We start from the raw sequence: 57,015 nt of genomic DNA on the forward strand, positions 1-57,015 counted from the left end.
TCTGCTGGCGCAGCTCGCGCTTCATCTGGCCGCCGAGGGCGCGGTCGTACGTCGACGGCTTCAGCATCCGGATCCCGCGCTCCCCCGACCAGGAGGACAGATACGCGGTGCTCCGGTCCTTGAGGTTGCCCGGCGGCCGTACGCCGTAGACCTCGTGCAGCTCGGCGATCAGCTTCAGCTCGATCGCCGCGACCCCGGTGATCTCCGCGGCCAGTTCGGTCGGCATGGCAGGCGGCACCGGCAGCATCGCTGCGGCACCGATCCCGGCCCCGACGGTCGAGGTCCCGTAGGCCGCGCCCGCCACGAGCTTGTCCGCGAGTTCCTCGGGCCCGAGGCCGGGGAACTGCCTGCGCAGCGTGGCGAGGTCACGTACGGGGATCCGCGGGGCGATCTCGATGATCCGGTCCGCGAGGTACCCGAGGCCCGCCTTGGCGCGGCTGCCGCCCTTACGGGCGCCTTCCCGGGCCATGTCCCAGGCCTTGTCCCGGATGACCGCGACCCGCCGCCTGGCGACGGGCGCGGGCATCTGGGCCGACGCCGGGAGGTCACCCCGGTCGGCCACCGGTTCGAGCGAGGCTCCCACGCCGGATGAGCCCCGCTCGTCGTCACGCGCACCGATCGGGCCGTCGGACGGCCCCTGGTCCGCTCCCGTCAGACGGAAGCGGCGCTTCCTGGGAGGGGTCGAGCCAGTCACGGCCGACCCCTCCTCAGTCGCAGTCGCGGCAGATCGGCTGACCGTTCTTCTCCCGGGCCAGCTGGCTGCGGTGATGCACCAGGAAGCAGCTCATGCAGGTGAACTCGTCCTGCTGCTTCGGCAGCACCCGGACGGCCAGCTCTTCGTTCGAAAGGTCGGCGCCGGGCAGCTCAAGGCCTTCGGCGGCCTCGAACTCGTCGACGTCCACCGCGGAGGTCGACTTGTCGTTCCTCCTGGCCTTCAGCTCTTCGAGACTGTCCGAGTCGACGTCGTCGTCGGTCTTGCGTGGAGTGTCGTAATCGGTTGCCATGTCGCTCTCCCCCTCTGGGTGTCTGCGGTGTCTCCAGCGCACGTAACGCGTGAGAGGCCGGACTTGTGCCCGACCCGAGGCGGAGATTTTGCCTCACATCAAGGTCTGTTACTCAATCGACACCCAACCGGACTCCTCAAGAGTGATCGGCTTGGATGGCGATGGGGACCGTACACGGTCCTGATGCCGCACCTCAAAGGCGTCTCAACGTGTACTTCCCGTGATCAAGACACCTGAAAACCCGGATTTTCCCGGCTTTCTACCCACAGCCATGATCACAGAGAGTAGATGGCCGGAAAACCGCGCATGTGATCGATCACACACGCAGAAGCCCGTCCGGTCTCCCGAAAATTCCGCGCAAAGCGAACATCCCCGCGTGTGTCGAAACGCGACCAGTTGTGGATCACACCGGCAGGGTGACACGCATCACGAGCCCGCCCCCCTCGCGCGGCTGCGCCGCGATGTGGCCGCCGTGGGCGCGCGCCACGGAGCGCGCGATCGACAGGCCGAGGCCCACACCCTTGTCGCTGCCCGTGCGCTCCGTACGCAGCCGTCTGAAGGGCTCGAAGAGGTTGTCGATCTCGTACGCCGGCACGACCGGGCCGGTGTTCGAGACCGTCAGCACCGCCTGCCCGTGCTGGATCTCGGTGGTGACCTCCACCCAGCCGTCCTCGGGGACGTTGTAGCGCACCGCGTTCTGCACCAGGTTCAGGGCGATCCGCTCCAGCAGGACGCCATTGCCCTGGACGACCGCCGGCTTGCGCTCGCCCTCGATCCGCACGCCCTTGGCCTCCGCCTCGCCGTGCACCTGGTCGATGGCCTGCGAGGCGACCTCGGCGAGGTCTACGGGCTTGCGCTCGACGATCTGGTTGTCGCTGCGGGCGAGCAGCAGCAGACCCTCCACGAGCTGCTCGCTGCGCTCGTTGGTCGCCAGCAGCGTCTTGCCGAGCTGCTGCAGCTCCACGGGCGCGTTCGGGTCGGACAGATGCACTTCCAGGAGCGTGCGGTTGATCGCGAGCGGGGTCCGCAGCTCGTGCGAGGCGTTCCCGACGAAGCGCTGCTGGGCGGTGAAGGCCCGCTGCAGCCGCTCCAGCATGTCGTCGAAGGTGTCCGCCAGCTCCTTCAGCTCGTCGTCCGGGCCGTCCAGCTCGATCCTGCGGGACAGGTCCGAGCCGGCCACCGCGCGGGCGGTGCGGGTGATCCGCCCGAGCGGGGAGAGCACCCGGCCTGCCATCGCATAGCCGAACGCGAAGGCGATGATGGCGAGGCCCAGCAGGGCCAGCAGCGAGCGGCTGAGCAGATCGTCCAGGGCGACCTGGCGCTGTTTGTCGACGCACCGGCTGATCGCGTCGTTGAAGTCCGACAGCAGCAGGCTGGTCGTGTTGATCTCGGGGCAGTTGTCGCTGGAGACCTTGAGCTGAGAGCCCTGCGAAAAACTGACGATCTTGAACAGCGGCTGGTTGCCGGTGCTGATCGCCTGTGCGGCCAGCAGATAGATGATCGACAGCAGCAGGATGCCGGCGATCAGGAACATGCCGCCGTACAGCAGCGTGAGCCGTATGCGGATGGTCGGGCGCAGCCAGGGGAACGGGGGCTGCGGCCGCCGGGGGTCCCAAGTGGGCTTCGGGGGCGCCTGCGGGGGCGCGGGTGCGGCTGCCATGGCGATCAGATCCGGTAGCCGGAGCCGGGAACGGTGACGATGACGGGCGGCTCGCCCAGCTTGCGGCGCAGGGTCATGACCGTCACGCGCACCACGTTGGTGAACGGGTCGGTGTTCTCGTCCCAGGCCTTCTCCAGCAGCTGCTCGGCCGAGACGACCGCGCCCTCGCTGCGCATCAGCACCTCCAGGACGGCGAACTCCTTCGGCGCGAGCTGGACCTCCTTGCCCTCGCGGAAGACCTCGCGGCGGTTGGGGTCGAGCTTGATGCCGGCGCGCTCGAGGACGGGCGGCAGCGGGACGCTGGTACGCCGGCCTAGGGCACGCACGCGCGCGATGAGCTCGCTGAACGCGAAGGGCTTGGGCAGATAGTCGTCGGCGCCGATCTCCAGGCCCTCGACGCGGTCGCTGACGTCGCCGGACGCGGTCAGCATGAGCACGCGCGTGGGCATGCCCAGCTCGACGATCTTGCGGCAGACGTCGTCGCCGTGCACGAGCGGGAGGTCGCGGTCGAGGACGACCACGTCGTAGTCGTTGACGCCGATGCGCTCCAGGGCGGCCGCACCGTCGTACACGACGTCGACGGCCATGGCCTCCCGGCGCAGTCCGGTGGCCACCGCATCGGCGAGCAGTTGCTCGTCCTCGACGACGAGTACGCGCACGTCGCTTGTCCTTCCTGTGTCCACCCGCGTAGCGCTCCGTGAGCGCACGTGGGCAGGGGGCTTCGTGGGGTGTGACCTCCATCCTGCCCTTTTCGGCCATAAGTCGGCTGTAAGACGGGGGCGCCGGCCGGACAGATCGGGCCGGGCGGACGGGAATGCGAGATTTTCTCCTCCGGTTGAGGTTTCCACGGAAGGGAGTGGGGGGAGGACGGCTTTACACCCCACGATCACGCTCTGCATGTGCCGCAACACCATGCGGTACATCGCGATCCGCTTTTCCGCGGAGCGGGCGTGGGTGTCCGGCACCGTCGCCGCCCAGCAGGGCAGCGCTGGGCACCCGCAGGAGACGTGATCGTCCCTTCCGAACGGCACACCCCCGTGCCACCGACCCACGACCCAGGACGAGGGGGCGCAGCATGGACGCATTCACCGCAGGACTTCTGCAGCGCATAAAGGCGACCGAGTCCGACCTCACGCGGGCTCGTGACGAGGGCGACGACTTCCTCGTCGAGGTGGAGCAGGCAGAGCTCGACGACCTGCACCGCCTCGCCGCCGAACACGGTGTGGAGGTCAGCGCCTAGCGTCTGATCGCGCGTACGCACGACAACGGAGCCCCCGGCGAATCCAGCGCCGGGGGCTCCTTTTTTGGCTCGTTCGCCTTCGGGGCGCCCAAGCCCCTACGGCTCTCTCGCGGCCGACGCGTCGGGACAGGCAGCGTTGGTGGGCCCGCGCCGTGGGCCCCCACCAGGGTCGGCACTGCGGGCTCCCGCCGGGGGCGAGCGTGGGTGCCCCGTACGCGAACGAGCCGGCCGGCTCAGTCGTGCCAGGCGCCGAAGTCCTCCAGGAGGCGCTGGAGGGGTTCGAAGACTCCGGGCGTGCCCGCGACCGTCAGATCGCGTGCGGGGCGCTCTCCGGGGCGTCCGCCCGTCAGCGCGCCCGCCTCCCGGGCGATCAGGTCGCCTGCGGCGAAGTCCCAGGCGTTCAGCCCGCGCTCGTAGTAGCCGTCGAGACGGCCCGCGGCCACGTCGCACAGGTCGACCGCGGCCGAGCCGCTGCGGCGGATGTCGCGCAGCAGCGGGATCAGCCGCGCGGCGACCTCGGCCTGGTGGGCGCGGACCTCGGAGACGTAGTTGAAGCCGGTCGACACCAGGGCCTGCTCCAGGGGCGGCGCGGGGCGGCAGGCCAGTGTGCGCTCGCCGTCCCAGGTGCCGGTGGCCCAGGCGCCGCCGCCGCGCACCGCGTGGTACGTCTCGCCGCGCATCGGGGCCGCGACGACGCCGACGACGGTCTCCCCGTCCTGCTCGGCCGCGATCGACACCGCCCAGGTGGGCAGTCCGTACAGGTAGTTGACCGTGCCGTCGAGCGGGTCGATCACCCAGCGGATGCCGCTCGTGCCCTCGACGGAGGCGCCCTCCTCGCCGAGGAAGCCGTCGTCGGGGCGGTGGTCGGCGATCAGGTCGGTGATCAGCTTCTCCGCCGCGATGTCCATCTCGGTGACGACGTCGATCGGGCTGGACTTGGTGGCGGCGACCGCGAGGTCGGCCGGGCGGCCGTCCCGCAGCAGGGTGCCGGCGCGGTGCGCGGCCTCCTGCGCCAGCCGCAGCAGGTCGGAATGCGGGGCGTCGGTCACGGGGCTCCTCACGCGTAGGGGCTGTCGGCGCCCGCGGCGGCGGGGCGGGGGGCGCGGGCGGGGCAGCAGCCGACCGGGCAGAGGTTGTGGCTCGCGCCGAGCGTGCCCAGGGCGCACCGCGTGACGTCCTGCCCCTTCTCCGCGGCGGCGCGCTCCAGGACGAGCTCGCGGATCCCGGCGGCGAACCGCGGGTCGGCGCCGACGGTGGCCGAGCGGCGCACCGGCAGGCCCAGCTCCTCGGCCTTGGCCTTCGCCTCGGTGTCGAGGTCGTACAGGACCTCCATGTGGTCGGAGACGAAGCCGATGGGGGCCATGACGACGGCCGGGACCCCGGCCTCGTGCTGCGCCTCCAAGTGGTCGCAGATGTCGGGCTCCAGCCAGGGGATGTGCGGGGCTCCGGAGCGGGACTGGTAGACGAGCCGCCAGGGGTGGTCGACGCCCGTGCGCTCGCGGACGGCCTCGGCGATCAGCTCTGCCACGTCCAGGTGCTGTTCGAGGTACGCGCCGCCCTCGCCGTGGTCCTCGACCGGGCCGGAGGTGTCCGCGGCGGAGAGGGGGATCGAGTGGGTCGTGAACGCGATGTGGGCGCCGTCCCGGACGTCGGCGGGCAGGTCGGCCAGGGATTCGAGCACCCCGTCGATCATGGGCTGCACGAAGCCGGGGTGGTTGAAGTAGTGCCGCAGCTTGTCGACCTTGGGCAGCTCCAGGCCCTCGGACTCCAGGGCGGCCAGCGAGTCGGCGAGGTTCTCGCGGTACTGGCGGCAGCCCGAGTAGGAGGCGTAGGCGCTGGTGGCCAGGACCAGGATGCGGCGGCGGCCGTCGGCGACCATCTCGCGCAGGGTGTCCGTCAGATAGGGGGCCCAGTTGCGGTTGCCCCAGTAGACGGGCAGGTGCAGGCCGTGCTCGGCGAAGTCCTTGCGGAGGGCGTCCAGCAGGGCGCGGTTCTGGTGGTTGATGGGGCTGACCCCGCCGAACAGGAAGTAGTGCTGTCCGACTTCCTTCAGGCGTTCCTTGGGGATGCCGCGCCCGCGCGTCACGTTCTCCAGGAACGGAACCACGTCGTCCGGGCCTTCCGGGCCGCCGAAGGAGAGCAGGAGCAGGGCGTCGTAGGGGGTGGCATCGAGCGCGTCTGGCATGGGTCCGATCCTGCCACCTGGCACTGACAGCCGGGAAACAGCGGGGTGACGAGTGCGGTTCGGGGCGGTGCGTTAGGCTCGCCTAACCCGTAAGCTGTAACGACTCTCTTCACACCTTACGGAGCCCCGCGTGCCCAGCCCTTACCGCGCCCTGTTCGACGCACCAGGCACCAAGTCCTTCTCCGCCGCGGGCTTCGTCGGCAGGATGCCGCTGTCGATGATGGGCATCGGCGTGGTCACGATGATCTCCCAGCTCACCGGGCGGTACGGGCTCGCGGGCGCGCTGTCGGCGACCATCGCCCTGGCCGCGGCGGCGATCGGGCCGCAGGTCTCACGGCTGGTGGACCAGTACGGGCAGCGCCGGGTGCTGCGCCCGGCGACGCTGGTCGCGCTCGCGGCGGCGGCCGGGCTGCTGTTCGCCGCGCACTACGGGTGGCCGGACTGGGTGTTGTTCGTCTGCGCCGCCGGGATCGGCTCCGTACCGAGCCTGGGCGCGATGATCCGGGCCCGCTGGGCGGCCCTGTACCGGGGCACCCCGAAGCTGCACACCGCCTACTCGTTCGAGTCCGTGATGGACGAGGTCTGCTTCATCTTCGGGCCGATCGTCTCCATCGGACTGTCCACCGCCTGGTTCCCGGAGGCGGGGCCGCTGCTGGCCGGCTGCTTCCTGGCCGCCGGTGTCTTCTGGCTGACGGCCCAGCGCGCCACCGAGCCGGAGCCGCACCCGCGCGAGCACCACGGCGGCGGTTCGGCGCTGCGCTCCGCGGGACTCCAGGTGCTGGTGGCCACCTTCGCGGCCACGGGGGCGATCTTCGGGGCGGTCGACGTGGTCACCGTGGCCTTCGCCGACGAGCGCGGTCACAAGGCCGCCGCAAGCGTCGTCCTGGCGCTGTACGCGGCCGGTTCCTGCCTGGCCGGGGCCGTGTTCGGGCTGCTGCGCTTCGCGGGGGCGCCCGAACGCCGGTGGCTGCTGGGCATATGCGCGATGGCCGTGAGTATGATCCCCCTCCTACTGGTCGGAAACCTGCCGCTTCTGGCCGTGGCGCTGTTCGTTGCGGGCCTGTCCATCGCGCCGACGATGATCACGACGATGTCCCTCATCGAAGAGCACGTACCTCGCGCGAAGCTCACCGAGGGGATGACCTGGGTGAGCACCGGCCTCGCGGTCGGGGTCGCCGTCGGCTCCTCCGTGGCCGGCTGGGTGATCGACGCGGCCGGCGCACGCGCCGGGTACGGGGTTCCGGCCGTGTCCGGAGCCGTCGCGATCGCGGTCGGTTTCCTCGGGTACCGCCGGCTCAGCAGGCCGGCCGCGGGTCGGGGAGGCATCGTTGAGCACCACAGCGAGCGGGAAGAACGGCACGTGGCGTAACTGGGGAGGCAATGTCGCCGCCCGTCCCGCCCGGGAGGTGACGCCCGCCTCCGTGGAGGAGCTGACCGCTGCCGTGCGCCGGGCCGCCGAGGACGGCCTGAAGGTGAAGGCCGTCGGCACCGGGCACTCCTTCACCTCCATCGCCGCCACCGACGGCGTGTTGATCCGCCCTCAACTGTTGACCGGTATCCGCACCATCGACCGTGAGGCCATGACCGTCACGGTCGAGGCCGGCACCCCGCTCAAGAGACTCAACATGGCTCTGGCGCGCGAGGGTCTGTCGCTCACCAACATGGGCGACATCATGGAGCAGACCGTCTCCGGGGCGACCAGCACCGGCACCCACGGCACCGGCCGCGACTCCGCCTCCATCGCCGCCCAGATCAAGGGCCTGGAGCTGGTCACGGCCGACGGCTCGGTACTCAGCTGCTCGGAGAAGGACAATCCGGACGTCTTCGCGGCCGCCCGAATAGGCCTGGGCGCCCTGGGCATCGTCACCGCGATCACGTTCGCCGTGGAGCCGCTCTTCCTGCTGACGGCCCGCGAGGAACCGATGTCCTTCGACCGGGTACTCGCCGAGTTCGACGAACTCTGGGCCGAGAACGAGCACTTCGAGTTCTACTGGTTCCCGCACACCGGCAACACCAACACGAAGCGCAACAACCGCAGCGCGGGCCCGGAGAAGCCGGTGGGGCAGCTGGCCGGGTGGTTCGAGGACGAGTTCCTCTCCAACGGCGTGTTCCAGGTGGCCCAGTGGGTCGGCCGGGCGGCGCCCGCCACGATCCCGACGATCGCCAAGGTCTCCAGCAAGGCCCTGTCCGCGCGCACTTACACGGACATCCCCTACAAGGTCTACACATCGCCGCGCCGGGTGCGGTTCGTGGAGATGGAGTTCGCCGTCCCGCGCGTGGCGTTGGTGGATGCCCTGCGGGAACTCAGGGCGATGGTCGACCGTTCACCCCTCAGGATCAGCTTTCCGGTGGAGGTCCGTACCGCGCCCGCCGACGACATCACCCTGTCCACCGCCTCCGGCCGGGACAGCGCGTACATCGCCGTCCATATGTTCAAGGGCACGCCCTATCAGGCGTACTTCACCGCCGCCGAACGCATCTTCACCGCGCACGAGGGCCGGCCGCACTGGGGCAAGGTGCACACCCGGGACGCGGAGTACTTCGCCCAGGTCTACCCGCGCTTCGGCGAGTTCACCGCCCTCAGGGACCGCCTCGACCCGGACCGGCTGTTCCAGAACGACTACCTGCGACGGGTTTTGGGGGCGTAAGGAGGCTTACGGGCGGAATGCGCCTGGAACAATTGGTTCCGTTTGCGGTAATTGCGTGAAACGACCCCGTTCATGATCGGGAAAATCCGCTTGCGCACGGCCAAGTCGCATCCCTTGCCAGAAGTTGGGCGGCGCGGCAATCCACGCACGTGGCCCGAATGGAGTACTGTTGCGAGCCTTGGGCCCGGCCTCCCGTCAGGGTGTCCGCGGTCCTGCAGGACCGCCGGGAGGGGGGCTAGTTGCACAGGGTGACGGAGTTGGTCACTTAGCGTTGCGAATAGGTAACCGTGCCATAACGGCGGTCCAGGGCCCGTGCCCGACACGCCGGGCAACTCGGCAAGGTTGTGGCAGGCTGCACCCGGGCAGGCCACACTCGACTAGCGGAAGCAGCGACGCACGTGACGTCGGCAGGCACCACCCGGGAGGTCCCCATGCCCGAACTGCGTGTCGTGGCCGTCTCGAATGACGGCACACGGCTGGTGCTCAAGGCTGCCGACTCCACGGAGTACACGCTTCCGATCGACGAGCGGCTGCGCGCCGCCGTGCGCGGCGACCGGCCCCGCCTCGGCCAGATCGAGATCGAGGTCGAGAGCCATCTGCGGCCCCGTGACATCCAGGCACGTATACGTGCGGGCGCGACCGCGGAAGAGGTCGCGCAGCTCGCCGGCATCCCCGTGGACCGCGTACGGCGGTTCGAGGGCCCGGTGCTCGCCGAGCGCGCCTTCATGGCGGAGCGGGCCCGCAAGACCCCGGTCCGCAGACCGGGCGAGAACTCCGGTCCCCTGCTGGGCGAGGCCGTCCAGGAGCGACTGCTGCTGCGCGGCGCCGAGAAGGACACCGTGCAGTGGGACTCGTGGCGCCGCGACGACGGCACCTGGGAGGTCCTGCTGGTCTACCGGGTCGCGGGCGAACCCCACTCGGCGAGTTGGACGTACGACCCGCCCCGGCGGCTCGTGCAGGCCGTCGACGACGAGGCACGCTCGCTGATCGGCGAGTCCGACGACCTCGCCGTACCGGAGCCGAGCTTTCCGTTCGTACCGCGCATCGCCCGGCTGCCCCGCGATCGTGCGCTGGACCGTGCCCTGGACCGCGAGCGGCCCAGTCTGCCGGCGCAGGCGTCCGAGCCCGCCGAGGAGAGCACGAGCGAACGGGACTCGCTGACCAGCCTGTTGGAGGCGGTGCCGAGCTTCCGGGGCGACATGGTGGTCCCGGAGCGCCCGGCGGAGGTGCCGGAGGAGCCCGTCACCGAACCCGAGGCGGAGGAGCCTCCCGCCCCCGCGGCCTCGGCCGGATCCGCCTACGCGGACGTCCTCATGCCGCGCTCCGTCGGCAGCCACCGCGACCGCCTCATCGGCGCCACCGACCGCCAGGCCGAGGCCGACGGCGTCCGCCCCGGCCGCCGGGCGGCCGTCCCCAGCTGGGACGAGATCGTCTTCGGGACGCGCCGCAAGAAGCAGGAGTAGCCGGCCGAGAAGCAGGAGCGGCCGGTCTCGTACGACCGCGCGCAGAAGGGGCCCCGCTCAAGAGCGGGGCCCCTTCTGCTGCCGCTACTGGGGGGTCGGGTTCTCCAGCCGCTACTGGGGGTCGGGCCCCACGGCCACCGGCCGGGACGGGTCCGCGGACCACTCCGACCAGGAACCCGCGTACAGCGCGGCCGGAATGCCCGCGACGGCCAGCGCCAGGACCTCGTGCGCCCCCGAGACGCCCGAGCCGCAGTACACGCCGACCTCGGCGTCCTCGGACGCCCCGAGGGACTTGAAGCGGGTCCGCAGCTCCTCCGCGGGCAGGAACCGCCCGTCCGCCGCCACGTTCTCGGTCGTCGGCGCGGACACGGCCCCCGGGATGTGCCCGCCGACCCGGTCGATCGGCTCCACGTCGCCCCGGTACCGCTCCCCCGCCCGCGCGTCGAGCAGCACACCGGAGCGGGCCAGCGCGGCGGCGCCGTCCGCGTCCAGCAGCCCCACGGCACCCGGCGCGGGCACGAAGTCGCCCTCGGCGGGCGTGGGCACGTCCGTCGACAGCGGCCCCTCCCAGGCGGGCAGTCCACCGTCCAGGACCCGCACATCCGGATGACCCGTCCAACGCAGCAGCCACCAGGCACGGGCCGCGGCCCAGCCCTGACCGCCGTCGTACACGACCACCGGCCGGCCGGTGGTCACACCCGCCCGGCGCATGACGGCGCCGAAACCGGCCGTGTCCGGCAGCGGATGCCGGCCATTTTTGCCCGGCGGCGAGGCGAGTTCCCGGTCCAGGTCGACGAAGACCGCGCCGGGAATGTGCCCCGCCCAGTACTCGGCCCGGCCGTCGAACGCCGCTGCTCCCGCCGCCTTGGCCAGGCTGAGCTGCCAGCGGACGTCGAGCAGCACCGGCGGGTTGTCCCCGGTCAAGTCGTGCGCGAGTCGCGTTGCGGTGATGATGGCTTTCATGGCCTCCATCCTTACGTCAGGGGTGGCCGCATCGTCCAGGTCCGACTACTCTGCTCGGCCGGACAGGCTCGATCACCAGGCGTACGGGATCGGGCACATGCTGTGCAGCTGATGGACACCCGGCGGCAATCACCCGGAAACGGGAGAGAAAAGGCAGAGCAGGCATCCTCGCGGCGGCGCCGCACGGCAGCGGCGCGGCCGCGGCGCGCGATGTCACGGAGGGTGCGAGCATCGGCACGGGGCGTGCGCGCGACTGCGGCACACCGATCCGGAGAGCGGAAGCGACACGGCCACCGCGAGGGGCCGGGGAGAGAGTGACGATGACCGAGGCACGGGGGTCGGCGGGCCCGAACGGCACGCGAACTCGGCGCGAGCCCGGCACGCCCTGCTGGGTGACCCTGATGGCACACGGCCTGGCCGCGACCGAGGAGTTCTACGGTGCGCTGTTCGGCTGGGAGTTCGAGCCCGGTCCCCAGCAGCTCGGCCCCTATGTGCGGGCCCTGCTCGACGGACAGGAGGTGGCGGGCATCGGTCAGCTGCCGCCGGACCGTCATCTGCCGATCGCCTGGACGCCGTACCTCTCCTCGGACGACGTGGACCACATGGCCGAGACCGTACGGCTGTGCGGCGGCACCGTGGGCGTGGGCCCGCTGGACATGTCCGAGGCCGGTCGGCTGCTGATCGCCTCCGACCCCTCGGGGGCGGTGTTCGGCATCTGGCAGGCGGCGGAGCACCACGGCATGGCGGTCTCCGGCGTGCCCGGCACGCCTTCCTGGAACGAGCTGCTCACCTTCGAGACGGCGAGCGTCGCCAAGTTCTACAAGACGGTGTTCGGCTTCCAGGAGGAGGCGGTGGTGTCCGCCGGCTTCGACTATGTGACGCTGCACGTCGGCGGGCGCCCGGTGGCCGGCATCCACGGCGTGGGCAACGCGCTGCCCCGCGACCGGGGCCCGCACTGGCTGACGTACTTCGAGGTCGCCGACACCGACGAGACGCTGCGCCGGGTCGCCGAGCTGGGCGGCCAGGTGCTGAAGCCGGCCCATGACACCGAGCACGGCCGGGTGGCGACGGTGGCGGATCCGGAGGGCGCCGTCTTCTCCGTGGTCCAGAGCCCGCGCTGAGCCCCGGTGGGGCGCCTCAGTCCGTCGGGACCGGCAGGACGTCCGGGGACAGTGCCGCCGCACGCGCCGTCGCGGCCGTCATACGGCGCCGGTGGTGCCGGCGGCACAGCACCTCGTAGCCGACCTCGTCCATGGACTGGTTGACGTCGCCGACGACCACCTGGGCACCCTCGACGACCATTTCGCCGCCGACCGTGCGCGCGTTGTGCGTGGCGCGGGCTCCGCACCAGCACAGGGCCTCGACCTGGAGGACCTCGACCCGGTCGGCGAGTTCCACCAGCCGCTGGGAGCCGGGGAACAGCTTGGTGCGGAAGTCGGTCGTGATGCCGAAGGCGAAGACGTCGACGGCCAGGTCGTCGACGACGCGCGCCAGTTGGTCTATCTGGTCCGGGGCCAGGAACTGCGCCTCGTCGACGATCACGTAGTCCGCGCGGCGGCCCTGGGAGAGATGGTCGACGAGGTACGCGTACAGGTCCTGGCCGTCCTCGACCTCCACCGCGTCGGTGACCAGGCCGAGACGGGAGGACAGCTTGCCCTCACCGGCCCGGTCGTCGCGAGTGAAGATCATGCCGACGAGACCGCGCGCGGAGCGGTTGTGCTCGATCTGCAGAGCCAGCGTCGACTTCCCGCAGTCCATCGTTCCGGAGAAGAACACCAGCTCGGGCATGGGGAGTTGAGCACCTTTCGGCGAGGCGAGGACGGGCGGGGCGAAGACGGGCGGGACGGCGTGCGGGACGGCGGGCGGTGCTTCGGGAGCGAACTTCGAGCGTCAGGAGCGTACTTCGAGCAGAGGCACCAACTGCTCGGCAGGGGTCATCGAACCGTGGTTGCCGATCAGCGCCGACTCCTTCGGCTCCCGCTCGGAGGCGATGATCAGGACGTCGTCGTGAGCCGCCGCGACCACATCGCCGATCCGTGCGTACACGCGGTCGTCGACCCGGGGGCCGAACCAGCCCGCCGCGATCGCCTCGTTCCGCGAGGCCACCCAGAACTGCTCGCCGAGCACCTCGCGCCAGCAGGTGAGGACGTCGTTCTCGGCGCCCGGCAGCGCGTAGACATGGCGGGCGCGGCCCTCGCCACCCAGCAAGGCGACCCCGGCGCGCAGCTCCCAGTCCTCGTCGAAGTCGAAGCGGTGCTGCTCGTCGGAGGGCACGTCGACCATGCCGTGGTCGGCGGTGACGTACAGCGCGGTGCGCGGCGGGAGCTGCTCGGCCAGCCGCTGGACGAGGCGGTCGACGTACATCAGCTGGCCGCGCCAGGTGTCGGAGGCGACGCCGTAGCGGTGCCCGGCGCCGTCCAGCTCGGCGTAGTAGGTGTACACCAGGGAGCGGTCGGCGGCGGCCAGTTGCTCGGCCGCGATGTCCATGCGGTCCTCGCCGGTCAGCCGTCCGTGGAACGCCCCGCCACTGAGTGCGATCTTGGTCAGCGGGGTGTTCTGGAAGGCGGGGGACGACACCTGGGCGGCGTGCACGCCCGCCTCGTTGGCCAGCTGGAAGACGGTGGGGTACGGCTGCCAGGCACGCGGGTCGGTGTACGGCTGCCAGCGGAGCTGGTTCATGAGCTCGCCGGTCTGCGGGTTCCGGGCCGAGTAGCCGGGCAGGCCGTGCGCGCCGGGCGGCAGGCCCGTGCCGACGGAGGCCAGCGAGGTCGCCGTGGTCGCCGGGTAGCCGGCGGTGATCGGGCGTCCCGTGCCCCCGCGCGAACTCGCGAGCAGCGAGGTCATGAAGGGGGCCTCGTCCGGGTGGGCCTTCAACTGCTCCCAGCCGAGCCCGTCGATCAGGAAGACACAGTTGCGGTCGGCCGCGGTCAGCTCCTGGATCCCGGCGGTCATACCCGGTACGGCCATACCGGCGGCCAGGGTGGGCAGGAGATCGGCGAGCGAACCGGTGCCGTACTCGGGGAGCGGCGCGGTGCCCAGGGCGAGCGGTTCCGGGTGGTCCCAGGCGGTGGAATCAGGGGCAGACGGGTGGGCCATCAGTGTGTGACGTCCGCAGTCGCTTCGGAGATGGCCTGCGCGAAGGCGAGTGCCTGACGCACCGTCTCCGGGCCGTCCCCGGCCTCGCTGACGCGCAGGCTCAGGTCGTCCGCCGTCGAGTTGCCCGTGTAGCCGTGATCGGCCTCGCAGTTGGGGTCGCCGCAGGCGGCGGGCTCCAGGTCGATGCGGGAGACCGCACCCCAGCCGATGGTCAGCACGACCTCGCGGGGCAGCGTGCCCGGCGCGTACTGCTCCGGGTTGGCGACCACCCGGCTGACCACGACGGACGAGATCCGGCCGAGCTTCACGGACTCCGTGGACGTCGTGGCGTACGGCGTCGGGGAGGTGCTGTCGGCGGCCTGCTCGTCGGTGTGGCTGACGATGAAGCGGTTGCCGGTGAGGACGAGCACGGTCACATGCCGCCGCACCTCGTTCTGGTCGAACGTCGTCTCCTGGTGGACCAGGTACGACCGGATGGGCTCGCCGCCCACAGCGGCCTCCACCGCCTCGGCCACGAGGGCCGGGTAGTAGCCGCTGCGCTCGATCGCCGCGCGCAGCCCCTGGGTCGTCGTACTGGTCTTGGCCATGACGTCCATCCTAATCCGTGGGCAAGGGGGCTCCGGGCCAGTCGTGGGCGGCCGGGGCGGTGTGGGCGCCCGCGCGCGGGTGCCTGAGGACGAGCGCGGGCCGGAGGACGAGCCCGGGCCGGATGTCGAGCCGTTCCGCGGCGATCAGACAGGAGACGGGCTCACTGCCGTCGGCGTCCGCTTCGAACGCGACCACCAGGGGCGGTGTTTCGCCGAGCGCCCGCGCGAGACGTGCCGTCTCCCCGGTGGTGGGCGGGCGGAAGACGGGGTCCTGGAAGCCGAGCGGACAGGACACGAAGGCCGGGGCGACGAAGACCAGCTCCAGGCCGCGGCGGTAGGTGAGGTCGTGCCCGGCGGCCAGGCGGAGCTGCCCCGCGTCCCAGACGATCACTTCCCAGTCCCACCAGCTGCCGTCGGGCAGCGCCCGTCCGGCGATCTCCATGCGCTCCCCCTCCCCCGCTCAGTAGGCCGGCAACGTACGCGGGCCGAGGTCGTCACGGGCGGGCGGCGGCGCGAGCCGCAGGGTGGCGCCGAGGACGCTCACGCCGTGCGGCGCGACGACGACCGGCTCCAGGGTCACGGCGACGACCTCCGGGTGGTCGTCGACCAGCCGGGACACGCGCAGCAGCAGCTCCTCCAGGGCGGGTGTGTCGACGGGGGTCGACCCGCGCCAGCCGAACAGCAGCGGCGCGGTCCGGATCGACCGCACCAGTGAGGTCGCCTCCCGGTCGGTGACCGGGACCAGCCGGTGCGCCATGTCGCCGAGCAGCTGGGAGGCGGCCCCGGCGAGCCCGAAGGACAGCACGGCTCCGACCGCCGGATCGATCACGGCCCGTACGACGGTGTCGACGCCCCGGGGTGCCATCGACTGCACGATCGGCCGCAGCTCCTCCGGGTTCCCGAACAGCTCGGTCAACTCCGCGTACGCTCGGCGCAGTTGTTCCTCGTCCGCCAGGTCGAGCCGGACCCCGCCCAGGTCGGCGCGGTGGCGCAGATGGGGGGCGGTGGCCTTGAGGGCGACCGGGTAGCCGAGGGTCCGGGCGGCCCCGGCGGCGGTGTCGGGGGTGGGGGCGGGCAGCGCGCGGCGGACGTGGATGCCGTACTTCCCGAGCAGCGCGCAGGTCTCCTCCGAGCCGAGCGTGAGTCCCTGCCCGCGCTCCAGCAGCCCGCCGATCAGCTCCGCGGCGCCCTTCTCGTCGATGTCGTCGTACTCGGGGACCCGGCCCGGGTCGGCGGCCTCGCGCCGCCACTGCGCGTACTTCACGGCTTCGGCGAGGGCCCGGGCGGCCCGCTCCGCGGCGGGGTAGGCGGGGATCAGGCGGGAGCCGCCGCGGGCGGTGTCCGCCTGCACCGGTACGGCGCTGGGGGACGGCTGTGCCGCTCCCGCGCCGGGCGTGCGGTCCGTGGGTCGGTTCGGTGCCGTGCTGGCCGCGGCCGACAACGCCTCCGCGAGCCCGCCGAGCTCCACGTGCACGACGAGTGCCGGTTTGGAGGGCGCGGCAGCGGCGGCGGACCGCAGTGCCTCGGCCAGCTCCGCGTCCCCGGGCGACCCCTCCCCGATGGCCGGTATGGCCGTGACGACCACCGCGTCGCACGCGTCGTCGGCCAGCGCCTGGGACAGCGCCCGCCGGAAGTCCGCCGCGGTGGCGGCCGTCGTCAGGTCCAGGGGCCGCTGCGGCCGCAGCCCCTCGGCGAGGCACGCGTCGTAGGTCAGCTGTCCCAGGGACTCGGAGTTCCCCAGGATCGCCACCCGCGGCCCGCCGGGCAGGGGCTGCCGGGCGAGCAGCAGCCCCGCGTCGACCAGCTCGGTGATCGTGCCGACCCGGATCACCCCGGCCTGCCGCAGCAGCGCGGAGACGGTCGCGTGCGACAACTGCGTGGCCCGTACCGCATGGCCCTGTGGAGCGGACCCGGCCCCCTGCACCACGACGAGCGGCTTGGCGGCGGCCGTGCGCCGGGCGAGGCGGGTGAACTTGCGCGGGTTGCCGATGGATTCCAGGTACATGAGGACGACGTCGGTGTCGGGGTCGTCGTACCAGTACTGGATGACGTCGTTGCCGGAGACGTCGGCGCGGTTGCCGGACGAGACGAAGGTGGACACGCCCGTGACCCCGGTGACTCCGCCGCCGCGCCGGTGCAGCCGGGACAGCAGCGCGATGCCGATCGCCCCGGACTGGGCGAAGAGCCCGATCCGGCCGGGGCGGGGCAGCTCCGGCGCCAGGGACGCGTTGAGCCGCACCTCCTCGGAGGTGTTGATGATCCCGAAGGCATTGGGCCCGATGATCCGCATGCCGTACGCGCGCGCGTGCCGGACGAGTTCACGCTGCCGCTCGCGGCCCTCGGGTCCGCTCTCCGCGTATCCGGCGGACAGCACGACGAGTCCCTGCACGCCGTGTTCCCCGCACTCGGCGACCACCTCGGGCACGCGTTCGGCCGGTACGGCGACGACCGCGAGGTCGACGGGGCCGTCGATGTCCCGCACCGAGCGGCGGGCGGGCACGCCGTCGATCTCCTTCAACTCGTCCGGGAAGGCCTTGTTCACGGCGTGCAGGCGGCCGGTGAACCCCGCGTCCCGGATGTTGCCGAGGACACCGCGGCCCACCCCGCCGGGCGTGCGTCCGACGCCGACGACCGCGACGGAGCCGGGCGCGAGGAGCCGCCGTACGGACCGCGCCTCCGCGCGCTGCTCCCGCGCGCGCTGCACGGCGAGCGACCGGTCGGTGGGTTCGAGGTCGAATTCCAGGCGTACGACGCCGTCCTCGAAGCTGCGTTTCTGGGTGTAGCCGGCGTCCGTGAACACCTTGATCATCTTGGTGTTGGCGGGCAGCACCTCGGCGGCGAACCGGCGGATGCCGCGCTCGCGCGCGACGGCCGCGATGTGTTCGAGCAGGGCGGAGGCGACCCCGCGCCCGTGGTGCGCGTCCTGCACGAGGAAGGCGACCTCGGCCTCGTCGGCGGGGGCGGAGGCGGGCAGGCCGCCGGGGCCAATGCGGTCATAGCGTACGGTTGCGATGAACTCGCCGCCGATGGTGGCCGCGAGTCCCACCCTGTCCACAAAGTCGTGGTGCGTGAAGCGGTGGACGTCCTTGGCGGACAGTCGTGGGTACGGCGCGAAGAAGCGGTAGTACTTCGACTCGTCCGAGACCTGCTCGTAGAAACTGACCAGGCGGTCGGCGTCATCAACGGTGATGGGCCTGATGCGCGCGGTACCCCCGTCGCGCAGCACTACGTCCGCCTCCCAGTGAGTGGGGTACTCGTGCCGGTCCTGCCGGCCCGCCGAGGTCTGCATGGGCCCCAGAGTACGGCTCGCGTCGGACAACGGCGCGAGGCAGTCTGTGGAGGACGGAAGTCGGATCGAGGCCGAGGTCCGACATCACCTCCGGAGCGGAACACAGGCCCGCTCCGGGCATGCTTCACGATATGGGAAACTGGTCTAGACAACCCTGAACAGTGAAGGGCAGCATCACATGGCTGAGCGCCGCGTCAACGTCGGCTGGGCCGAGGGCCTCCACGCCCGCCCCGCCTCCATCTTCGTCCGGGCCGCCACGGCCTCCGGCATCCCCGTGACGATCGCCAAGGCCGACGGCAACCCCGTCAACGCGGCCTCCATGCTGGCCGTCCTCGGGCTGGGCGCCCAGGGCGGCGAGGAGATCGTCCTCGCTTCCGACGCCGAGGGTGCGGAGGTGGCCCTCGACCGTCTCGCGAAGCTCGTCGCCGAGGGCCTGGAGGAACTGCCCGAGACCGTCTGAGCCACCGCGCCGAACGCCGGAGCCGCGTCAGCCCTTTCGGGCGGCGCGGCTCCGCCGTATTCTCATGGAAATTCCGGGCGCACGGAAATCAGGGCAGCGGAAATGCACCTCCGCCGAATATCCCTTCTTTGTATACGGCGCCCGTGTTAATGCCGCAGGCCCGACATGTTTACGGCATGTTGCGAAGTCCTCACACGGTCCGAACGGTCACCGCCGCCGGGAAAGCGCAATCGGTGCGCGGATGTCGCGCGCTCGGTGTGCAGCGCCGTGATCGCCCGCGCGCGCTCGCCGTCGCCGCGCGCCACCGCGTCCACGATGGCGCCGTGCTCCGTCCAGGACTCCACCGGGCTGGCGGGCGCCTCCACCGTGTACATCCAGGCGATCTTGTGCCGCAGCTGGGTCAGCATCGAGGTCAGGGCGTGACTGCCGGAGGCCTGCGCGAGCGTCTCGTGGAACCAGCCGCCCAGGGAGCGCAGATCCTCGCTGTTGCCCCGCCTGGCCCGCTCCTGGCCCAGCCTCACCAGGCCCCGCAGCACCTTGAGATGGGCCTCGGTGCGCCGCTGCGCGGCCCGAGAGGCGCCGAGCGGCTCCAGCAGCATGCGCATCTCCAGCAGGTCGGCGGCCTCCTGCTCGGTCGGTTCGGCGACGCACGCGCCCGCGTGCCGCCGGGTCACCACGAAGCCCTCGGCCTCCAGGGTGCGCAGTGCCTCGCGGACGGGGACGCGCGAGACGCCGTAGCGGCGCGCGAGGAGTTCCTCGGTGAGCCGGCCGCCGCGCTCGTAGACACCGGCGACGATGTCGTCCCTGATCGCCGTGCATACCGAGCTCGCCGGAATACGCATGACCGACCTCCGCTTTAATCCCCGTGAAACGTCGCCGATTGACGTGTGTTCCGTGACTCTATTGCAATCAACGGGAATTTCCGATGGCGTGCCGGAATCCATGGATATTTTTTGGACAGCGGGGCGACCGAAACGGCGAAAGCCCCGGCTCGGGGAGCCGGGGCTTCGGGAAGCGGTGCGCCATGCCGTCAGATGTTCACGCCGTGCTTGCGGAGGTAGGCGACGGGGTCGACGTCCGAGCCGTACTCCGGGGTCGTGCGGGCCTCGAAGTGGAGGTGCGGCCCGGTGACGTTGCCGGTCGCTCCGGAGAGGCCTATCTGCTGGCCGGGGACGACCTTCTGGCCCACGGAGACGCCGATGGACGACAGATGGCCGTACTGGGTGTACATGCCGTCGGCCATCCGGATCACGATCTGGTTGCCGTACGACCCGCCCCAGCCGGTCGACACGACCGTGCCGGAGCCCACCGCGTGCACGGTGGTGCCGCTGGAGGCGTGGAAGTCGATGCCGGTGTGGGAGCCGGAGGACCACAGGGATCCGCCGCTCTTGTAGCCGGTGGAGACGTACGAGTTCGCGATCGGCGCCACGAACGCGTTGAGCCGCTTGCGCTCGGCCTCGCGGGCGGCGCGCGCCTTGGCCTCGCGCTCCTTCTCGGCCAGGGCGACGGCCTTCTTTCGCGCGGCCTCCTCGACGGCCTTCTGCTCGGCGGCCTGCTCCTGGGCCGCGGCCTGGGCATCGATCTGCTCGGCGACCGAGTCGCCCATGGTGATGACCGGCGTGAGACCGGTGTCCGCGGGAGCGGGCTCGGTGGCGAGGGCCGGAGAGGCCGCGAGGGTGCCGACGGCGCCGGTGGTGGCGAGGGCCGCGACGCCCGCCGCGCGGACGGTGGTGCGGTGCATCCGGCCGGGACGGCGGTGCTTCCCGGTGGCGCGGGTGAACGCCATGTAGTGGCTGGTCCTTTCCTTCCCTCTCGCCTACCGGGTTAGCTGACGGGTTCGGAGCAGGAAGGTCTCCTACGGACCCCCTCGCGGCACGCGCGGGTGTCCGATTCACCCCAGGGACTGCATGGGTCCCCGGCTCCCCTGGCTCGCGCCGTACGGGGACTCGGCGATGACTGTCCGGTGCCGCGGGTGCGGCGCACTGCCCGACGAACAGCCTGGACGACGCTATGCGGGCGGTCTTTCGATCCCCAAACCGAAGCCGGATTTTGTAGCGCATCCCACAGGGCAGACAGGCAACCTCCGCCCCAATTCGGACATCTTGGAGAGACGTTCGTGGGTCCTGACGGCCCGTCGGCCGGCAGGACCCACGCGCGCGTGCCCCTACTCGGCCGGGACGACGGTGACTTCGCCGATGCCGAGAGCCTCGACGGGCTCCTTGATCTGGGCGGCGTCGCCCACCAGGACCGTCACCAGACGGTCCACCGGGAAGGCGTTGACCACCGCGGCGGTGGCCTCCACGGTGCCGGTGGCGGCGAGCTGCTGGTACAGCGTCGCCTGGTAGTCGTCCGGCAGATACTGCTCGACCTGGTCGGCCAGCGTGCTCGCCACGGCCGCCGCGGTCTCGTACTTCAGCGGTGCGACCCCCACGAGGTTCTGCACGGCGACGTCGCGCTCGGCGTCGGTGAGGCCCTCCCCGGCGAGCTTGCGCAGCACCGCCCACAGGTCCTGCAGCGCGGGACCGGTGTTCGGGGTGTCCACGGAGCCGCTGATGGCGAGCATCGAGGCACCCGTGCCGTCCGGGGCGGACCTGAGGACCTGCCCGAACGAGCGCACACCGTAGGTGTAGCCCTTCTCCTCGCGCAGAACGCGGTCCAGGCGGGAGGTGAGGGTGCCGCCGAGGCAGTACGTGCCGAGCACCTGGGCGGCCCACACGCGGTCATGCCGGTCCGCGCCGACCCGCCCGATGAGCAGCTGCGTCTGGACGGCTCCGGGGCGGTCCACGATGACGACCCGGCCGGTGTCGTCGGCGGTCACCGGCGGCACGGGCCGCGGCTGCGCCGAGGAGCCGTTCCAGTCGCCCAGGGTCTCGCCGAGCAGCGCGTCCAGATCGATGCCGGTGAGGTCGCCGACGACCACGGCGGTGGCCGTGGCGGGCCGCACGTGCCGGTCGTAGAAGCCGCGGACGGCTGCCGCGTCGATCTTCTCGACCGTCTCCTCCGTGCCCTGGCGCGGGCGCGACATGCGCGCGGTCGCCGGGAACAGCTCCTTCGAGAGCTCCTTGGCGGCACGGCGGGAGGGGTTCGCCAGCTCGTGCGGGATCTCGTCGAGGCGGTTGCGCACCAGCCGCTCCACCTCGCTCTCGTCGAACGCGGGTGCCCTGAGGGCGTCGGCGAGCAGGCCGAGCGCCTTGCCGAGGCGGGAGGCGGGGACCTCCAGGCTCAGCCGGACGCCCGGATGGTCGGCGTGCGCGTCCAGGGTCGCGCCGCAGCGCTCCAGCTCGGCGGCGAACTCCTCGGCGGAGTGCTTGTCGGTGCCTTCGGAGAAGGCCCGCGCCATGATCGTGGCGACACCGTCGAAACCGGCCGGCTCGGCGTCCAGCGGCGCGTCCAGGAGCACCTCGACGGCGACGACCTGTTGGCCGGGGCGGTGGCAGCGCAGAACGGTCAGGCCGTTCTCCAGCGTGCCCCGCTCGGGGGCCGGGAAGGCCCACGGCTTCGCCTCGCCCGCACGGGGCTGGGGGTGGAACTCCATCGCGGCGAGCTCGGTCACTTGGCCGCCTCCTCGTCCTCGTTCTGGTCGGCGGTGGACGCTTCCACGGTGGCTTCCGCCTCCGGGTCCTCGGGGAACTCCTCGTCCTGGGTGTGCTCCGCGGACTCGGCGGAGAGCGGCTCGTAGACGAGCACCGCACGGTTGTCCGGGCGCAGACGGGCCTTGGCCACCTCCTGGACCTCCTCCGGCGTCACCTCCAGGACGCGCTGGACGGCGGTCAGGGCGAGCTGCGGGTCGCCGAACAGGACCGCGAACCGGCACAGTTCGTCGGCGCGGCCGGCGACCGTGCCGAGCCGGTCCAGCCACTCGCGCTCCAACTGGGCCTGGGCGCGCTCCATTTCCTCGGGCGTGGGGCCCTCCTCCGCGAAGCGGGCGAGTTCCTCGTCGATGGCGGTCTCGATGACCGGCACCTCGACGTCGCCGGAGGTCTTCACGTCCAGCCAGCCCAGGGAGGGCGCCCCGGCCAGCCGCAGCAGGCCGAACCCGGCCGCGACGGCCGTACGGTCGCGGCGCACGAGCCGGTTGTACAGGCGGGAGGACTCGCCGCCGCCCAGGACGGTGAGCGCCAGGTCGGCGGCGTCGGACGCGCGCGTGCCGTCCTGCGGGAGCCGGTAGGCGGCCATCAGCGCGCGGGCCGGGACCTCCTCCACGACGACCTCGCGCAGCTGCTCGCCGATGATCTCCGGCAGCGAGCCGTCGCGGGGCTCGGGCTTGCCGTCGTGGGAGGGGATCGAGCCGAAGTAGTTCTCGATCCAGGCCAGGGTCTGCTGCGGGTCGATGTCGCCGACCACGGAGAGCACGGCGTTGTTGGGCGCGTAGTACGTCCGGAAGAACCGGCGCGCGTCCTCCAGCGTGGCCGCGTCCAGGTCGGCCATCGAGCCGATCGGCGTGTGGTGGTACGGGTGGCCCTCCGGGTAGGCGAGGGCGGTCAGCTTCTCGAAGGCGGTGCCGTACGGAACGTTGTCGTAGCGCTGCCGGCGCTCGTTCTTGACGACGTCCCGCTGGTTCTCCATGGACTCGTCGTCGAGGGCGGCCAGCAGCGAGCCCATGCGGTCGGCCTCCAGCCAGAGGGCGAGCTCCAGCTGGTGGGCGGGCATGGTCTCGAAGTAGTTGGTGCGCTCGAAGCTGGTGGTGCCGTTGAGCGAGCCGCCGGCGCCCTGCACCAGCTCGAAGTGACCGTTGCCCTTCACCTGCGCGGAGCCCTGGAACATCAGATGCTCGAAAAGGTGAGCCAGGCCGGTACGGCCCTTGACTTCGTGGCGTGAGCCGACGTCGTACCAGAGGCACACCGCCGCGACCGGGGTCAGGTGGTCCTCGGAGAGCACCACGCGCAGACCGTTGGCCAGGCGGTGCTCGGTCGCTGCCAGGCCCCCGGAGCCTGCCTCGGCCTTGGTCGTGTGACCCATGGGCATGTACGTCCCTTCGATCGCGGAAGCGGTCGTGCAACCGCTGTGTTCCTGCCGGTCCTGCCACTGTATGCAAGCGGCCGGAGCCTCGGTGAAGTTCCCGCCGGACGTACGCCCACAGCGGATCGCGTAGCCTGCGGGAGTCGTGCCGCGGGGCGGCTCCTCCGGCGCCGCGCGCCACCGGGAAGGGCCACCTGCACCGGGTCCTGGCCCGGCTTGTCAGTACCGCGGTCCACAATGGTCCGATCAGACCCGTTCACGCTTCAGAAAGAGTGAGCCGAAGGGGTGCGTCGACACCGACGTGAGCGACCCGTAGGCGAGCGACCAGAAAAGAGGAGCCGGCAGCGATGGCCCGCCGCAGCACGAAGACCCCACCGCCCGACGACTCGTACGAGGAGAAGATCCTCGACATCGACGTCGTGGACGAGATGCAGGGCTCCTACCTCGAATACGCATATTCGGTCATCTACTCGCGCGCCCTGCCGGACGCCCGTGACGGCCTCAAGCCGGTGCACCGCCGGATCGTCTACCAGATGAACGAGATGGGCCTGCGCCCGGACCGCGGCTATGTGAAGTGCGCGCGTGTCGTCGGCGACGTGATGGGCAAGCTCCACCCGCACGGCGACGCGTCGATCTACGACGCCCTGGTGCGCATGGCCCAGCCGTTCTCCATGCGCGTCCCGCTGGTCGACGGGCACGGCAACTTCGGCTCGCTGGGCAACGACGACCCGCCGGCCGCCATGCGGTACACCGAGTGCCGGATGGCCGAGGCCACGAGCCTGATGACCGAGTCGATCGACGAGGACACGGTCGACTTCGCCCCCAACTACGACGGCCAGGAGCAGGAACCGGTCGCCCTGCCCGCCGCCTTCCCGAACCTGCTCGTGAACGGCGCTTCGGGCATCGCGGTCGGCATGGCCACGAACATGCCGCCGCACAACCTCGCCGAGGTCGTCGCGGCCGCCCGGCATCTGATCCGCCACCCGAACGCGGACCTGGACACGCTGATGAAGTACGTGCCCGGGCCCGACCTGCCCACGGGCGGCCGGATCGTCGGTCTCTCCGGGGTCCGGGACGCGTACGAGACGGGCCGCGGCACGTTCAAGATCCGTGCCACGGTGACGGTGGAGAGCGTGACGGCGCGCCGTATGGGCCTCGTCGTCACCGAGCTGCCCTTCACGGTCGGCCCGGAGAAGGTCATCACCAAGATCAAGGACCTGGTCAACGCGAAGAAGCTGCAGGGCATCGCGGACGTCAAGGACCTCACGGACCGCGCGCACGGCCTGCGTCTGGTCATCGAGATCAAGAACGGCTTCGTGCCGGAGGCGGTCCTGGAGCAGCTCTACAAGCTGACGCCGATGGAGGAGTCCTTCGGCATCAACAACGTGGCCCTGGTGGACGGCCAGCCGCTCACGCTGGGCCTCAAAGAACTCCTCGAGGTCTATCTCGACCACCGCTTCGACGTGGTGCGCCGCCGCTCGGAGTACCGTCGCGGCAAGCGCCGCGACCGGCTGCACCTGGTGGAGGGCCTGATCACCGCCCTCGTCGACATCGACGAGGTCATCCGTCTGATCCGCTCCAGCGAGAACAGCGCGCAGGCGAAGGAGCGCCTGATGGAGCGCTTCTCGCTGTCGGAGATCCAGACCCAGTACATCCTCGACACGCCGCTGCGCCGCCTCACCAAGTACGACCGCATCGAGCTGGAGGCGGAGAAGGACCGGCTCACCGCGGAGATCGCCGAGCTGACCCGGATCCTGGAGTCGGACGCCGAGCTGCGAAAGCTGGTCTCCGCCGAACTGGCCCAGGTGGCCAAGAAGTTCGGCACCGAACGGCGTACGGTCCTGCTGGAGTCCTCGGGCGCCCCGGCGGCGGCCGTGCCGCTGCAGGTGGCGGACGACCCGTGCCGGGTGCTTCTGTCGTCGACGGGCCTGCTGGCCCGCACCGTGAACGGCGAGCCCTTCGCGCAGGACGCCGAGGCCAGACGCGCCAAGCACGACGTGATCGTCTCGGCGGTGCCCGCCACGGCACGCGGCGAGGTGGGCGTGGTGACGTCGGCGGGCCGCCTGCTGCGGCTGAACGTGGTCGATCTCCCGCAGCTGCCGGAGACGGTGGCGGCGCCGAACCTCTCCGGAGGGGCGCCCATCGCGGAGTTCGTCTCCCTGGAGGACGACGAGACGGTGGTCTGTCTGACCACGCTCGACGAGTCGTCCCCGGGCCTCGCGCTCGGCACGGCGCAGGGCGTCGTCAAGCGTGTGGTGCCCGACTACCCGTCCAACAAGGACGAGTTGGAGGTCATCACGCTCAAGGAGGGCGACCGGATCGTCGGCGCGGTGGAGCTGCGCACCGGCGAGGAGGACCTGGTGTTCATCACGGACGACGCGCAGCTGCTGCGCTACCAGGCGTCCCAGGTCCGTCCCCAGGGCCGGCCGGCGGGCGGCATGGCGGGCATCAAGCTCGCCGAGGGCGTGAAGGTGATCTCCTTCACGGCGGTCGACCCCGCGGTGGACGCGGTGGTCTTCACGGTCGCGGGCTCGCGCGGCACCCTGGACGACTCGGTCCAGACGACCGCCAAGCTGACCCCGTTCGACCAGTACCCGCGCAAGGGCCGTGCCACCGGCGGCGTGCGCTGCCAGCGGTTCCTGAAGGGCGAGGACTGTCTCTCCCTGGCCTGGGCGGGCGCGGTCCCAGCACGGGCGGCCCAGAAGAACGGCACCCCGGTCGACCTCCCGGAGATCGACCCGCGCCGGGACGGCTCGGGCACGTCGCTGGCGAAGACCGTGTCGGTGGTGGCGGGTCCGGTCTTCTAGCCGACCGGTCCGGTCGTCCAGCCAGCCTGTCCAGTCCGCCGGCTAGACGACCGGCGGGTCCTCTCCTTCGGGGTCCCGCACGTAGCGCAGGACGCCCCACATGCCGTGCTCGTCGGCGTGTGGGGCGTCGTTCCCGCACGCCTGCAGTTCCTTGGCGAGGGTGGCGGTGTCGATGCCGGAGCCGATCAGGACGAGCTGGGTGAGACGTGCCCCCCCGGGCGTCCAGGGCTGCGGGTAGAAGCGCAGAAACCGCCCCACGGCGTGGACGGCGTAGCGGTTCAGGGCGTCGTGGGGCCCGAAGTCGACGTACCCCTTGATGCGGTAGAGCCCCTCGGGCCGGCTGTCGAGGAACTCCATCAGCCGACGGGGGTCCAGGGGGACCTCGCAGACGAAGGACAGGCTGTCGTACGCCGTGTGCAGATGCCCGGTGTGCTCGTCGTCGCTGTCGTGGTCGTGGAGGTCGTCGAAGGACAGCTGCCCGACGCGCTCCTCGCTCGGCCTGCAGTCGAAGAGGAACTCCGGGTCGATGCGCCCATAGGTGGCGGGGACGACGGCGGCACGGTCGGTGAGCGAGCCGACGAGGCCGAGGACGCGCTCGGCATCGGCCGCCCGGTCGAGCTTGTTGACCACGACCAGGTCGGCAAGGGCGAGGTGCCGGTCGATCTCGGGGTGTTGCTCCCGGGTGGTGTCGAACTCGGCGGCGTCGACGACCTCGACGAGTCCGCCGTAGACGATCCCGGGATGCTCGCTGGCGAGCACCATCCGCACGAGTTCCTGGGGTTCGGCGAGTCCGCTGGCCTCGACGACGATGACGTCGAGGCCGGCCGACGGGTTCGCGAGCCGCTCCAGATACAGATCCAGTTCGCTAGCGTCGACGGCGCAGCACAGGCATCCGTTGCCCAGGGAGACCGTGGAGTCGCCTAGTGCGCCGGTCACGGCCATCGCGTCGATCTCGATGGCCCCGAAGTCGTTGACGATCGCCCCGATGCGGCTGCCTCCGCTGCGGTGCAGGAGATGATTGAGCAGCGTGGTCTTCCCCGAGCCCAGGAATCCGGCCAGTACGACGACCGGGATCTGCTGCGGACCTCGGCTGTGCCCCACTCTGTGACCTCTCTCACGCGGACGCGTGCACCGGCTCTCGGCCCGGCGCACGAACGACGATGGGAATGCCGACTCAGGATACGAGCGGGAAGAAACACCGCGAAGTGAACGATTGTTAGCACCTCTTGCGGGGCAGACGATGGGCAGGCGCCGGAGCGTGCGACCCTCGCTTCCTTCCGTGCGCCTCCTCTCCGCCTCCCCGCCGATCAGAGCCGCTCGGCACACTCTGGGAGACGGCAAGCGCCGCCCACCGCTCGCCGGTCCCCTCCAGTCGACCCGCACCCCGACGACCGGCGGACGGCCGCCTGATTCGGGGGTTGACATGGCCACACAGAGTTCAGGGACAGGGAGGATCGTTTCGGCTGCCAAAGCAAAGCTCGCAGCCGTCACCGACTCCATCGGCACGCGGAGGTCGCGTCACCGCAGAAGGGCCGCTCTCACTCAACAGCACCGGCTCCACTTCGACCTGATGTGCAAGGCCATGGACGATCCCGCCCTGGCCGCGGTGCTCGACACCTACGAGACCGACATTCCGCTGGAGAAGCAGCGCCAGTTCCTCTTCGCGAACGCGCTCTACATCAACGCCCTGTACTTCTACCGGATCGAAGCCCTGTCCAAGGCGGAGCTCTACGGCCACCTGCGGATCATGTGCCAGAACAGAGTGTTCCGCGAGTACTGGGAGGCGACCCTCCACCACAGGCAGAGCCTGCCCGAAACGTCGGAGGAGTTCGTTCTGGGCCGGATGATGGACGATCTCATCCAGGAGCTGGCCGATTCCGACACGGACGAGTGGTGGGTGGTGGGCGAACCCCCCAGTGACCCGTCCTGATCGCGCCGGCACCCGCTTCACCCCTTCCCGGGGTCCGTCAAGAGGCAGTGATCGAGCTTCACTCGACTGCCTTGTCGCAACTCGGCCCCCGCGAGCACCAAAGTCGCTATCTTGTCGCTTGCCCTCTCCGGGCACTCCGACGAACACCCCTGCGCTCGGAGACAGACCGCTCCGACGCACACACCTGCCCGGAGACCGCCACGCTCGGAGGAGACCTACTTACTCTGAGCCACAAGGCGGGTATCTCCCTGTGAAGATCGTGCGACGTGTCGGGGCCTCGCCTCGCGAGCGTGGCAGCAGCACCGGTCAGTCATGCCCCGACATCTTTGAACTCAGTAACGGCGATTTCGCCGTCATTGGGCGCGAAGCCACCGCGGAACTCGACCCCGAGCTCCCTCCGGACGCCGCACGTGCCGACTATGAGCGCATCGTCGTCATCACACGCGAGACCCTGCTACGGGCCAAAAACGACATCCCCGACGCCTGACAACGCCGGGCACAGCACGACCAGCTCTTTCGTCACCGCTCTCGCCTGCCCGACCCGGTTTCCGCGGCACTGCGCGGGGAACCATCGTGGTCGACCCGAGGGGGACGTTTGGCGCGTGGGGCAGGCTGGAACTCGGTTGCCAGGTACGGCACTTGGCTGGTGGCAGCGGTCATCGCGATCGTCTTTGTGTGCCTGGCCTCCGTTGCCGTCAGCGGCTGGCTGATAGACGGCGTGGAACGAGCGAACGGCGGCCTGCGAAAGGCCGCCCAACGCAGCGTCCTCGGCGAGTACTTCGGCGCCGTCAGCGCCGTCTTCTCGGGCGTCGCCCTGCTCCTCCTGGTCGTCACGCTGCTCTTCCAACAACGTGAGCTGCACTTGCAGCGCCAGGAGCTCGCCCTGCAGCGAGAGGAACTGATCGCCTCACGCGACGAACTCCGCAGGAGCGCCGCCGCGGATCTGCGAGCTCTCCATCTCCAGCTCACACAGATGCAGATGGCGGATCCGGCGTTGGCCGAGGTCTGGAACGACTGGCCCGGCCAGCCTCCCGCGGACGTACGGCAACTGCTCTTCGCCAACCTCACCTACGGCCATTACATGCTGGTGTACGAATGGGGAAACACCACCGAGGACGAGGTACTCGCCCACGCACGAAGGCTGGTGCAGAGCCCCTCGTTCCGTCGCTACTGGCTCCTCTCCCGTGAGGCGAAGGCCGCTCTCCCGTCGGACAGCGTCGAAGGACGCTTCTTCCGGCTCTTCGACCGGGCCGTCAGCGAAACGCAGACCGGAGGTTCACCACCGGCCTGACCGCCGCTCGCGTCACCCCGCCGTGGGCACCGCCACCGGCGGCTCCGGGCCCACATACCGGGCCACCGGGCGGATGATCTTCGAGTCCTGGGCCTGCTCCAGGATGTTGGCGCTCCAGCCCACCACGCGGGCCGCGGCGAACGTGGGGGTGAACATCTCACGCGGCAGGCCGCACAGTTCCATGACCACGCCCGCGTAGAACTCGACGTTCGTGTGGAGTTCGCGTCCGGGCTTCAGCTCGGCGAGGATCGCCTCGACATGGCGCTCGACCTCGACGGCGAAGTCGACGCGCGGGCCGCCGAACCCCCGGGCGATGTCCCGGAGCATCCGCGAACGGGGGTCCTCCGTGCGGTAGACGGCGTGCCCGAAGCCCATGATGCGGTCGCCGGCGAGAACGCGCCCCCTGATCCAGGAGTCGATCCGGTCCGGGGTTCCTATCGCGTCCAGGGTGTCCAGCGCGCGGCTGGGCGCACCCCCGTGCAGCGGCCCCGACAGCGCACCCACCGCCCCCACGAGACATGCCGCCGCGTCCGCGCCCGTCGACGCGATGACCCGGGCCGTGAAGGTTGACGCGTTGAAGCCGTGATCAATGGTTGAGATCAGGTACTGCTCGATCGCCCGGGCCTGCCGGGGATCCGGTTCCACACCCGTGAGCATGTAGAGGTAGTTGGCCGCATACGACAGGTCTTCGCGCGGCTCCACCGGGTCGAGCCCCTGCCCGAGCCGGTACAGCGCGGTGAGCAGGGTCGGTACGGCCGCGCAGGCGGCGAGTGTGTCCTCGCGGCGCCGGTCCGCGTCGACGTCGTACACCGGCCGGAATCCCTTCGCCGCACCCAGCAGCGACAGTGCCGTGCGCAGCCCGGCCAGCGGGCCGGACGTGCGGCTCGCGGCGGCGACGGCGGGCAGGGCGGCCCGTACCTCGTCCGGCAGGCTCCGCAGCTCGGCGGTCCGGGCGGCGAAGGCCGTGCGCCGCTCGGCGTCCGGCAGTTCGCCATGGACCAGGGGGTGCCAGACGTCCTCGAAGCAGCGGGTCCGCGCGAGTTCGACGGCCGAGTACTGGCGGTAGTGGTAGAAGCCTTCGAGCCCCCGGACATCGCCGATCTCGGTGTCGGTGACGACGACGCCGGCGAGTCCGCGCGGGACGTCGACGAGGGTGGCCGCGGCCCTGTTGATGGACATCATTTTCCTCCCTGGACTTGATTCCACTGTCAATGCTTGACTATTTCCTTGTCAATATTGATTCAGTCAATATGCCGGGAGGCGGCTACGGTGACCCCCATGCGCGATCAAGAACCGGCTTCCGGCCGTCCCGGGCGGAGGCTGAGCACCAAGGAGACCGCCGAAGCGCTCGGCGTGAAGCCGGAGACCGTGTACGCGTATGTGAGTCGCGGTCAGCTCAGCAGCAGGCGCGAGCCCGGCGGCCGCGGCAGCACCTTCGACGCCAAGGAGGTGGAGGCCCTCGCCCGGCGCAACAGGCGGGAGAGCAGCGTGCGTTCGGGCTCCGGCGGCGAACTGTCCGTACGCACCCGCATCACACTGATCGACAAGGACCGGTACTTCTTCCGGGGCGTGGACGCCACCCGGCTCGCCGCCGACCACACCTACGAGGAGGTCGCAGAGTGGCTGTGGACCGGGCGGATGCGCCCCGGCGTCACCTTCACCGCGCCGGAGGGCATCGTCGCCGTCGTCCGCCGCGCCGTGGACGCCCTGCCCGAACACACGGCGCCCACCGACCGGCTGCGGGTCGCGGCGATCGCCGCGGCGGCGGAGGACCCGCTGCGTTTCGACCTGTCCGAGGATGCCGTGCTCGGCACCGCGCGCGTCCTGATCCCCACACTGGTCGCCGCCCTGCCGCCCCACCCGTACGCCCACCACCACGACGACGGTCCGCTGGCCCACCGCCTGTGGGGCCGGCTGACCGGGCACGAGGCCGACGAGGCGTCACTGCGCGCCCTGGACACGGCACTCGCCCTGCTCGTCGACCACGACCTGGCCGCCTCGACGCTCGCGGTACGGGTCGCCGCCTCGGCCCGCGCCCACGCGTACGCGGCCGTCTCGGCCGGACTCGGCGTGATCGAGGGCCCGTTGCAGGGCGCGGCCAGCGGACTCGCCCACCGGATGCTGCAGGACGTGCTCGAACGCGGCACCGCGGTCCCGGTGATCGCGGACGAACTCCGCGCCGGCCGCCGCATCCCCGGACTCGGCCACCGGCTCTACGCGGGCGAGGACCCACGCGCGCGTGCCCTGTTCGCCCTCCTGGAGCGGGTCCCGCGCGCGGAACCCGCCCTGCTCGCGGCCCGCGACGTCGTCGCCACCACCGCCCGCCACACCCCGCTGCACGCGAATGTCGACCTGGCCCTCGCTGTGCTCACCGTGTCCTCGGGCATGCCCGCCACGGCGGGCGAGACGATCTTCGCCGTGGCCCGGACGGCCGGCTGGATCGCCCACGCCCTGGAGGAGTACGGGGAACGGCCGTTGCGCATGCGGCCCAGCGGACACTACGTGGGACCGAGACCGCCTCAACCTCTGCCTGAGTAGGACACCGGCCCGGCTGGAAGTCACTCCGAGGAAAGTCAGGTTAGGCTCACCTCTGTGAGTAGGTGTGCGACCGTCTCCCGGAGCCTCGAAGAGCCCGTCTCCGGTACCGCGGCCACTGCGACGACATGGCTGCTGCTGGAACAGCCCGGTCCCTGGGGTGCCAAAGCGCTCGCTTCGAGCCACCTGGACCCCGCGCTGGGGCGCGCCCTGGAGGCGGCCGCCGAGGGAACCGGCGTACGGATCGCGCTGATCCGGCGTCCCGGACGCCACGCCGACCTCGGCAGGCCCGCGATGCGGCAGGTCTACGCCGCCCACACCGTTCCCGGGAACACCTGGCTGCGCAGCGCCACGACCTGCGACCCGGAACAGCTGCGCGCCCTCGACTTCGCCGCCCTCGGCGCGGGTGACCACCGTTCGTTCGACGTGGCACTGCGCGCCCGGGCGCACCCGGACGGCCCCCTGGCGCTCGTCTGCACCAACGGCAAACGCGACCGCTGCTGCGCCCTTCTGGGCCGCCCCCTCGCGGCGGAGCTCGCCGCGTCCGGTGTGCGGGGCACCTGGGAGGTTACCCATCTGGGTGGTCATCGCTTCTCGCCGACCGTGCTCGTGCTGCCGTACGGCTACGCCTACGGCCGGGCCGAGGCGCACGCCGTCAAGGAGGTGCTGCACGGCGTGCGGGAAGGCCGTGTCGTCATCGAGGGCTGCCGCGGGTGCTCGGCCTGGGAACGGCCCGGCCAGGCGGCCGAACTGGCCGTGCGCACGGCCGCCGACGAGTACACGGCGGGCACGCTGAGCGTCGTACGTACAGAAGGCGGGGCACCGCGCTGGGAGGTGACCGTGGCCCATGTCGACGGCCGCCGGTGGCGCGTCACCGTGGCCCAGGGCGCCTCGCTGCCGCCCCGACCGGAGAGCTGCGGGGCGTCGGAGCTCGGTACCCCGGCCCGGATGGACGTGGTGGCGGTGCACGAGCTGACCACGACGGCCCTGGCGGGCTGACGGCCCCCTGACGGGGCCCACCCGGCTCTCCCGAGGTCCGGGTCAGGAGATCCACGCCACACCCCCTACGGCAGGGTGCGCCCGGCCACGTACCGTCGTGGGCATGAGCCCCACTCCCCCCGCACGCCGTCTGCGCCTCGGTCTGCCGCGGCGGGTGTTCTCCCAGGTGCTGCTGATGCAGGTGGCGATCGCCGCGGGAGTCGCGGTGCTCGCCACCGGGCTGTTCCTGGCGCCGCTGAGCAAGCAGCTCGACAACGAGGCCATGCGCCGTGCGCTGGCGATCGCGCAGACCACCGCGCAGGAGCCACAGGTCGCGGCGGACCTGCAGAACACCCCGCCGACCGCAGACGGCCCGGTGCAGCGGGAGGCGGAGCGCATCCGGCGCGCCACCCACGCCGAGTACATCGTGGTGATGGACCTGCGGGGCATCCGCTGGTCGCACACGAACCCACGGCAGATCGGCCTGAAGGTCTCGACCAGCCCCGAGGAGGCCCTCGCCGGCAATCAGGTCATGGAGATCGACACCGGCACCCTGGGCCGCTCCGCCCGCGGCAAGGTGCCGCTGTACGACGCCGACCACCGGATCGTCGGGGCGGTCTCGGTGGGCATCGCGTACGACAGCGTGCGGGCCCGGCTGATCAGCGCGATCCCGGGGCTGCTCGCCTACGCGGGCGGCGCGCTCGCGGTCGGCGCGCTGGCCGCCTGGCTGATCTCCCGCCGGGTCCAGCGGCAGACCCGGGACCTGGCCTTCTCGGACATCTCGGCGCTGCTCGCGGAGCGCGAGGCGATGCTGCACGGCATCCGGGAGGGCGTCGTCGCCCTCGACCGCACCGGCCGCATACGTCTGCTCAACGACGAGGCGCGGCGGCTGCTGGGCATCGGTGACGAGGCCGTCGGCCGGACGCCGGACGAGGCGCTGGGCGCGGGCCGTACGACGGACGTCCTGGCCGGCCGGGTGACCGGCACCGACCTGCTCACCGTCCGAGGCCAGCGGGTCCTGGTCGCCAACCGCATGCCCACCGACGACGGCGGCGCCGTGGCCACCCTGCGCGACCGCACCGAACTGGAGCAGCTCGGCCGCGAACTCGACTCCACGCGGGGCCTCATCGACGCCCTGCGCGCCCAGGACCACGAGCACGCCAACCGTATGCACACCCTGCTGGGCCTGCTGGAACTGGAGATGTACGACGACGCCGTGGAGTTCGTCGGAGAGGTGGTCGGCGCCCACCGCGTCACCGCGGAACAGGTCACCGAGAAGATCCAGGACCCGCTGCTCGCCGCCCTGCTGGTCGGCAAGGCGACCGTCGCGGCCGAGCGCGGAGTCGCCCTGTGGGTCTCGGACCGCACTCGGCTCCCGGACCGGCTGATCGACCCCAGGGGCCTGGTCACCGTCGTGGGCAATCTGGTGGACAACGCGCTCGACGCCGTCGCGGGCACTCCGCACGCGCGCGTGGAGGTGGAGTTGCGCACCGAGGGGCGTACCGCCGTTCTACGGGTGTGCGACACGGGTCCCGGCATACCGGCGGAGCAGCGGGAAGTGGTCTTCACCGAGGGGTGGTCCACCAAGGAGCCGCCCGCGCACGGCAAGCGCGGCATAGGGCTCTCCCTGGTGCGCCGGCTCGCCGAGCGGCAGGGCGGGAGCGCGACGGTGAGCGAGGCGGACGGCGGGGGCGCCGAGTTCACGGTCGTACTGCCGGAGGCTCTGACCGAGCCTGGCCTGGCACCGGCGCTGAGCGCACCCGTGGCGTCCGCCGACGAGGAGGCGTGATGATCGAGGTCCTGGTCGTGGACGACGACACCCGGGTCGCCCGGGTCAACGCCGCCTACGTCGAGAAGGTGCCGGGCTTCCATGTGGCCGGCGAGGCGCACAACGCGGCCGAGGCGCTGCGCCGGATGGAGGAGCTGCCACGGCTCGACCTGGTCCTCCTGGACCACTACCTGCCCGACGAGACGGGCCTCGCGGTCGTCCGGGAGATGCGCCGGCGCGGCCACCAGACCGACGTCATCATGGTCACGGCGGCCCGGGACGTGTCGACCGTGCAGGCGGCGATGCGGCACGGCGCCCTGCAGTATCTGATCAAGCCGTTCGCCTTCGCGGGACTGCGGGCCAAGCTGGAGGCGTACGCGCGGCTGCGCCGCGCCCTGGACGGCGGGGGCGAGGCCGAACAGGCGGAGGTGGACCGTATCTTCGGCGCACTGTCCGCGCCGTCGGAGCCGGGGCTGCCCAAGGGCCACTCCCCCACCACCGCCGGGCTGGTACGGCAGTCCCTGATGAACGCCGAAGGCCCGCTGTCGGCCCAGGAGATCGCCGAGCGGACCGGGGTGAGCCGGCAGACCGCCCAGCGCTATCTGAAGCTCCTGGAGCGCACGGGACGGGCCCGGCTGACCCTCAAGTACGGCGACGCGGGCCGCCCCGAACACCGTTACGTGTGGGCGACCCGCGTCTGACCGCGGCCGTTGCGTCCGTCGGCCGGCCTACTTCGCGGCCTTCTCGACGAATTCGGTCGTGTACGTCTTGCTCAGGTCCACCGTGGCGTTCTTGATGGTGGGGTTGAACGCCTTGAGGACCTTCTCGACGGTCTCGGGGCCGTTCTCGGGCATCACACCGTCGTCGGTGAACATCGGAAGGGTGCTCTTGATGGCCTCCGAGTAGAGCGTCTTGTTGCCCTGGGAGTAGTCGGCGGGCATCTTGGCCGCGATCTCGTCCGCGCTGTGGGTGGACATCCACTTGAGCGTCTTGACGAATGCATTGGCCAGCTTCTGGACGGTGTCCTTGTGGCTGTTCACCCAGTCCGTCTGCATGTACAGACTCGACGACGGGTACGGGCCGCCCAGCGCCTCCTGCGAGCCCTCGGGGGTCCGCATGTCGATGAGGATCTTGCCCGCCTTCTTGTCCAGGATCGTGGCGACGGTCGGGTCGGTCGTCATGCCGGCGTCGATCGAGCCCTGCTGCAGCGCGGAGATGAACGTCGGGCCCGCACCGACGGCGACCGGGGTGAACTCGCTGGTCTTCACACCGTTCTTGACCGCGAGGTACTTGGTGAGGAAGTCGGTCGAGGCGCCGAGACCGGTGACGCCGAGCTTCTTCCCCTTGAAGTCCTTGGCCGAGGTGATGTCCTTCGCCTTCTTGGCGGAGACGACCTCCACCTCGCCGGGGGCGTGCGAGAACTGCACGACGGACTCCACGGCCTTGCCCTTCACCTGGAGGTCGAGGGTGTGGTCGTAGAAGCCGACGGCGCCCTGGACCTGGCCGGAGACGAGCGCGGTCTCCGCCTGGACACCGGCGGGCTCGCTGAGCATTTCCACGTCGAGGCCCTCGGCGTCGAAGTAGCCGAGCCGCTGGGTGAGCATCGCCGGCAGGTAGATGACCTTGTCCAGGCCACCGACCATGATCTTGACCTTGGTGCCCTTGCCGTCTCCCTTGCTCCCGGAGCCGGTGGAGGTGGTGCTGGCCGCGTCATTGGCGCACGCGGTGAGCGAGGAGAGGGCGAGCAGGCCGGCGGCGGCGAGCGACGCGTATCTGGCGGGCTTACGCATGGCGGTTCACGTCCTTGTGAGAGGGCGGTGCTGGGATGAAAGGAAGGTCTGTGGGGGGGCGTTCAGCTGGGCGGAGCCGGTCCGCTCAGCGAAGCGGTCGGCTCAGCGCGGCCGGTCCGCTGTGTGTGGCTCGGATCAGCTGTCCGAGCCGGCCGGCTTCCACCGGAAGATGCGGCGCTCGGCGAAGGTCAGCAGGCCCTCGGCGAAGAGTGCGACGACCGCGAGGATCACCATCGCGGCGTAGACGCCGGCCGCGTTGAAGGTGCCCTGCGACTGGGCGACGAGCAGGCCGATGCCCTTGGTGGCGCCGATGTACTCGCCGACGATGGCGCCGATGAGGGCGAAGCCGAAGCTGACGTGGAGGCTGGTGAAGATCCAGGAGGTGGCCGACGGGATGACCACCTGAAGGGTCACCCTGCGATCGCTCGCACCGAGGATCCGGGCGTTGGCGACCAGGTTCCGGTCGACCTCGCGGGCGCCCTGGAAGGCGTTGAAGAACACCGGGAAGAACACCAGCACCACGGCCGACGCGATCTTGGAGGCCGGGCCCAGGCCGAACCAGATCACGAAGATCGGGGCGAGGACGATCCTGGGGATGGAGTTGAGCACCTTGATGTACGGCCCGAGGACATCGGCCAGGAAGGCGATCCGCCCGAGCGCGATACCGAAGACCACACCGGCGGCGACACCGATGATCCAGCCGAGCAGCGCCTCGTGGAGCGTGTACCAGATCTGCTCGCCGAGGGAGCCCTGCGCGGTCCCGTGCATGATCCAGGTGTAGATCTGGTCCCAGATCTTCGACGGCATCGAGAAGTTGAACGGATCGATGACGCCGGCCCGGGACAGGGCCTCCCACAGGCCGAGCACGGCGACCAGGACCAGCACACGAGCGCCGGTGACGACGATCTTGCGTCTGCGGGCGGCCTGCGCCCGTGACTGCGCACGGTCCGGTGTCTTGACGGTGTCGACGACGGGCGTGGTGATGACCTCAGGCGACATTGGCGGCACCCCTTTCGCGGGTGATCCGGACCTCTTCGCCGAGGGACTCCCAGATCTCGCGGTAGATCTCGATGAACCGGGGTTCCAGACGCACCGACTCGACCTTGCGCGGCCGGGGCAGGTCGATGTCGAAGACCTGCTTCACGGTCGCGGGTCCGGCGGTCATCACGACGACCTTGTCGGCCAGCGCGATGGACTCCTCCAGGTCGTGGGTGACGAAGACGACCGAGGCGCCCGTGCCCTCCCACAGCTCCAGGAGCTCGTCCGACATCAGCGCCCGGGTCTGTACGTCGAGCGCGGAGAACGGCTCGTCCATCAGCAGGATCTCGGGGTCGTTGACGAAGGTGGCGGCGAGAGCGACGCGCTTGCGCTGTCCGCCGGAGAGCTGGTGCGGATAGCGGTCCTCGAAGGCGGCGAGCCCGACCCGGGCCAGCCACTCGCGGGCCTTCTCCTTGGCCTCCGCCTTCGGCACGCCCCGGAAGCGGGGGCCGGCCATGACGTTGGACAGGACCGTGCGCCAGGGGAAGGTGGCGTCCTGCTGGAAGACGAAGCCGACCTTGTCACCGACGCCGGAGACCGGCCGCCCAGCCACCAGCACATCGCCCTCGGTGGGCTCCTCCAGCCCGCTGACCAGGGTCAACGTGGTCGACTTACCGCAACCGGTCGGGCCGACCACAGCCACGAACTCCCCGCGTCCGACGGTGAGGTCCAGGTCCCGGACGGCCGTGTGCAGACCCCCCGAAGGGGTCCTGAAGATCTTGCTCGCGCCCCGCAACTGGATGGCGGGGCTGGTGTCTGCGCTCATGGCCCGGGACGGTAGGTGTGGCCCCGGCCACAGCAGCAGTCTTCTGAGCGCAAGGCGTTCTTTTGCTCGCAAGGGCCTGTTGTGCTCATTTTGCTCGCGCTACAACTGCGGAGCACGAAACACGGGCTTAACGCTCGCCGGCCTTGAAGGAGAGGCCTGATGATTGACGTCCTGGTCGTGGACGACGACTTCCGTGTCGCCGAGATAAACGCCAAGTACGTGGGAAAGGTTCCCGGCTTCCGGGTGGCCGCCCGCGCGCACAGCGCTGCCCAGGCCCTGGCCACCGTGGCACGCGGGGGCATCGACCTGGTGCTGCTCGACCACTACCTGCCGGACCGGACCGGCCTCGAACTCGTCCATCTGATGCGGGAACAGGGCCACGGCACCGACGTCATCATGATCACGGCGGCCAGCGATGTGACGACCGTGCAGAAGGCGATGCGGCTGGGGGCCCTGCACTATCTGGTCAAGCCGTTCACCTTCGCCGCCCTGCGCACCCGCCTGGACTCCTACGCCGCCCTGCGCCGCACCGTCGACCGGGTCGGCGGCCGGGGCCTGACCGGACAGGAGCAGGTCGACCGCATCTTCGGCGCGCTGCGGACCACGCCCGCGCCGAACGCGCCCGGCCTGCCCAGCGGTCAGTCCGAGCCCACCACGGATCTCATCTGCGGCGTCCTGCACCGCGCCGGACACCCGCTGTCCGCCCACGAGGTAGCCGCCGAGACCGGTCTGAGCCGCTCCACCGCCCAGCGCTACCTCCGCCACCTGGAGCAGGCGGGCCGGCTCCGCCTGTCTCTGAAGTACGGCGACACGGGACGCCCCGAGCACCGGTACGCATGGGTGGCACCGTGACGCGCCGCCGCCCTGGCGCACGGATGGCTGCGTAGGGGCTCACCGCCCTGGCACGCGGGCCGCACTACACGGCCCCCGCTCCGGTCAGCGACCGCACCTCGGTCTCCGCGTGCTTGGCCTCGTCCGGGACCTCGGCCGAGGTGACCGTCCCCAGCCAGCCCGCGAGGAAGCCCAGCGGGATGGAGACGATGCCGGGGTTCTGCAACGGGAAGTACTGGAAGTCGACGGCCGGGAACAGCGAATCCGGGCTGCCGGACACCACCGGCGACAGCAGGACGAGCCCCAGGGCCGGAACAAGCCCTCCGTATACGGCCCATGCCGCGCCGCGTGTGGTGAAGCCACGCCAGAACAGCGAGTAGAGCAGCACCGGCAGATTCGCCGACGCGGCCACGGCGAAGGCCAGGCCCACCAGGAAGGCCACGTTGAGGTCGCGGGCCAGCAGGCCCAGCCCGATCGCGACCACACCGATGCCGACCGCCGCGACCCGGGCCACCGCCACCTCGCTGCGCGGCTGACCACCCCCACGCCGCAGGGAGGCATACAGGTCGTGGGCCACCGACGCGGAGGAGGCGAGGGTGATCCCGGCGACCACCGCGAGGATCGTGGCGAAGGCGACGGCCGCGACGACCGCGAACAGGACCGTTCCTCCGGTGGAGTCGGCGCCGCCGCCCAGGTTGAGCGCCAGCAGCGGAACCGCCGTGTTCCCGGCCGCGTTCGAGCCGCTCACGGCCTTGGGCCCGACGATCGCCGCCGCCCCGAACCCGAGCACGATCGTCATCAGGTAGAACCCGCCGATCAGCCCGATCGCCCACACCACCGAACGGCGTGCGGCCCGCGCGGTCGGCACGGTGTAGAACCGGGACAGGATGTGCGGCAGTCCGGCCGTGCCCAGCACCAGCGCGAGGCCCAGGCTGATGAAGTCGAACCGTGCGGTCCAGTCCCCGCCGTACTTGAGGCCGGGCGCCAGGAACGCGTCCCCGCGACCGCTGCGCTCGGCGGCCGTGAGCAGCAGCCGGTCGACGTCGCCGTGGAACCGCAGCAGGACCAGCACGGTCAGCGCGATCGTCCCGCCGAGCAGCAGAACCGCCTTCACGATCTGAATCCACGTCGTGGCCCGCATCCCTCCCAACGACACATAGATCACCATGAGCGCGCCGACCCCGATGACGGTCCACGCCTGCGCCGCCTCACCGCTCCGCCCGAGCAGCAGCGCGACCAGGCTGCCCGCCCCCACCATTTGCGCCACCAAATAGAGAACGGACACGGTGACCGAGGACGTTCCCACCGCGATCCGCACCGGACGCTCGCTCATCCGCGCGGCCACCACGTCGGCCAGCGTGAACCGCCCGCAGTTGCGGACCAGTTCGGCGACCAGGAACAACACCACCAGCCAGGCCACCAGGAAGCCCACCACGTACAGCAGTCCGTCGTAGCCGAACAGGGCGATGAGACCGGTGACTCCGAGGAACGAGGCGGCCGACATGTAATCGCCTGCAATGGCAAAACCATTCTCCATGGGCGAGAAGAGCCGCCCGCCGGCATAGAACTCCTCCGCGGAGCCCCGCCGGTTGCGGCTCACCCACGTGGTGATCGCCAGCGTGATCGCCACAAATCCGCTGAACAGCAGCAGCGCCAACGTCTGGTGATGACCCGTCATGACGCACCACCTTGCACACCACGCGTCAACTCCTGTGTGTCCCAGCGCAGATCGAGCGCCGCCCGGTCCCTGTGCAGCCGCGCATGCCGGGTGTAGGCCCAGGTGAGGAGGAAGGTGGTGGCGAACTGCCCGAGTCCCGCGAGTATCGCCACGTTCACCGCGCCCACCACGGGCCTGGCCATGAACCCGGGCGCCGTCGTCGCCGTGACCACGTACCCCACGTACCAGGAGAAGAAGACCGCGACTCCGGGCACCACGAACCTGCGGTACCGTCTGCGCACTTCCTGGAAGGCTACGCTGCGCTGGACCTCCAGGTATACGTCGCGCGCCCGAAAGGCCACCCGCTCCTGCCCTTCGCGCGCGGCCGGCACCACCGGAGTGGGCACGCCCGTGCCGTCCAACTCGCCCCAGCCGGAGGCCAGCGCGTCGTACCAGGGGTCTTCATATCCCACGCCGTGGGAAGCCGGGCCATCGTCTTCGTGGTTTCCGGCCGGACTCTCGGGGCCGCCTCCGCCTTCGCAGGGACGGCCGTTGCTTGACTGCATGCCCAAGGATGGACAGATCGGGAAGATCCCTGACTCTTCTTCCCCCGGCTCTCACCCCATCAGGTGACTCAACCGGCAGGTGGACGCACCAGTCCCTTTCCGTACGCATAACGCACCGCCTGGGCACGGTCCTTGAGTCCCGTCTTGGCGAAGAGGTTGTTGATGTGGGTCTTCACGGTCGCCGTGGAGACGTGCAGCCTGCGGGCGATCTCCTGGTTGGTGAGGCCCTCGGCGATCAGCACCAGAACCTCGGTCTCCCGCGCCGTCAGCCCGTCGGGCGCCTCGGCGCGCTCCGGTCTCGGCTCGGGCTCCGACAGCCGCTCCAGGAGCCGCCGTTGGACACTCGGTGACAGCCCGGCGTCTCCTGACAGCACGCTCTCCACGGCCCGCACGATCTCGTCGCCGCCCGCGTCCTTGGTCAGGTAACCGCGAGCCCCCGCTTTCAGCGCGGGGAACATCGACTCGTCGTCCGCATACGTGGTGAGCACCACGACCTGGGTCCCGGGGTACTGCGCCCTGATCCGCCGGGTCGCCTCGACACCGTCGCAGCGAGGCATCCGCAGGTCCATCAGGACGACGTCCGGGGCGAGTTCGGCGACCAGCTTCACCGCCTCCTCGCCGTCGCCCGCGGCCCCGACGACCTCGACGCCCGGCAACAGCCCGAGCAGCATCACGATGCCCTCCCGGACCACGGTCTGGTCGTCCGCCACGACCACCCGCGCGGGCCTCTTGCCTGCCTCCTCCGTCATACGGGCACCTTCAACGTCACCGCGAACCCCTCCTCGTCCGGCCGGGCCTCCAGCGAACCGCCCAGCAGCTCGGCACGCTCCCGCATGCCCAGCAGACCGTACCCGGCGCCCGACCCGGTGAGTTCGCCCGCCGCCCCTCCCGAGTCCCGCACGTCCAGGGTCACTTCATGGTCGCTGTAGTCCAGCCACACCCGGACCTTGGCGCCGTGGGCATGCTTGCGGACGTTCGTCAGCGCCTCCTGGGCGACCCTGCGCACGGCCTGCGACGCCTCCGTGGGCAACGCTCTGCGCTCACCCGTGACGGTGACCTCGGCGCCGTCGGCCGCGCTGACGAGCTCGCCGAGGAAGTCCTCCAGCGGGGTCAGTTCACCGCGCAGCGCGGAGAGTGCCTGCCGGGTCTCGGCGAGACCGTCCCGGGCCATCCCCCGTGCCGCCACCACCCGTTCCAGGATCTGCTCCCGGTCGGCGCCCCGCTCGATCAGCAGCCGGGCCGCCTCCAGGTGCACGAGCTGCGCCGAAAGGCTGTGCGCGAGCACGTCGTGGATCTCCCGCGCGATCCTGGCCCGCTCCGCCAGCGCCGCCGACTCCGCCTCGGCCACCCGGGCGGCACGCTCCTGCGCGAGCAGACGCTGGGCGTTGCCGCGCGCTTCGGCGTCGAGGCGTAGGACATAGCCGGCGAGGGCCATGCCCGCGACGGTGGCGGCGGTGGTCAGCCAGACGTCGTTGTTGAAGGCCGAGTACGAGGCGAGGGCCACGGAGGTCACCGGCAGAGCGGCGCCGAGGGGCAGTCGCTCCAGGGCGCAGATGCCGCACCCGCACCAGATCACAAGGGCAGGCGCCTTGAAGCCCGTGGCCTGTGCGGCCGCCGCGATGCCCAGCAGCACGCCGATGAGGGCCAGGGAGGGCACGAGCCGGTGTGCGTAGGTCGTGCGGAAGAAGGCCCAGGAGACGACTGCGGCCATCACGACGCCCACGGCGGCGGCGACCGCGCCCAGGGCATGGACGTGACGTGCGCTGAAGGCCTCCCAGAGGAGTATGGCGAGCACCGGGACCCTCACGGCCCAGGCGAGCATCCGCCGGGGCCGGGAGATACCCGCGCGGCCGAGCGCCTCGCGGGACGGCCAGCGCGTCCAGGCGTTGTCCGTCATACACGCTCCTTCCACGCCGGTCCGGCCACGCTGTCACCGTACGCCGCGCCCTGTGCGGCGGGTGTCCTCAGCAACTGCGCACGCCAGGCCAGGATCCCGGAGCGGACCAGCAGGGTGCCCGCGAGGGCGACCATCAGGGCGGAGCTGTCCTGGTGTATGCCGACCAGGGCGCCGAGCGCGAAGAGTCCGACGCGCGCACCGATGCCCACGGCCCAGACGAGCACGCTCGCCTTGGTGCTCTTGGTCCAGACGACGCCGTCCGGCTCCTCCCACACACGGGTGGTCCAGGCCCAGCCGACGCCGGTGGCCAGGCCTATGAGCACCTCGGCGGCGAGCAGCAGAGCGGACCCGGTGCGGTGGTGGGCGTCGAGTATGCCGGGCTCGCGCAGCGCGAGGACCGCGAGGATCACGGGTACGGCCCACCAGCGCCGGTCGGTCGCGATCGGACGGGCGCGGAACTGCCGTACCACCACCAGCGCGACAACGGCCGCGATCACCAACACGTTGACGAGCCCGGACATCAGAGCCTCCGTGAGCGGGAAGGGGATGCCGGCAGCGAGTCCTGCCGACGCCTTCGACGCTACGGAAATTCGCAGGTCAGCAGATCGGAGCGGGGGTGGATCGTGGGTGGATCCCCGCGGGCGGGCCTCATCCACCCACGGGTGGAGACACAGCGAGGCCGCACTCGTACCGTGCGGCCGCACGAGCGCCGCGAAGAGAGGCGAGCCCCGCAGAACCACGCGAGTACCGCCGAGTCACCCGCCTGGGCCGGTCTCGGAACCGGCCCAGGCCCGGCGCAGCCGCTACGCGTCGATCCTCGACCGGTCCAGCGTCGCCGCCGAGCTGGAGATGAACTCCTTACGGGGCGCGACGTCGTTGCCCATCAGCAGATCGAAGACCTGCTCGGCGGCCTCCAGGTCGGAGAGGTTGATCCGGCGCAGGGTGCGGTGGCGCGGGTCCATCGTGGTCTCGGCCAGCTGGTCCGCGTCCATCTCGCCCAGACCCTTGTAGCGCTGGATGGAGTCCTTGTACCGGACACCCTTGCTCTGGAACTCCATGAGCTTGTCGCGCAGCTCACGGTCCGAGTAGGTGTAGACGTACTTGTCCTGGCCCTTCTTCGGCTGGACGAGCTCGATGCGATGCAGCGGCGGCACCGCGGCGAAGACGCGGCCGGCCTCGACCATGGGCCGCATGTAGCGCTGGAACAGCGTCAGCAGCAGGCAGCGGATGTGGGAGCCGTCCACATCGGCGTCCGTCATCATGATGATCTTGCCGTACCGGGCCGCGTCGAGGTCGAAGGTCCGGCCCGAGCCCGCCCCTATGACCTGGATGATCGCGCCGCACTCGGCGTTCTTCAGCATGTCCGTCACGGACGACTTCTGGACGTTGAGGATCTTGCCGCGGATCGGCAGGAGCGCCTGGAACTCGGAGTTCCGGGCCAGCTTCGCCGTGCCCAGCGCGGAGTCTCCCTCGACGATGAACAGCTCGCTGCGCTCGACGTCGTCGCTGCGGCAGTCGGCGAGCTTGGCGGGCAGGGACGAGGACTCCAGGGCCGTCTTGCGGCGCTGCGCGTCCTTGTGCTGGCGGGCCGCGATGCGCGTACGGGCGGCGGCGACCACCTTTTCCATGACCACCCGGGCCTGGGCGGCCGCGTCGCGCTTGGTGGAGGTCAGGAAGGCCTTGAGCTCCTTGGCGATCACGTTGTTCACGATCCGGCGGGCGGCCGACGTGCCGAGGACCTCCTTGGTCTGGCCCTCGAACTGCGGTTCCGCGAGCCGGACCGTGACGACCGCGGTGAGCCCCTCCAGGGCGTCGTCCTTGACGATGTCGTCCTCGGCGACGCGCAGCAGCTTCTTGGCGCGCAGCACCTCGTTCAGCGTTTCCTTGACGGCCTGCTCGAAGCCGGCGACATGGGTGCCGCCCTTGGGGGTGGCGATGATGTTGACGAACGACCTGAGGGTCGCGTCGTAGCCGGTCCCCCAACGCATCGCGACGTCGACGCCGAGCTCGCGCGTGACCTCGGTGGGCGTCATCTGGCCGTGGTCGTCCAGGACCGGGACGGTCTCCTTGAAGGTGCCCTGTCCCGTGAAGCGGAGGACGTCGCAGACCGGCTTGTCCGTCGCCAGGTACTCGCAGAACTCACTGATGCCGCCGTCGAAGCGGAAGGATTCCTCGCCCTTGCTGCCACCCTCGCCCAGGCCGTACTCGTCACGGACGACGATGGTGAGGCCGGGTACGAGGAACGCGGTCTGGCGGGCGCGCTGGTGCAGCGTCTCCAGGGCGAGCTTCGCGTCCTTGAGGAAGATCTGGCGGTCGGCCCAGTAGCGCACGCGCGTGCCGGTGCGGGTCTTGGGGATCCTCTTGGCCTTGGCCAGGCCGCTCCTGGCCTCGAACTTGGCATCCGGGCCGTCCGTCGCGAAGGCACCCGGGACGCCGCGGCGGAAGCTGATGGCGTGGGTGTGGCCGCCGCGGTCCACCTCGACGTCGAGACGGGCGGACAGCGCGTTGACCACGGAGGCACCGACGCCGTGCAGACCGCCGGAGGCCGCGTACGAGCCACCGCCGAACTTGCCGCCGGCGTGCAGCTTGGTCATGACGACCTCGACTCCGGACATGCCTGTCTTGGGCTCGACGTCCACGGGGATGCCGCGGCCGTTGTCCCGCACTTCCACGGAGCCGTCGTCGTGGAGGATCACGTCGATGTGGTCGCAGTAGCCACCGAGGGCCTCGTCCACGGAGTTGTCGATGATCTCCCACAGGCAGTGCATGAGGCCGCGGCTGTCGGTCGATCCGATGTACATACCGGGGCGCTTGCGCACGGCCTCGAGGCCCTCAAGGACGAGCAGGTGCCGCGCGGTGTAGTTGGAACCGTCCCGGTCTGCTCCTGCCAGCAGCGCTGTGGACGGCACGGACTTATCGGCGGTCACGCGGTTCGCTCCTCGCTGAATTTCAGTTGGGCCCCTTCTGGGTTGGGGCCCGGCTTCGGTCGCCGCTCAGAGGGTACCGAGGCCTGGTAGAGCCGTTGTAACGCCACCCTCACTCTGAACTCAGACTAGTCCAGAGTCGCATGCATGTTCGATCCCTCGATGGAGTGAAGTACATATCACGTTCCCTTCGAGGCATGAACCATTTAGGCTCCGGGCACGTCCTCCTGAACAACCGGCAAGCCAGCCGGGGGGACCCAATCCGATAGACAGCGCGAACCCGTAAGCACACAAACACGCAATACGGCACATTCGCCGCCAACCGGCAGCAGACAGCCGCCCCGGAAAGATTTTTTCGAGGAAATGCCACGAGCGGGAACGTTTTCGGGCTGGTTGGATGTTGACCCTGGTACGACAGCTCGTCGAGCTAGAGAAGAGGCGACGTGACTACTGTTCTGACCCCCGCGAGCCCGCTGACGGCCGCCGATCGCTGCGACCGCTGCGGCGCCCAGGCCTACCTGCGCGTAGTCCTGCTCAGCGGCGGTGAACTGCTCTTTTGCGCCCACCACGGTCGCAAGTTCGAGCCGGAACTCAAGAAGATCGCCGCTGAGATACAGGACGAGACGGAGCGGCTGACGTCCGTTCCGGCATCCGCCTCCGAAGAAGAGCGCTGACCTCTCGCATCCACGACGAGCCAGCCCCGGCACAGGCCGGTGTTCGGGCGGTCGCTCCTCCCAGGAGCGACCGCCCGTCCTCGTCCTCACAGCCCCTCAGGCCCCCCGGTGCGCCTTCGGTGCCCCGCTCCCGCCGACCTGGCCCAGCGTCCGTACGACCTCGGACACACGGGTGTAGACCCCGGGGCTCCCCGCGCGGCCACAGCCGTCCCCCCAGGAGACGAGCCCGATCAGCCGCCCATTGGCGACCAGCGGGCCCCCGCTGTCGCCCTGGCAGGCGTCGGGACCGCCCTGCGTCTGCCCCGCGCACAGCATGGATGCGGCCTGGTACGTGCCTTCCTCTCTGCCGGGATAGGCCTCCTTGCACTGCTCGTCGGGCAGCACGCGCACGCGTGCGGCATGCAGTTGCCGCGTGTAGTCGCCGGTGCCCGTCGTGTCGCCCCACCCGGTGACCATGGCGGTCGTTCCGGGGGTGTACGCGGGATCACCCGCTGCCGCCATGGTGATGACCGAGCTCTGTGGCAGGGGCTTGGCAAGGGTGAGCACGGCGAAGTCTCCGGTATTACCGACCGGGTCGTAGTGCGGATTGATCCGGACCGCACGCACGGCGATCTCCTCGCCCTGGCCCGACAGGAGGTCTGTACGGCCCGCGATGACCCTGAGGTCCCGCGCCTGGTCCGGCGGGCCGCCCAGGACGTCCTCGCCCAGGCAGTGGGCAGCGCTCAGCACAGTGCTGCGGTCGATCGCCACGCCACCGCAGAACTGTCCCGCCCGCATACCCCCGAACCGGTCACGGCTGGACAGCGCAACCGTCCAGGGCACCTGTGACACATCGACGGGGAAGCCACCTACGACAACGCTGTCCGCGGCGACCGGGGCCGCGGTCGCCAGCGGTATTGCGGCCGCGGCAGCCGCCAGGACCAGCGGCTGGACCCATGCCCGCGCAAACTTTCGACGCATGCTCGCTCCTCACTCAGGGTGCTCTTGGAACACCCAGAGTCATCCAGAGCGCCGCACTGCGCAGCGCGAAGGCCCGGCCCCCCAAGAGGAGACCGGGCCTTCGAGGCCGTACGAGGGCGACCTAGTCGAGGTAGTCGCGCAGCACCTGGGAACGCGAGGGGTGGCGCAGCTTCGACATGGTCTTGGACTCGATCTGGCGGATCCGCTCACGCGTCACGCCGTACACCTTGCCGATCTCGTCGAGGGTCTTCGGCTGACCGTCGGTGAGACCGAAGCGCATGGACACGACGCCCGCCTCACGCTCGGACAGGGTGTCGAGGACGGAGTGCAGCTGCTCCTGGAGGAGCGTGAAGCTGACCGCGTCGGCCGGGACGACGGCCTCGGAGTCCTCGATGAGGTCACCGAACTCGCTGTCGCCGTCCTCGCCCAGCGGGGTGTGCAGCGAGATGGGCTCACGGCCGTACTTCTGGACCTCGATGACCTTCTCCGGGGTCATGTCGAGTTCCTTGGCCAGCTCCTCCGGGGTGGGCTCGCGGCCCAGGTCCTGGAGCATCTGGCGCTGCACGCGCGCGAGCTTGTTGATGACCTCGACCATGTGCACCGGGATACGGATGGTGCGGGCCTGGTCGGCCATCGCGCGGGTGATCGCCTGACGGATCCACCAGGTGGCGTACGTGGAGAACTTGTAGCCCTTGGTGTAGTCGAACTTCTCGACCGCACGGATCAGACCGAGGTTGCCCTCCTGGATGAGGTCCAGGAAGAGCATGCCGCGGCCGGTGTAGCGCTTGGCCAGGGAGACCACCAGACGGAGGTTGGCCTCCAGGAGGTGGTTCTTGGCGCGGCGGCCGTCCTCCGCGATGATCTCCAGCTCACGCTTGAGCTTCGGCGCGAGCTTGTCGGCGTTCGCCAGCTTGTCCTCGGCGAACAGGCCGGCCTCGATGCGCTTGGCGAGCTCGACCTCCTGCTCGGCGTTGAGCAGGGGAACCTTGCCGATCTGCTTGAGGTAGTCCTTGACCGGGTCGGCGGTGGCGCCGGCCGCGGCGACCTGCTGCGCGGGCGCGTCGTCCTCGTCCTCGTCGGACAGCACGAAGCCCGCGCTCTCGGCACCCTCGGGCTCCTCGGAGCCCTTGGCGTCCTCGAGCACCTCTTCCTCGACGAGCTCGCCGTCGTCCTTCTTGGCGGTGGTCTTCTTGGCCGCCGTCTTCTTGGCGACGGTCTTCTTCGCGACAGCCTTCTTGGCGGTCGTCTTCTTGGCAGCGGCCTTCTTGGCGGGTGCGGCTTCCTCGGCGGGATCGACGGCGGCAGGTTCGGCGGGCGCGACCGGGGCAGCCGTGGTGGCGGTGGCCTTCCTGGTGGTCACCGTCTTCGCCGCGACCGTCTTGGTGGCGGTGCGCTTGGCCGGACTCTTCGCTGCGACGCTCTTTCGGGTGCGCTTGGGCTCCGCGGCACTGACCATCAGCGTCACACCCTCTTCCTCGAGGATCTGGTTGAGGCTGCGCAGTACGTTCTTCCACTGAGTGGCCGGAATCTGGTCAGCTTCGAAGGCCCGACGCACGTCATCGCCGGCGATCTGCCCCTCAGCCTTTCCCCGCTCAATGAGCGCCATGACAGAGACGGACTCGGCAATCTCCGGCGGGAGCGTACGGGATGTGCTGGCCGACACGAACAACCTCTCGGAACGTTGGAAAACGGCTTCCGGCCCCGTCCGAAATGGACTGGAGCCGACCGCCGGCTTGGGGATGGGCCGACGGCGCGGGCGGGGGCCGGGAAGATTCACAGCGCCTTGAACGGCGTCCGTATTCCCTCCACGGCTGTCACCTCTTAGGTCATCGCGCTGATCCCGTGAGCGTTACGCCCAATCTGCGTGGCCCGAGTCACACCGCGTAACCACTCAAAAACGGTCAGACATGGGCAGATGATGTCACCGATGTCCTTGACCGAGGCCGCTCCGACGCATATGCCACCTCGTCGCACCGCCGGACCCCGCCGGACTTCTGAGGGTCCGGCGGGGTCCGGCAGCAGACGGGTTCCGAGGCCCGGCGCAGCCACGAGAACGCGGCACTCACCGACCGCACCGCCCGCGGGGCGGGCTCAGTGTTCGCGTGGCGCGGGCACCACGCGCTCCACCTCGGGATGAACGGTCAGCAGTTGCCGCATGGCCGTCTCGGCCGCCGCGCCGTCACCGGTGCCCAGGGCGTCGACGATCCGCGCGTGCTGGGCCAGTGACCCCTCGTTCGGCCGGTCGCAACCGGTGACCGGGCCGCCGGAGACCTGCAGGGCGGCCGACACGATGCCGGAGAGGTGCTCCAGCATGCGGTTGCCAGCGATCTGGATGAGCAGCGTGTGGAACTCGGAGTCGGCGCGGGAGAAGGTGAGTGCGTCGCCCTGCCCCATGGCGTGGCTCATGATCTCGACCATGTCGGAGAGGCGCTGCTGGACGTCCTCGCGCCCGTGCCCGGCGGCGAGACGCGCGGCGAGCGGCTCGATCGTCCAGCGCAGCTCGCTCAGCTCGCGCCGCTGGTCGTCGCGCTGGGGCCCGAAGGCCCGCCACTCGATGATGTCCGGGTCGAGAAGGTTCCAGTCGCTGACGGGACGCACGCGCGTGCCGACGTTCGGGCGGGCACTGACCAGGCCCTTGGCCTCCAGGACCCGGAGGGACTCGCGGACTACGGTGCGGGAGACCTCGAAGCGCTGGCCGATCTCCTCCGGGACGAGTGGGCGGTCCGCGCCCAGGTCACCCGAGACGATCATCTGGCCCAGCTGCTGAACTAGTTGGCCGTGCAGCCCGCGTCCGCGACTGCCCGCGGCGCGCCGGCCCACACGGCCCAGCTCGGGTTCCGCACCGTCCCAGACAGGCGCTCCGACGCGGTCGGTGGCGGGGGCCTCCGCGTAGGGGTAGCGGTCGAGTTCGCCCGGGCCGACCAGACCGGAGTCTGCGGGGCGGGCGGCGGTCATCATGGTGTGCGCAAGGGTACTCACGGAACCTTTGTCGGCTCCGTCTCCAACTCCCTTGAGGTCTTTGGTGAAAAGCACACGAAAGGGTGATCGCTCACCCCGTCGCAATTGACGCCTTATCGGAAAGAAATGGGCGTTCTCCGGGAGGTTGTGTGCACGGGCGGACCCGAAGCGTACGGACGGTCGTCATCGGACCCTGCTCCGCAGGGTCGTCAGCACATAGGCGCAGAGCAGGGCGGTCAGTGACAACGTGAGGGCGCCGCCCACGGGTTGCACGAGCACTCGGGCAGCCGCGGTCAGATATCGTTCTCCCCCGAACGGCCACTGCAGCAGGAAGACCTCCCGCATCCGCCCGGGAAGCCCCGCCGCCATCCGCACCGCGGGCCCCTGCAGCGCCTTCTGCACCAGGGGTACGACGACTACGGGTACGGCGAGCACCGCGGCGAGCCCGGCCGCGGTGGACCGGAAGACGCCCGCGGCCAGCACTCCGGCCCAGGCGCACCCGGTCACGAGCCCGAACCAACTCGCGGTCACCGAAAGCCAGTCGGCGGGAACTTGCGTGAGCTCCCGGCCGTATACGAGATAGAGCAACTCCGCGTCGCAGCCCACGGTGAGGAAGGCCAGCATCAGCGCCGTGGCACCGGAGACGAGGAGTTTCGCAGTGAGCAGCCCCAGCCGTCGGGGCACGGTGCCGCGGTCGGCGGCCAGGGCGGGGTGGCGGAACTCGTCACCGAAGGCCAGCGCGCCGAGCAGCCCCGCGCCGAGCGCCGCGGGCGGCAGGGGCAGCTCCTGGGGCCATGCCGCGAACAGACGTGCCTGCGTGGTGTGGCCGAGGCGAGCGAGCAGTACGGCGGTGAGCGCGGACACCACGAGCGCGGCACCGCAGGTGACGAAGCCCGTGCCGATGCCGGCGGCCCGGCGGAGTTCGTAGCGGAGGGGGCGGAGGGGGCTGGGGGCGGGGCGGACGGAGATGGGGGGCGGGAGGGGGGACGGATCACCGGGAGCGAGGGGATCGGCGGGGCGTGAGTGACCGGCACTGAGCCGGGTTCCGGACGCGTGGTGGTGATGCGCGGCGGTAGTGGAGGGGGTGGGGGTGGGGTCGTCGGGTTCCGAGTTGTCATCGGTTGCCTCCGCGTCGGCCGTGTGCACGCCGCTGACCTGGGTCTGCTCACTCTCGGCGGCGGAGACCGAGGCGGTGGGTGGCCCCGCGGGCACGGTGGTCGGCGGTGCGTCCGGAGCGGGCGGACCGGGGTCGGATCGCGACTGACCTGGCACGTAGGGCTCGTCGAGGGGCTGCGGCTGGTCCGGCCCAGGGAGGTCGTCGAGGACCTGCGACCGGTCTGTGGCGGCCGCGTCGCCAGGAGTTTCCGTTCGATCCGTGGCGGCCGCGTCGCCAGGAGTTTCCGTCCGATCCGCGGTGGCGAGATCGTCAGGCGTCTTTGGCTCATGCGCCGCAACCGGACCGTGGGACGTCGTCGCCTGATCCGTCAGCGCCGCACCGCCGAACGCCTTCGCGCCCTCCGCGCCCCCCGGGCCGTCGGCCGACTCCGTCTGTAGCACCGCCACCGCGTCGCCGGGAGCCTTCGGCTGTTCGGCGGTCGGCGGCTCGTCGGCGGGTGCCGGGCGGTTCGCCTCCGCCGTTCCGTCGGCCGAGTGGGATCCGTCCGTCGTCGACGTTCCGGCCCCGGGACCCATGTCGCCCGTCTCGTCCGCGAGTTGGTGGACGAGGATGCCATGACGGAACGCGGTCTCCCCCACGTCGGCGGTCGTACTGCCATACACGGAGAGGCGGTTGCCACCCTCATGTACGACCTCGACGGAGCGTCGGCCGGTGCGCGCCTCCTTGGTGAGTACGGCCGCCAGGCGGACGGCGTGTGGGCTGCGGACAGCGACGCGGGGGCGCAGGCGGGTGCGGCCGAACTCCGCCGCCTCCTGGTCGGCGACGAGCCTTCCGCCCTCCAGGGTGACGACCTGGTCGGCGGTGCGCGCGGCTTCCTTGGGGTCGGCCGTGGCGAACAGGACCGTGCCGCCCTGGCTCGCGTGGGCCCGGAGCATGCCGTGCAGCCACCGGGCCTCGCGGACCGACAGGCCGTGCGCGGGGTCGTCCAGCATGAGGGTGTGCGGGTCGGACAGCAGGACGCAGGCCAGGCCGAGCCGGCGGTCCATGCCCCGGGACAGTGTGCCCAGGCGCTCCTCGCGCAGGCCTGCGAGGCCGACCACTTCGAGGACCTCGTCGGCGCGCCGGGCGGGGACTCCCGCCGCGGCGCACAGCATGCGCAGGTGTCCGCGGACCGAGCGGGCCGGATGCCCGGGCACATCGCCGAGGAGGACGCCGACTTCGCGTGAGGGGTGGGTGATGCGGTGCAGGGGCCGGCCTCTGAAACATGTGATCCCGCGGCCCTGTTGGAGTTCGATCATCAGCCGGAGCGCCGTCGTCTTGCCCGCGCCCGATGCCCCGAGGAGCGCGGTGACACGGCCCGCGCGCGCCTCGAACGAGACGTCGTCGACGGCGGGCGGGTGCGCCTTGCGGGGGTTGCTGGTCAGTCCGAAGGCCTGGATCACCTGAAGCAAGATAGCGCGCTTCGTCCGATTTTTCGGGTATCGCCCCTTCTATCCCGCCAGGGCCGCCCGTCCGGTCTCCGCCGCCGCGGCTTCACACCTCGGGGCGCAGCATCGGGGGGTTGAGCAGTGTGGCGCCGCCCGCGCGGAAGAGCTGGGCCGGGCGGCCGCCCTGGCGCGTGGTCGTGCCGCCGGCGGGGACGAGGAATCCAGGGGTGCCGGTCACCTTGCGGTGGAAGTTGCGCGGGTCGAGAGCCACGCCCCAGACGGCCTCGTAGACGCGGCGCAGCTCTCCGACGGTGAACTCGGGCGGACAGAAAGCGGTGGCCAGCGACGAGTACTCGATCTTGGAACGGGCCCGCTCGACCCCGTCGGCCAGGATCTGGGCGTGGTCGAAGGCGAGCGGCGCCACCGGCTCACCGTCACGGCCGTATCCGCCCTGCTGGAGCAGCTCCTCGACCGGTGCCCAGCGCGCGTTGCTCGCGTCGCCGCCGGCCTGGGGTGCCGGCAGGTCGGGAGCGAGGGCGAGGTGCGCGACGCTGACCACTCGCATGCGCGGGTCCCGCTTGGGGTCGCCGTAGGTGGCGAGCTGCTCGAGGTGGGCGCCGCCGTCCTGGACGGGGGAGGAAGGGTCGTGGGCGTGCAGCCCCGTCTCCTCGGCAAGCTCGCGGGCCGCGGCCTGTGTCAGGTCCTCGTCGGCCCGTACGAAGCCGCCGGGCAGCGCCCAGCGTCCCTGGAACGGGGGCTCACCCCTGCGCACCGCCAGCGCGCACAGGGCATGGCGGCGCACGGTCAGCACGACCAGGTCAACGGTGACGGCAAAGGGCGGAAATGCTGACGGGTCGTAGGGCATGCGGCGATCATAGTCGTCTGCCTGACGATAAACACTCCCTTCTTGAGCCGCATCGACAGCTGATCCGCTTCCGTCCGGCACGGGGCCCACGAGTCGGCTCGCGCACCTCACGCGGGTCGCGTCGTACGAGGTCACACTCCCAACTGCAGGCCCTTCGCCGCCTCCTCGACCATGGCGAGTCCGAGTCTGCTGACCCGTACGGAGAAGGGGGCCCCGGCGATCCGCAGCCCCGTGAAGCCGATCTCTCCCAGGGGCACGCTCCGCACCGGGCGCAGCGCGATCGTCCGGGCCGGGGCGTCGGGGCGGATACCCGCGAGCGCGGTGAGCAGCAGGACCCCGGAGGCCGCCGCCACGGCCGCCGGGCGGCAGGCCGCCGGGTGGGGAACGGGTGCGCTCCCCTCGGAGCGCTGCTCGCCGGCGTACATCTCGGGCAGCCGGTGGCCGAAGCGCTCGGCAGCCGCCAGAACACCGCGCAGCAGGCCGCTCGCCTCCTGCTCATGGCCCGCCGCGGCCAGCCCGGCGACGGCGAGCGCAGTCTCCTGGACGCGTACGGCTCCGGTCCGGTGGCCGAACGGGTTGTGTCCCGCCTCCTTCGTGCCCAGTCCCCTCAGCCCCCAGCCGGAGTCCAGGGCGGGGCCGCCGAGCAGCCGGGCGAGCTGGTCGGTCTGTGCTCTGTCGAGCAGACCGGGCGCCGGTTCTCCCGCGCCGAGCAGACCGGTGTCGAGGAGGTGGGCGGCGGCAGCGCCGAGGTGCGGAAGCAGCCGTCCGTCCGGGGCACGGGCCGCCGCCGGACGACCGCCGCCATGATCCTCGATCCAGAAGTCGCCTTGGAACGCCGCCCGCAGTTCCCGCGCCCACTGGCGCAGTTCGGTGCCGCCGGGTCTGCCGTACGCCTCCAGGAGATCGGCGCCCAGCAGTGCCGCGCGATGGGCGTGGGCCTGGGTCTCGCAGCGGACGGGGCCTCCGGGCTGCGGGTCGCACAGGTACGTGCTGCCGCGCACGGTGGTGCGCAGCCAGGTCAGACACCACTCGGCCGTGGGCAGCAGTTCTTCGGCCTCCTGCTCCGGGAGCCCCCAGCGGCGGGCCTCCGCGAGCAGGACGGGGAACAGCAGTGTGGCCTCCGTACCCGTGCAACCGGGTGGCACGTGCGTACCCGCGTCGCGTCGCGGTCCGGGGATCATGCCCGTCTGCGGGCCCGCACCGGTGAGTTGTGTACGGGCGAGGGTGCGCAGTGTGCCGACGGCGAGCCTGGTGCCGAGGGGCAGCGTCATGCGCGCGGCGGCGAGTGCCTCGGCCGGGGCCATGCCGCAGCGCCAGGGCGCCCCTGCCGCGAGATAGGTGTCGGTGGGGTGGGCCGGATCCCGCAGCAGCAGGGCCCGGAGATCCTCGATGCTCGTCCGCATCAGGATCGCGGCCCTGGGGTCGTCGCCCGCCGCCCGGGCGTGCGCCAGGGGGCTCGTCGCCGCACGGCCCGCGGCTCTGAGCGGTCCGGCCCCGCCCGGCCGTACGCGCAGTTCCACGGTCACCGTCGCACCTGGGGGCAGTTCGAACTCCCAGCACAGCAGTCCCGCTGAGGCCAGGGCGTCGGCAGGCGGCGGGGCGGCCGTGACCATGGAGGTCACCGCGGCCCGGTTCCAGCGCAGGCCGGAGTCGTGGACGGTGGCGGGCAGTTCGGGGCCCGCGTTGCCGGAGGCGATGGCGCTCAGGTCCGCGAGGTCCGTACCGAGGGCCACCTCGACCGGCAGCCGCAGTGGGCGCAGGGCAGCGCTGTGGAAGGTGATGCGCTCGGTGCCGTCGGCGTGCCGGATCCGCTCGACGACGACGTCCGGATCCGGTCCGGCGGCCGAGGCGGTACGCACCGTTCCCACGAAGCGGGCCTGATCCGCTCCGGCCATCCTGGCCTGCACCGCCAGCGGTTCTCGTCCGCCCACGCGGACCTGGCAGCGCGAGAGCAGCCGTCGGCCCGCCCGGTAGAACCCCTCCAGCCCCCGCCCGGCGAGCTGCCCCTCCTCCATGGAGATGGCGAGGCCCGGCAGGGCGACGCAGATCAAGGCCGTGTGGGTGGGCGGAAGGTCGGCGGTGCGACGGAGAGTCGGTGGCGGCGCGCCTGCGGTGGCCCCGTGAGACGGGGACGCGGGCGCACGTGGGACCCGACGCGCAGGCACGGACGGGGACCGGTCTCGGGGCGTCGAGGAGGCCGGAGACCGGCTCTGCGGCGCGGACGACGACCGGCGGGAGTCTTCCATGAGCCGGGGATCCGTGAGTCGGGGATCCGTGAGTCGGGGAAAAGCTCCGGTCTGCCACGGCGCAGGCATGGGGTCGGGCCCCAGGGTCTGTGTCAGGTTCGGGTCCGCCGTGCTGGTCGGTCGCGGGGGGACTGCATCGACGGGCGGTGACGGTGCAGGGCTGTCGGGGACAGAGGGGTGGTCGTCGGTTGCGATGGGCGGAGTCGGCTGATGCATGCGGCGGTTTCTTCTGCGCTCTGTGCGCCTCGGACGTGCTCGGCGCCGGGTGGCGTGCTCCGGAGGAACATCGGACGTGCGGCGGCGCAGCCCGTCCGGGGATACCGCCACCCAGGTGAACGGCGCGGAAGTCCGCCTGGTCACGCCTCCCATCAGGGAAGCGACCGAATGGCGGCGGTTCTTGAGTGCGGGTTCACTCTTCGGACCCATCGCCCGGCGC

At 71.0% G+C, this 57,015-nt stretch carries 49 protein-coding genes and 1 riboswitch (1 of these 50 cut by a window edge); of the genes, 16 read left to right on the forward strand and 33 right to left on the reverse strand.

All coding sequences use genetic code 11. The features are described 5' to 3' along the window. From AB0I54_RS30325 to AB0I54_RS30340, 4 genes are all read right to left on the reverse strand, one after another. Window positions 1-694, reverse strand: the 5' portion of a protein-coding gene (locus tag AB0I54_RS30325; RefSeq protein WP_363299385.1) for a hypothetical protein. It extends 227 nt beyond the left edge of the window; only the first 694 of its 921 coding nucleotides appear in the window; it begins with the start codon at window positions 692-694; its stop codon lies beyond the left edge, outside the window. Between the two features lie 13 nt (window positions 695-707). Further along, window positions 708-1,004 (reverse strand): DUF4193 domain-containing protein, encoded by a 297-nt coding sequence (locus AB0I54_RS30330; protein WP_005481602.1) that lies wholly within the window; start codon window positions 1,002-1,004, stop codon window positions 708-710. Window positions 1,005-1,407: 403 nt separating this feature from the next. Beyond that, the gene (locus AB0I54_RS30335) at window positions 1,408-2,664 is read right to left on the reverse strand and encodes a HAMP domain-containing sensor histidine kinase (RefSeq protein WP_363299386.1); all 1,257 of its coding nucleotides are present in this window, start codon (window positions 2,662-2,664) and stop codon (window positions 1,408-1,410) included. A 5-nt stretch (window positions 2,665-2,669) separates the two neighbouring features. Next, the gene (locus AB0I54_RS30340; RefSeq protein WP_055494404.1) at window positions 2,670-3,323 is read right to left on the reverse strand and encodes a response regulator transcription factor; all 654 of its coding nucleotides are present in this window, start codon (window positions 3,321-3,323) and stop codon (window positions 2,670-2,672) included. Between the two features lie 416 nt (window positions 3,324-3,739). Between AB0I54_RS30340 and AB0I54_RS30345 the strand changes: the two genes are divergently transcribed. Beyond that, on the forward strand, window positions 3,740-3,904 hold the full coding sequence (locus AB0I54_RS30345) for a hypothetical protein (protein ID WP_263213488.1): 165 nt from the start codon (window positions 3,740-3,742) through the stop codon (window positions 3,902-3,904). Window positions 3,905-4,137: 233 nt separating this feature from the next. Here AB0I54_RS30345 and AB0I54_RS30350 read toward each other — a convergent pair whose 3' ends face one another. Together AB0I54_RS30350 and AB0I54_RS30355 are read right to left on the reverse strand one after the other, a co-directional pair. Next, the gene (locus AB0I54_RS30350) at window positions 4,138-4,953 is read right to left on the reverse strand and encodes an inositol monophosphatase family protein (protein ID WP_363299387.1); all 816 of its coding nucleotides are present in this window, start codon (window positions 4,951-4,953) and stop codon (window positions 4,138-4,140) included. An 8-nt stretch (window positions 4,954-4,961) separates the two neighbouring features. Then, the gene (locus tag AB0I54_RS30355; RefSeq protein ID WP_363299388.1) at window positions 4,962-6,089 is read right to left on the reverse strand and encodes a ferrochelatase; all 1,128 of its coding nucleotides are present in this window, start codon (window positions 6,087-6,089) and stop codon (window positions 4,962-4,964) included. Between the two features lie 130 nt (window positions 6,090-6,219). Here AB0I54_RS30355 and AB0I54_RS30360 point away from each other — a divergent pair, with 130 nt between their 5' ends. From AB0I54_RS30360 to sepH, 3 genes are all read left to right on the forward strand, one after another. Beyond that, the gene (locus AB0I54_RS30360; protein WP_363299389.1) at window positions 6,220-7,458 is read left to right on the forward strand and encodes an MFS transporter; all 1,239 of its coding nucleotides are present in this window, start codon (window positions 6,220-6,222) and stop codon (window positions 7,456-7,458) included. After that, window positions 7,418-8,737, forward strand: coding sequence for a D-arabinono-1,4-lactone oxidase (locus tag AB0I54_RS30365; protein WP_363299390.1), 1,320 nt, complete (start codon window positions 7,418-7,420; stop codon window positions 8,735-8,737). Before AB0I54_RS30360 ends, AB0I54_RS30365 begins: the two co-directional genes overlap by 41 nt. Window positions 8,738-9,168: 431 nt before the next feature. Further along, window positions 9,169-10,200: a septation protein SepH gene (gene sepH, locus AB0I54_RS30370; RefSeq protein ID WP_363299391.1), complete on the forward strand. Its 1,032-nt coding sequence runs from the start codon at window positions 9,169-9,171 to the stop codon at window positions 10,198-10,200. 111 nt (window positions 10,201-10,311) lie between these two features. On the opposite strand, the gene AB0I54_RS30375 is transcribed toward sepH, so the two are convergent. Beyond that, window positions 10,312-11,163 carry a sulfurtransferase gene (locus tag AB0I54_RS30375; protein ID WP_363299392.1) on the reverse strand — a complete coding sequence of 284 codons (852 nt, stop codon included), beginning with the start codon at window positions 11,161-11,163 and terminating at the stop codon, window positions 10,312-10,314. Window positions 11,164-11,483: 320 nt separating this feature from the next. Between AB0I54_RS30375 and AB0I54_RS30380 the strand changes: the two genes are divergently transcribed. After that, the gene (locus tag AB0I54_RS30380; RefSeq protein ID WP_363299393.1) at window positions 11,484-12,284 is read left to right on the forward strand and encodes a VOC family protein; all 801 of its coding nucleotides are present in this window, start codon (window positions 11,484-11,486) and stop codon (window positions 12,282-12,284) included. A gap of 16 nt (window positions 12,285-12,300) precedes the next feature. Here the strand turns inward: AB0I54_RS30380 and AB0I54_RS30385 are convergent, their stop codons facing one another. From AB0I54_RS30385 to AB0I54_RS30405, 5 genes are all read right to left on the reverse strand, one after another. Next, window positions 12,301-12,951 (reverse strand): thymidine kinase, encoded by a 651-nt coding sequence (locus tag AB0I54_RS30385; RefSeq protein WP_363299394.1) that lies wholly within the window; start codon window positions 12,949-12,951, stop codon window positions 12,301-12,303. Window positions 12,952-13,053: 102 nt separating this feature from the next. After that, on the reverse strand, window positions 13,054-14,259 hold the full coding sequence (locus AB0I54_RS30390; RefSeq protein ID WP_363299395.1) for a nucleotide pyrophosphatase/phosphodiesterase family protein: 1,206 nt from the start codon (window positions 14,257-14,259) through the stop codon (window positions 13,054-13,056). Continuing rightward, window positions 14,259-14,855 carry a DUF5998 family protein gene (locus AB0I54_RS30395; RefSeq protein ID WP_363299396.1) on the reverse strand — a complete coding sequence of 199 codons (597 nt, stop codon included), beginning with the start codon at window positions 14,853-14,855 and terminating at the stop codon, window positions 14,259-14,261. Before AB0I54_RS30395 ends, AB0I54_RS30390 begins: the two co-directional genes overlap by 1 nt. Before the next feature lies 1 nt (window position 14,856). Next, complete coding sequence (locus AB0I54_RS30400) at window positions 14,857-15,288, reverse strand: hypothetical protein (RefSeq protein WP_363299397.1); 432 nt, start codon at window positions 15,286-15,288, stop codon at window positions 14,857-14,859. 18 nt (window positions 15,289-15,306) lie between these two features. Continuing rightward, the gene (locus AB0I54_RS30405; RefSeq protein ID WP_363299398.1) at window positions 15,307-18,135 is read right to left on the reverse strand and encodes a GNAT family N-acetyltransferase; all 2,829 of its coding nucleotides are present in this window, start codon (window positions 18,133-18,135) and stop codon (window positions 15,307-15,309) included. A gap of 178 nt (window positions 18,136-18,313) precedes the next feature. Here AB0I54_RS30405 and AB0I54_RS30410 point away from each other — a divergent pair, with 178 nt between their 5' ends. Further along, a complete protein-coding gene (locus AB0I54_RS30410) occupies window positions 18,314-18,595 on the forward strand; it encodes an HPr family phosphocarrier protein (RefSeq protein ID WP_363299399.1) in 282 nt (93 codons plus the stop codon). A gap of 146 nt (window positions 18,596-18,741) precedes the next feature. On the opposite strand, the gene AB0I54_RS30415 is transcribed toward AB0I54_RS30410, so the two are convergent. The 4 genes from AB0I54_RS30415 to AB0I54_RS30430 all read right to left on the reverse strand — a co-directional run bounded on the left by AB0I54_RS30415 (window position 18,742) and on the right by AB0I54_RS30430 (window position 23,560). Then, entirely contained in the window at window positions 18,742-19,437 is a 696-nt protein-coding gene (locus AB0I54_RS30415; RefSeq protein ID WP_363299400.1) for a GntR family transcriptional regulator, read from the reverse strand. Between the two features lie 188 nt (window positions 19,438-19,625). Then, window positions 19,626-20,381, reverse strand: coding sequence for a M23 family metallopeptidase (locus AB0I54_RS30420; RefSeq protein ID WP_363299401.1), 756 nt, complete (start codon window positions 20,379-20,381; stop codon window positions 19,626-19,628). Window positions 20,382-20,393: 12 nt separating this feature from the next. Continuing rightward, window positions 20,394-20,557, reverse strand: a riboswitch (cyclic di-AMP (ydaO/yuaA leader). Window positions 20,558-20,759: 202 nt separating this feature from the next. Further along, window positions 20,760-22,148, reverse strand: a complete 1,389-nt coding sequence (locus tag AB0I54_RS30425; protein WP_363299402.1) for a pitrilysin family protein — start codon at window positions 22,146-22,148, stop codon at window positions 20,760-20,762. Beyond that, window positions 22,145-23,560, reverse strand: a complete 1,416-nt coding sequence (locus AB0I54_RS30430) for a pitrilysin family protein (protein ID WP_363299403.1) — start codon at window positions 23,558-23,560, stop codon at window positions 22,145-22,147. The genes AB0I54_RS30425 and AB0I54_RS30430 overlap by 4 nt, the downstream gene beginning before the upstream one ends. A gap of 341 nt (window positions 23,561-23,901) precedes the next feature. Between AB0I54_RS30430 and AB0I54_RS30435 the strand changes: the two genes are divergently transcribed. Further along, on the forward strand, window positions 23,902-26,361 hold the full coding sequence (locus AB0I54_RS30435; RefSeq protein ID WP_363299404.1) for a DNA topoisomerase IV subunit A: 2,460 nt from the start codon (window positions 23,902-23,904) through the stop codon (window positions 26,359-26,361). 42 nt (window positions 26,362-26,403) lie between these two features. On the opposite strand, the gene AB0I54_RS30440 is transcribed toward AB0I54_RS30435, so the two are convergent. Continuing rightward, entirely contained in the window at window positions 26,404-27,462 is a 1,059-nt protein-coding gene (locus AB0I54_RS30440; RefSeq protein ID WP_363299405.1) for a GTP-binding protein, read from the reverse strand. A gap of 322 nt (window positions 27,463-27,784) precedes the next feature. On the opposite strand from AB0I54_RS30440, the gene AB0I54_RS30445 reads away from it, so the two are divergent. The 3 genes from AB0I54_RS30445 to AB0I54_RS30455 all read left to right on the forward strand — a co-directional run bounded on the left by AB0I54_RS30445 (window position 27,785) and on the right by AB0I54_RS30455 (window position 29,582). Then, complete coding sequence (locus AB0I54_RS30445) at window positions 27,785-28,291, forward strand: DUF6082 family protein (protein WP_363299406.1); 507 nt, start codon at window positions 27,785-27,787, stop codon at window positions 28,289-28,291. Between the two features lie 250 nt (window positions 28,292-28,541). After that, the gene (locus AB0I54_RS30450) at window positions 28,542-28,778 is read left to right on the forward strand and encodes a hypothetical protein (protein WP_363299407.1); all 237 of its coding nucleotides are present in this window, start codon (window positions 28,542-28,544) and stop codon (window positions 28,776-28,778) included. A 159-nt stretch (window positions 28,779-28,937) separates the two neighbouring features. Then, window positions 28,938-29,582, forward strand: a complete 645-nt coding sequence (locus AB0I54_RS30455; protein WP_363299408.1) for a DUF6082 family protein — start codon at window positions 28,938-28,940, stop codon at window positions 29,580-29,582. 12 nt (window positions 29,583-29,594) lie between these two features. Here the strand turns inward: AB0I54_RS30455 and AB0I54_RS30460 are convergent, their stop codons facing one another. Further along, window positions 29,595-30,761 carry a citrate synthase/methylcitrate synthase gene (locus AB0I54_RS30460; RefSeq protein ID WP_363299499.1) on the reverse strand — a complete coding sequence of 389 codons (1,167 nt, stop codon included), beginning with the start codon at window positions 30,759-30,761 and terminating at the stop codon, window positions 29,595-29,597. Window positions 30,762-30,860: 99 nt separating this feature from the next. Here AB0I54_RS30460 and AB0I54_RS30465 point away from each other — a divergent pair, with 99 nt between their 5' ends. The 4 genes from AB0I54_RS30465 (at window position 30,861) to AB0I54_RS30480 (ending at window position 35,564) form a co-directional block, all read left to right on the forward strand. Then, a complete protein-coding gene (locus AB0I54_RS30465) occupies window positions 30,861-32,120 on the forward strand; it encodes a citrate synthase (RefSeq protein WP_363299409.1) in 1,260 nt (419 codons plus the stop codon). A gap of 54 nt (window positions 32,121-32,174) precedes the next feature. Beyond that, window positions 32,175-33,116, forward strand: coding sequence for a sucrase ferredoxin (locus tag AB0I54_RS30470; protein ID WP_363299410.1), 942 nt, complete (start codon window positions 32,175-32,177; stop codon window positions 33,114-33,116). A 103-nt stretch (window positions 33,117-33,219) separates the two neighbouring features. After that, window positions 33,220-34,884, forward strand: a complete 1,665-nt coding sequence (locus AB0I54_RS30475; protein ID WP_363299411.1) for a sensor histidine kinase — start codon at window positions 33,220-33,222, stop codon at window positions 34,882-34,884. Further along, window positions 34,884-35,564: a response regulator gene (locus AB0I54_RS30480; protein WP_363299412.1), complete on the forward strand. Its 681-nt coding sequence runs from the start codon at window positions 34,884-34,886 to the stop codon at window positions 35,562-35,564. Before AB0I54_RS30475 ends, AB0I54_RS30480 begins: the two co-directional genes overlap by 1 nt. 27 nt (window positions 35,565-35,591) lie before the next feature. Here the strand turns inward: AB0I54_RS30480 and AB0I54_RS30485 are convergent, their stop codons facing one another. From AB0I54_RS30485 to AB0I54_RS30495, 3 genes are all read right to left on the reverse strand, one after another. Continuing rightward, the gene (locus AB0I54_RS30485) at window positions 35,592-36,653 is read right to left on the reverse strand and encodes an ABC transporter substrate-binding protein (protein WP_363299413.1); all 1,062 of its coding nucleotides are present in this window, start codon (window positions 36,651-36,653) and stop codon (window positions 35,592-35,594) included. Between the two features lie 135 nt (window positions 36,654-36,788). Beyond that, window positions 36,789-37,652 (reverse strand): ABC transporter permease, encoded by an 864-nt coding sequence (locus AB0I54_RS30490; RefSeq protein ID WP_363299414.1) that lies wholly within the window; start codon window positions 37,650-37,652, stop codon window positions 36,789-36,791. Continuing rightward, window positions 37,642-38,457: an ABC transporter ATP-binding protein gene (locus AB0I54_RS30495; RefSeq protein ID WP_363299415.1), complete on the reverse strand. Its 816-nt coding sequence runs from the start codon at window positions 38,455-38,457 to the stop codon at window positions 37,642-37,644. Before AB0I54_RS30495 ends, AB0I54_RS30490 begins: the two co-directional genes overlap by 11 nt. A gap of 159 nt (window positions 38,458-38,616) precedes the next feature. Between AB0I54_RS30495 and AB0I54_RS30500 the strand changes: the two genes are divergently transcribed. Beyond that, window positions 38,617-39,309, forward strand: coding sequence for a response regulator (locus AB0I54_RS30500; RefSeq protein ID WP_363299416.1), 693 nt, complete (start codon window positions 38,617-38,619; stop codon window positions 39,307-39,309). A gap of 64 nt (window positions 39,310-39,373) precedes the next feature. Here AB0I54_RS30500 and AB0I54_RS30505 read toward each other — a convergent pair whose 3' ends face one another. From AB0I54_RS30505 to AB0I54_RS30530, 6 genes are all read right to left on the reverse strand, one after another. Next, a complete protein-coding gene (locus AB0I54_RS30505; RefSeq protein WP_363299417.1) occupies window positions 39,374-40,966 on the reverse strand; it encodes a cation acetate symporter in 1,593 nt (530 codons plus the stop codon). Further along, a complete protein-coding gene (locus AB0I54_RS30510; protein WP_363299419.1) occupies window positions 40,963-41,511 on the reverse strand; it encodes a DUF485 domain-containing protein in 549 nt (182 codons plus the stop codon). Before AB0I54_RS30510 ends, AB0I54_RS30505 begins: the two co-directional genes overlap by 4 nt. A gap of 68 nt (window positions 41,512-41,579) precedes the next feature. After that, complete coding sequence (locus tag AB0I54_RS30515) at window positions 41,580-42,260, reverse strand: response regulator transcription factor (RefSeq protein WP_363299420.1); 681 nt, start codon at window positions 42,258-42,260, stop codon at window positions 41,580-41,582. After that, window positions 42,257-43,408 (reverse strand): histidine kinase, encoded by a 1,152-nt coding sequence (locus AB0I54_RS30520; RefSeq protein ID WP_363299421.1) that lies wholly within the window; start codon window positions 43,406-43,408, stop codon window positions 42,257-42,259. Before AB0I54_RS30520 ends, AB0I54_RS30515 begins: the two co-directional genes overlap by 4 nt. Next, a complete protein-coding gene (locus AB0I54_RS30525; protein ID WP_363299422.1) occupies window positions 43,405-43,929 on the reverse strand; it encodes a DUF1453 domain-containing protein in 525 nt (174 codons plus the stop codon). Before AB0I54_RS30525 ends, AB0I54_RS30520 begins: the two co-directional genes overlap by 4 nt. 282 nt (window positions 43,930-44,211) lie before the next feature. Continuing rightward, complete coding sequence (locus tag AB0I54_RS30530) at window positions 44,212-46,335, reverse strand: DNA topoisomerase IV subunit B (RefSeq protein WP_363299423.1); 2,124 nt, start codon at window positions 46,333-46,335, stop codon at window positions 44,212-44,214. Between the two features lie 440 nt (window positions 46,336-46,775). Between AB0I54_RS30530 and AB0I54_RS30535 the strand changes: the two genes are divergently transcribed. After that, the gene (locus AB0I54_RS30535; protein ID WP_109495566.1) at window positions 46,776-47,006 is read left to right on the forward strand and encodes a hypothetical protein; all 231 of its coding nucleotides are present in this window, start codon (window positions 46,776-46,778) and stop codon (window positions 47,004-47,006) included. Between the two features lie 96 nt (window positions 47,007-47,102). Here AB0I54_RS30535 and AB0I54_RS30540 read toward each other — a convergent pair whose 3' ends face one another. From AB0I54_RS30540 to AB0I54_RS30565, 6 genes are all read right to left on the reverse strand, one after another. Further along, complete coding sequence (locus AB0I54_RS30540; RefSeq protein ID WP_363299424.1) at window positions 47,103-47,966, reverse strand: serine protease; 864 nt, start codon at window positions 47,964-47,966, stop codon at window positions 47,103-47,105. A 121-nt stretch (window positions 47,967-48,087) separates the two neighbouring features. Beyond that, window positions 48,088-49,629 (reverse strand): RNA polymerase sigma factor, encoded by a 1,542-nt coding sequence (locus AB0I54_RS30545; RefSeq protein WP_363299425.1) that lies wholly within the window; start codon window positions 49,627-49,629, stop codon window positions 48,088-48,090. Between the two features lie 428 nt (window positions 49,630-50,057). Beyond that, on the reverse strand, window positions 50,058-50,945 hold the full coding sequence (locus AB0I54_RS30550; RefSeq protein WP_363299426.1) for a FadR/GntR family transcriptional regulator: 888 nt from the start codon (window positions 50,943-50,945) through the stop codon (window positions 50,058-50,060). 162 nt (window positions 50,946-51,107) lie between these two features. Beyond that, a complete protein-coding gene (locus tag AB0I54_RS30555; protein ID WP_363299427.1) occupies window positions 51,108-53,483 on the reverse strand; it encodes an ATP-binding cassette domain-containing protein in 2,376 nt (791 codons plus the stop codon). A gap of 91 nt (window positions 53,484-53,574) precedes the next feature. After that, window positions 53,575-54,333 carry an NUDIX domain-containing protein gene (locus tag AB0I54_RS30560; protein ID WP_363299428.1) on the reverse strand — a complete coding sequence of 253 codons (759 nt, stop codon included), beginning with the start codon at window positions 54,331-54,333 and terminating at the stop codon, window positions 53,575-53,577. A 131-nt stretch (window positions 54,334-54,464) separates the two neighbouring features. After that, window positions 54,465-56,348, reverse strand: coding sequence for a glycogen debranching N-terminal domain-containing protein (locus AB0I54_RS30565; protein WP_363299500.1), 1,884 nt, complete (start codon window positions 56,346-56,348; stop codon window positions 54,465-54,467). Window positions 56,349-57,015 lie beyond the last annotated feature (667 nt).

The sequence above is a fragment of the Streptomyces sp. NPDC050625 genome (genome assembly GCF_040654755.1).
GTDB lineage: Bacteria > Actinomycetota > Actinomycetes > Streptomycetales > Streptomycetaceae > Streptomyces.

Bases quoted from the DNA above. Each gene is read 5' to 3' on its own strand.
- AB0I54_RS30395 (WP_363299396.1), bottom strand. From the start codon at position 14,855: ATGGACGTCATGGCCAAGACCAGTACGACGACCCAGGGGCTGCGCGCG.
- AB0I54_RS30390 (WP_363299395.1), bottom strand. From the start codon at position 14,259: ATGGCCCACCCGTCTGCCCCTGATTCCACCGCCTGGGACCACCCGGAA.
- AB0I54_RS30520 (WP_363299421.1), bottom strand. From the start codon at position 43,408: ATGACGGACAACGCCTGGACGCGCTGGCCGTCCCGCGAGGCGCTCGGC.
- AB0I54_RS30485 (WP_363299413.1), bottom strand. From the start codon at position 36,653: ATGCGTAAGCCCGCCAGATACGCGTCGCTCGCCGCCGCCGGCCTGCTC.
- AB0I54_RS30475 (WP_363299411.1), top strand. From the start codon at position 33,220: ATGAGCCCCACTCCCCCCGCACGCCGTCTGCGCCTCGGTCTGCCGCGG.
- AB0I54_RS30445 (WP_363299406.1), top strand. From the start codon at position 27,785: ATGGCCACACAGAGTTCAGGGACAGGGAGGATCGTTTCGGCTGCCAAA.
- AB0I54_RS30345 (WP_263213488.1), top strand. From the start codon at position 3,740: ATGGACGCATTCACCGCAGGACTTCTGCAGCGCATAAAGGCGACCGAG.
- AB0I54_RS30405 (WP_363299398.1), bottom strand. From the start codon at position 18,135: ATGCAGACCTCGGCGGGCCGGCAGGACCGGCACGAGTACCCCACTCAC.
- AB0I54_RS30500 (WP_363299416.1), top strand. From the start codon at position 38,617: ATGATTGACGTCCTGGTCGTGGACGACGACTTCCGTGTCGCCGAGATA.
- AB0I54_RS30435 (WP_363299404.1), top strand. From the start codon at position 23,902: ATGGCCCGCCGCAGCACGAAGACCCCACCGCCCGACGACTCGTACGAG.
- AB0I54_RS30380 (WP_363299393.1), top strand. From the start codon at position 11,484: ATGACCGAGGCACGGGGGTCGGCGGGCCCGAACGGCACGCGAACTCGG.
- AB0I54_RS30385 (WP_363299394.1), bottom strand. From the start codon at position 12,951: ATGCCCGAGCTGGTGTTCTTCTCCGGAACGATGGACTGCGGGAAGTCG.
- AB0I54_RS30495 (WP_363299415.1), bottom strand. From the start codon at position 38,457: ATGAGCGCAGACACCAGCCCCGCCATCCAGTTGCGGGGCGCGAGCAAG.
- AB0I54_RS30335 (WP_363299386.1), bottom strand. From the start codon at position 2,664: ATGGCAGCCGCACCCGCGCCCCCGCAGGCGCCCCCGAAGCCCACTTGG.
- AB0I54_RS30410 (WP_363299399.1), top strand. From the start codon at position 18,314: ATGGCTGAGCGCCGCGTCAACGTCGGCTGGGCCGAGGGCCTCCACGCC.
- AB0I54_RS30565 (WP_363299500.1), bottom strand. From the start codon at position 56,348: ATGGAGGAGGGGCAGCTCGCCGGGCGGGGGCTGGAGGGGTTCTACCGG.
- AB0I54_RS30465 (WP_363299409.1), top strand. From the start codon at position 30,861: ATGCGCGATCAAGAACCGGCTTCCGGCCGTCCCGGGCGGAGGCTGAGC.
- sepH (WP_363299391.1), top strand. From the start codon at position 9,169: ATGCCCGAACTGCGTGTCGTGGCCGTCTCGAATGACGGCACACGGCTG.
- AB0I54_RS30480 (WP_363299412.1), top strand. From the start codon at position 34,884: ATGATCGAGGTCCTGGTCGTGGACGACGACACCCGGGTCGCCCGGGTC.
- AB0I54_RS30540 (WP_363299424.1), bottom strand. From the start codon at position 47,966: ATGCGTCGAAAGTTTGCGCGGGCATGGGTCCAGCCGCTGGTCCTGGCG.
- AB0I54_RS30505 (WP_363299417.1), bottom strand. From the start codon at position 40,966: ATGACGGGTCATCACCAGACGTTGGCGCTGCTGCTGTTCAGCGGATTT.
- AB0I54_RS30420 (WP_363299401.1), bottom strand. From the start codon at position 20,381: ATGGCGTTCACCCGCGCCACCGGGAAGCACCGCCGTCCCGGCCGGATG.
- AB0I54_RS30490 (WP_363299414.1), bottom strand. From the start codon at position 37,652: ATGTCGCCTGAGGTCATCACCACGCCCGTCGTCGACACCGTCAAGACA.
- AB0I54_RS30460 (WP_363299499.1), bottom strand. From the start codon at position 30,761: ATGTCCATCAACAGGGCCGCGGCCACCCTCGTCGACGTCCCGCGCGGA.
- AB0I54_RS30515 (WP_363299420.1), bottom strand. From the start codon at position 42,260: ATGACGGAGGAGGCAGGCAAGAGGCCCGCGCGGGTGGTCGTGGCGGAC.
- AB0I54_RS30355 (WP_363299388.1), bottom strand. From the start codon at position 6,089: ATGCCAGACGCGCTCGATGCCACCCCCTACGACGCCCTGCTCCTGCTC.
- AB0I54_RS30415 (WP_363299400.1), bottom strand. From the start codon at position 19,437: ATGCGTATTCCGGCGAGCTCGGTATGCACGGCGATCAGGGACGACATC.
- AB0I54_RS30330 (WP_005481602.1), bottom strand. From the start codon at position 1,004: ATGGCAACCGATTACGACACTCCACGCAAGACCGACGACGACGTCGAC.
- AB0I54_RS30430 (WP_363299403.1), bottom strand. From the start codon at position 23,560: ATGCCCATGGGTCACACGACCAAGGCCGAGGCAGGCTCCGGGGGCCTG.
- AB0I54_RS30400 (WP_363299397.1), bottom strand. From the start codon at position 15,288: ATGGAGATCGCCGGACGGGCGCTGCCCGACGGCAGCTGGTGGGACTGG.
- AB0I54_RS30525 (WP_363299422.1), bottom strand. From the start codon at position 43,929: ATGTCCGGGCTCGTCAACGTGTTGGTGATCGCGGCCGTTGTCGCGCTG.
- AB0I54_RS30560 (WP_363299428.1), bottom strand. From the start codon at position 54,333: ATGCCCTACGACCCGTCAGCATTTCCGCCCTTTGCCGTCACCGTTGAC.
- AB0I54_RS30375 (WP_363299392.1), bottom strand. From the start codon at position 11,163: ATGAAAGCCATCATCACCGCAACGCGACTCGCGCACGACTTGACCGGG.
- AB0I54_RS30510 (WP_363299419.1), bottom strand. From the start codon at position 41,511: ATGCAGTCAAGCAACGGCCGTCCCTGCGAAGGCGGAGGCGGCCCCGAG.